The following is a 57,671-nucleotide window of genomic DNA, read 5'->3' as shown; positions in this document are numbered from 1 at the left end:
GCATACCCGTAGACCGTTCGCGGAAGACTTCGCTTACCGACCAGATGGCGGAACGGTTCAAGAAAAGCCGTTTCCTACATCTGGCCATCACGCCGGAAGCCACACGCAAGGCCAATCCTGAGTGGAAAAAAGGATTTTATTACATTGCTCTCAAAGCTCAAGTCCCTATCCTGCTGATAGGCATCGACTATCCCAGCAGAACGATAGCATGCACGCGAAGCATTATGCCCAGCGGAAATTTTGAGCAGGACTTGTACGAAATCAAACAGTATTTTATGCAATTCAGAGGCAAGAAACCTCAAAATTTCGCCACATGAACCCCTTACGCATCAGTCTGTTGCAGACAGATTTAGTTTGGGAAGACAAACAAGCCAATCTCCGCCGACTCCGCGAAAAGCTTGAAAGCATCCGCGGTGCGACGGAGATTGTTGTCTTGCCCGAAACATTTTCTACCGGTTTCAGCATGAATCCTTCCACGCTGGCCGAACCGGCAGACGGAGATACCTTGAATACACTACGACGCTGGTCGGCAGAATTTCATGTAGCCTTGACAGGCAGCTACATAGCTTGCGATACCTCCACTACAACTCCTTCCAATCCCTGCTACTATAACCGTGCTTTTTTTCTCACACCCGAAGGAGAAACATACTACTACGACAAACGGCATCTGTTCCGCATGGGCCATGAAACAGAATGTTATACACCGGGGCGCATACGTCCGGTCATCTCATACCACGGCTGGAACATCCTGCTGCAAATATGCTATGACCTGCGCTTTCCGGTCTGGAGCAGGAACCGCCACAACGAATATGACTTGCTCATCTATGTAGCCAACTGGCCAGCATCCCGCCGGCGGGTATGGGATATTCTGCTCCAAGCGCGCGCCATAGAGAACATTTCATACGTGTGCGGTGTTAACCGTATAGGAAAAGATTTCCACGGCATAAGACATGACGGAGGAAGTGCCGTCTATTCACCGAAAGGAGAGCCGCTCATCTGCATGCCCGACGAGACAGAAGAATTGGCCACAGTCACTCTGGATGCCGATGCCCTGCTCCGTTTCCGGGAAAAATTCCCTGCCTGGAAAGACGCTGATGACTTTTCCCTGGAATTTTAAATAAACTACGGATGATTCTTCATCCTCAAAAATATCTTTGAATATGAAACGAGACATCGCCTTCAAGCTGTTACCTTGTCTGCTGGCCTCTCTACTGCTCTTTGCCTGTGACGGTCAGCGCAAAGACATCTCTCCTTCTGCCGAATTTGCGCCTTACATCAATGCGTATACAGGAGGAGTCATTTCACGTCAGGCAACCATCCGCATCGAACTGGCGCAAGACCTGCCCATGGTGGATTTAAACAATCTGGCAGACAATCCTTTCAGTTTCTCTCCCTCACTGAAAGGAGAAGCACACTGGCTTAATAACAATACCATTGAGTTTGTTCCTGAAACGGACGAACTCCAACCCGGGGAACTTTATGTAGGGACTTTCCGCTTAGGAGATTTCATCCAGGTAAAAAAAGAATTGGAGCAATTCAAGTTCTCTTTCCGTGTGCAGGAACGTAACTTTGCGATGTACACTGAGACTCCCACCCTGACCGATGCACATCCCGGGCACTTGTATATAAAAGGAGAAATCCGGTTCAGTGATGCCATAGAGACAGAAGAAGTAGAAAAAATACTTTCTGCTACTGGGAAGGAAAGTCGTTCCTTCCCCGTTCATGTTCTGCCCACGGACAATCCCTCCCGCTATGCATTTTCCGTGGATAGTATTCCACAGGAAACTGATGACTACCAACTTCAAATCAAAGCCGACGGAAATGCGGCTGACATCAACCGCCAACAAACCGTCGACATAACCATCCCGGCCAGAAATTCATTCCGTTTTCTTTCCGCCCAACGGATTACCCAACCGGAAAACGGACTGGAAATTGTCTTCTCCTCTCCCCTCTCTACTACACAGGATTTAAAGGGGCTCATAGAAATCAAGGAAATACCCGCAGCCGTATTGCAGATAAAAGACAACAAAGTGTACGCGTATTTCGATGAAAGCACTTCCCCACAAGCCAACGGTTCTCTGACTCTGCTTATCCACGAAGGAGTGAAAAACAGCAGCGACAAGGCCTTAGGCTCTTCACATACCCTCTCTTTCGGCGAACATAATGTTAAACCACAAGTAAAACTGCTCACAGATGCAGCCATTCTTCCTGACTCAAAAAATCTGCTCATACCTTTCCGGGCAGTCAATTTATATGCAGTAGATGTGAGTGTGATACGCATCTTTGAAAACAACATTCTGACTTTCCTGCAGAATAATTCTTGGGAGTCATCCAATGAACTGCGCCGTGCAGGAAGATTGGTGTACAAAAAAACATTGCAATTAGCGCAAGATGCTTCAAAAGATATTCACCAATGGAACGATTACTCCATTGACCTGAGCGGACTGATTCAGCAAGAGCCAGGAGCCATCTACCGCATTTATCTTTCTTTCCGCCAGGAGTATTCGGCATATCCTTGTGGTGGGAAAACTCCACGGCCCTCATTTGCAGACTCCTCTACCGACCTGACCCCCCTAAACGGGAATGAATTGACAGAAGACGAAGAGGCTGAATGGGATGTCCCACAAAGTTATTTCTATTACAATGGTGGAATGGACTACGACTGGAACTTGTATGATTGGAAAGAACGGGAAAATCCGTGCCATCCTTCCTATTATATGAATAGTAACCTGATAGCAGCTTGCAATGTTTTTGCCTCTAATTTAGGGCTGATAGTAAAAGGCAATTCGCTGAACAAGCTCTGGATTGCAGTCAACAACATTCTTACCACCAGCCCTGTAGAAGGAGCAGATATTACCGTTTACAACTTCCAACTGCAAATTATAGGCATCGGCAAGACCAACAAGGAAGGATTTGCTGAAATCACACCTGAGGGAGTACCCTTCATCGTCTGTGCCACCAATGGCCGACAAAAAGCCTATCTGCGTGTAGTAGCAGGCGAAAACCAATCAACCAGCCGTTTTGATACTGGAGGACGGAAAATAGAGAAAGGACTCAAAGGCTTTATCTATGGTGAAAGAGGAGTATGGCGCCCAGGGGATACCCTACACCTTACTTTTATCTTGAAAGACCAGACCCGACGCATTCCGGACACACATCCCGTGACATTAGAAATATACAATCCGCGCGGACAGTTCTACAGCAAAAGCACGTCAGCACACGGACTGAATGGATTCTACGCTTTTCACATCCCTACCCGCACAGATGACCCTACGGGACAATGGAATGCATACGTCAAAATAGGAGGAAGCACTTTCCATAAAAGTCTGCGCATCGAAACAGTCAAACCGAACCGGCTCAAAATAAGGACTCAACTGCCTTCAGACATTCTGCTGGCCTCGCAAAGACAAATACCGGCTACCATCACCTCTGCCTGGCTGACCGGAGCCACAGCTGCCAACCTGAAGACGAAGATGGAAATGTCTCTGTCAAAGGTTAACGCTCAATTTACCCAATATGACCGTTATATATTCAATAACCCAGCAGCTGAATTCACCACACAAAAGACAGAAGTATTCGACGGGAAACTGGATGCAAAGGGAAAAGCCACATTCACGTTAAAGTTGCCTGAAGCGTCCAATGCTCCAGGTATGTTGAATGCTACCATCACTACCCGTGTATTCGAACCTGGTGGAGATGCAAGCATTTATACAGAGACATTACCATTTTCGCCTTTCACATCCTATGTAGGCATTAACCTGAACCAGCCGGCAGACCAATGTATCGAAACCGACAAGGAACACCGCTTCGACATTGTCACCTTGACTCCTGAAGGGAAAACGACAGACCGTGCCAACTTGGAATATAAAATCTACCGCATTGACTGGAGCTGGTGGTGGGAAAACAAAGAGGAGGCATTTGGCACCTACATCAATAATAGTTCAATGACTCCGGTAGCCAGCGGACATCTGCAGACCAAGAAAGGAAAAGGACAATTTACCTTCCGGGTGAATTATCCCGAATGGGGCCGTTACTTAGTTTACGTTAAAGACAAAGAAAGCGGACATGCTACGGGTGGAACAGTCTACATAGACTGGCCTGCCTGGCGAGGACGCTCAACCAAAGCAGACCCAAGTCATTTGAAAATGCTGACTTTCTCGTTAGACAAAGAATCTTATCGCCCGGGTGAAAAAGCCACAGCTTTCATTCCTGCTGCCGCAGGAGGAAGAGCCTTGGTAGCCATTGAGAACGGTTCATCCGTATTAAAACGTGAATGGATCACAATAAGTGACAAGGAAGATACCAGATACACATTCGACATCACACCAGAAATGGCTCCGAATGTATATCTGCATATTACTTTACTCCAACCACACGCACAGACGGTCAATGACCTCCCCATCCGCATGTATGGCATCATGCCGGTGATGGTAACTGACCCAGACACTAGGCTTATGCCACAAATCGAGATGCCGCAAACGCTGCGCCCGGAAACAAAATTCCAAATACATGTCAGTGAAAAAGGCGGACGACCGATGACCTATACATTGGCTATCGTAGACGAAGGTTTGCTGGACCAGACCAATTATCAGACACCTAATCCATGGAATGAGTTTTATGCCCGCGAAGCTTTGGGCATTTCCACATGGGATATGTATGACCAGGTTTTGGGTGCTTCGGCCGGACGCTTTTCGCCTATCTTCAGTATAGGAGGAGACGAAATGCTAAAACCAGCCGATGCCAAAGCCAACCGTTTCAAGCCAGTTGTCAAATTCATCGGTCCATTTTATTTGCCTAAAGGTGAGAAACAGACTCATACCTTGGAACTGCCTCAATATGTGGGTTCAGTACGCGTTATGGTCGTTGCCGGACAAGAGGGAAGCTATGGACAGACAGAAAAAAGCGTACCAGTACGTACTCCATTGATGCTGCTCCCCACCCTGCCCCGTACACTTTCTACTATGGAGGAAATCAGTGTGCCTGTCAATGTATTCGCTATGGAAAAAGGAGCAAAGGATGTTACCGTATCCATTCAAGCGGAAGGCGCCGGCATTTCCATCGTGGGAGCTCAGCACCGAAACATCCACTTTGACGAGGCGGGAGACCAACTGGTTTATTTCCGGCTAAAGACCAACCGACAGACAGGTAAAGCAACCATCCGTTTCACTGCGACTGGCAGCGGACACCAAGCCCAAGAAAGCATAGAGATAGGAATCCGCAATCCCAACCCGCCTGTCACATTGAAAGAATCACGCTGGATAGAAGCCGGGCAGACAGCTGAGATGACTTATGACCCGACTGGTGAGAATGCTGAAGTATACATGGAGGTATCGCGAATTCCGTCTCCCGACCTGAGTCGCCGACTGAATTTCTTATACAGCTATACCCATATTTGCACCGAACAAATCACATCAAAAGTCTTGCCGCTTCTTTTTGTCAACCAGTTTAAAGACACAGACAAAGAAGAATCATCCCTTCTCAAAAGCAATATCCAGGAAGGCATCAGACAGCTCTACGCCCGCCAGTTACCCAATGGAGGATTTGCCTACTGGCCCGGACAAGCTGTGGCAGACGAATGGATTACATCTTATGCCGGTATGTTCCTGACCTTAGCTGCCGAAAAAGGATATGCTGTTCATACAAGCACATTAGAAAAATGGAAGCGATTCCAACGAGCAGCTGCACAAAACTGGAGGCTGGCAGACTATACCGATAACGGTCTGCATGCAGCAGCCTGCATGCAACAGGCTTTCCGACTCTACACGCTGGCTCTAAGCGGAACAGCAGAAGCCGGTGCCATGAACCGTCTGAAAGAACAGAAGGATTTGCCTGTACAAGCACGATGGAGATTAGCAGCAGCCTATGCCCTCACCGGGAAGACAGAGGCCGCCGGCGAACTAATCTTCAACATCCCTGCTACCAATCAAAAAGGCAGAATAAACGGGTTCATATATGATTCGCCATTGTTGGAAGAAGCCATGAGCCTTGAAACACTCGTATTGATGCACCGCACAAATGAAGCTCTTAGACTGGCACGCCAAGTGGCAGAAGCTTTAAACGAGGAAAATACCTTCAGTACGCAATCTACAGCTTTTGCCCTCATGGCTATGGGAAGGTTGGCCGAACAGACAACAGGTTCATTGAACTACCAATGGACGTGGAACGGACAACAGCAGCCAGAGGTTGTTTCTGCCAAGGCTTTGATGAGACATCGTCTTTCTGCCAGCCAGAAAGGTATCGTCCATGTAAAGAACGAAGGCAAAGGAGCCTTAGGCATCGACCTCATCACCCGCCTGCAACCCGTAGAAGACAAGCTGCCGGCTCAATCAAAAGGATTGAAACTCCAGGTATCTTACACAGACCTGACGGGTAAGCCGCTTCCCATCCATAGTCTTCAGCAAGGTGCCGACCTGGTCGCTACTATTACCGTTGAGAATATCTGCCCGACAGACCTGACCCACCTTGCCCTGACACATATACTGCCATCAGGATGGGAAGTATTCAACGAGCCGACCGGCACCCCGGCAGGCCATGCTGCCTATTCTTACCGCGATGTGCGTGATGACCGTATCCTGACCTATTTTGACTTGAAACGAGGTGAACGCAAACAGTTCAGCATACGTCTGCAAGCCACTTACGAAGGCAGTTTCATTCTGCCTGCCATACAATGTGAAGCCATGTATGACACCGCTATACAGGCAAGGACAAGTGCAGGAAAAACAACGGTCAACCGATAATCCCATCATGTCGATACGCACACAACTACAGAGGATATACCCAAGCTTAACCCGACTTTCTCTTTTCCAGAAAGTCGGGTTAGCAAGTTTGGTAATGGTGCTGACTGCCTACGCCTGTTGTCTGCCCCGTACTCTGTTCCAGGTCCCATACTCTACAGTTGTAACTGACTGTCACGAAGAATTGCTGGGAGCGCGTATCGCCGCAGACGGACAATGGCGCTTTCCTCCGTGCGACAGCGTGCCCGAAAAATTCACCCGCTGCCTTCTTGCTTTCGAAGACCAGTATTTCTATTATCACCCCGGAGTCAATCCGTTGTCCATTCTGCGTGCCGCCTGGCAGAATCTGAAGCATCACCGGATTATAAGCGGCGGCAGCACACTGACTATGCAAACCATCCGGCTTTCCAGAAACCGCCCACGCACCTGGCATGAGAAACTGATAGAAATCATCATGGCCACCCGGTTGGAACTGCGCTATTCCAAACAAGAGATACTTGCCCTGTACGCCTCACACGCTCCGTTTGGAGGAAACGTAGTCGGACTGGAAGCTGCATCGTGGCGTTATTTCTCTCACCCGGCCTCTGAATTGTCATGGGCAGAAGCTGCCACACTGGCTGTACTCCCCAATGCACCATCGGACATACATCCGGGCAAAGGTCAGGAAGCCTTGCTGCGCAAACGTAACCGCGTATTGAAAATGCTGCTGCAACAGGGATACCTCACTTCCTCGGCCTATGAACTGGCTTTGGACGAGCCTTTGCCCGTTGCCCCCAAACCCTTACCATCCATAGCGCCACACTTGGTAAACCGTCTCAGCACACAGCGTCCCGGACTGCGTTCCGTTTCGTCTATAGATAAGTCCTTGCAAATTCAGATAGAGAACCTGGCCGAACGCCGAAGCCGTGAGTTTCAGCAAAACGACATCCGGAATTTGGCTATCATAGTCATCGACTTACACACCAGCCAACCGGTAGCCTATGTAGGAAACACTGGCTATGGAGGAACCAACAGTGGCAATCAGGTAGATATAATCTTCGCGCCACGCAGCACGGGAAGCATTCTGAAACCTTTTCTCTATTATGCAGCTCTTCAGGAAGGATTGATACTGCCTCATACATTGCTGCCGGATATTCCCGTCAATATCAACGGCTTTACTCCTCAAAATTTCAACCGACAGTTTGAAGGCGCTGTACCGGCCGATGAGGCATTAGCCCGCTCGCTCAATATCCCGGCAGTTAATCTGCTCAGAGAATACGGCGTACCTAAATTCTACAATTTCCTGCACGAAGTCGGCATACATACCCTCGACAAGCCTGCTTCCCACTACGGTCTGTCACTTATATTGGGTGGAGCAGAAGCCACGCTATGGGATGTAACCTGCGCTTACGTGCAAATGGGACGCACACTTTTAAACCTCCCCCCCTCTTCGTGCAGTTTATTGAAAAATCCCTCCATGCAGACCGGAAATTCCCGCGGACCATTTCAGGCAGGTGGCGTATGGCAAATATTCAACGCGCTTACTGAGGTCAACCGCCCGGAAGAAATCGACTGGAAATCGATACCTTCCATACGTCCGGTAGCCTGGAAGACAGGCACCAGCTATGGTTTCCGCGATGCCTGGGCCGTAGGAGTTACTCCCCGATATGCCGTAGGCGTATGGGTAGGCAATGCTACGGGCGAAGGCAAGCCCGGGCTGGTAGGAGCCCGCACCGCAGGACCGGTTTTATTTGATGTGCTCAACCTGCTTCCTGCAGCTTCACAATGGTTCCCCTATCCGTCCGGCGCATTGACAGATGCCGAAATCTGTCGCCAGTCCGGACATTTGAAAAGTCGCTTTTGCCAGGAGACAGACACCATGCAGATTCTGCCAGCCGGAAGAAGGACAGAAGTCTGCCCTTACCACCATCCGGTCTTGCTTACTGCCGACCGCAGACACCGCGTATATGAAAACAGTCTCTCCAACGTTCCCGCCATAGATACTTCCTGGTTTTCGTTGCCCCCTGTATGGGAATGGTTCTATACGAAACATCACCCGGAGTACAAACCGCTCCCTCCTTTCGTATCCGATTCCGGTGAAGACAACTATCCGACTTTGCAGTTCATCTATCCCACCATGAATGCACATATTACCCTGCCACACCTGCTGGACGGCAGTTTAGGCTTCCTGACCGCAGAACTGGCACACAGGCATCCAGGCACCACTGTATTCTGGCATCTTGACCAAACCTACCTGACCCAGACAACCGATTTCCACCAGATTTCGCTTCAGCCCACCGAAGGAAAGCATACGCTGACAGCCGTAGACGGAGAAGGCAACAGCACCTCTGTCACCTTCTATATCCGCTCAAGGGAGTGATTCGACCTTTTCACGATGCTACAGAAATATCTGTCAGACGGCGGTTCCAACAACAAGCCTTTTTACCCAGACATCCAAGCAATAAGAAGCGAACTGCTAAGCTATAAGCAGCAGACTTCTTATCGCCAAGAAGCAACCTACTGATTATCACATAGGATATACAACAGATGTCAGGCGGTTGCCTGACATGGCAATGTTTCACTCAGTAACCCCTCTGGCCGTAATGGGAAACCTCAAGAAAGCTGTCCCCGGTATCCCCTCTCCGACTCCTTTCCTCCTCTTTTTGAAGTTTTAAGAAAAAATACCCGGCTTACAGCATACACTTTGACGGGAAAGTCGCTAAATTTGTACAGGGGAAATAATCTTATCAATTTATTAATTAATACCTTTCATTATGAAGACCAACTTAAGTTCCCAAATTACACTCAACCGGGTATCTCCCAGATACTACCGGCCTGAAAATGCGTTCGAGCGCTCAGTACTTACCCGTTTGGAAAAGATACCCACGGACATTTATGAAACGCCGGAAGAAGGCGCCAACCAGATAGCACTGGAAATCGCCCAACTCATCCGCGAAAAGCAAAAAGCAGGTCGTTTCTGTGTCTTGGCCTTGGCAGGTGGAAACTCTCCGCGCAATGTCTATGCTGACCTTGTACGAATCCATCGGGAAGAAGGACTCAGCTTCCGCAACGTAATCATATTCAATTTATATGAATACTATCCGCTGGCACCCGATGCCGCTACCAGCAACCTCAACGCATTGAAGGAAATGCTGCTGGATCATGTGGACATCGACAAACAGAATATCTTCAGCCCAGACAGTACCATAGCCAAAGACGCCATCTTTGACTACTGCCGCTTGTATGAACAACGTATCGAAAGTTTCGGCGGACTGGACTTTGCCCTTGTAGGCATAGGACGTGTAGGCAACATCGGATTCAATGAACCCGGTTCGCGCATGAATTCCACAACGCGACTTATCCTGATGGACAATGCTTCACGAAACGAAGCCTCGAAAATATTCGGAACCTTAGACAATACCCCCATCAGTGCCATCACGATGGGCGTATCCACTATTCTCTCGGCCAAGAAAGTCTATCTGATAGCTTGGGGAGAAGAAAAAGCCTCGCAAATAAAAGCTTGTGTGGAAGGACCGGTGACAGACACACTGCCTGCCTCCTTCTTACAAACACACAACAACACCCATGTGGTTATCGACCTCTCGGCTGCATCCAACCTCACACGCATACAGCGTCCGTGGCTGGTTACATCGTGCGAGTGGAACGACAAGCTCATCCGTAGCGCCATCGTCTGGCTGTGCCAACTGACGGGCAAACCTATCTTAAAACTGACCAACAAAGATTACAACGAAAACGGATTGAGTGAGTTGCTGGCTCTTTACGGTTCTGCATACAATGTAAATATCAAAATCTTCAACGACCTGCAGCATACCATTACCGGCTGGCCAGGTGGAAAACCGAATGCCGACGACACCTATCGGCCAGAACGTGCCAAACCATACCCCAAGCGCATCATTGTATTTTCTCCTCATCCCGACGATGATGTCATCTCCATGGGTGGTACCATCCGTCGACTGGTAGAGCAGAAGCACGATGTGCATATTGCTTACGAAACATCCGGCAATATAGCCGTGGGCGATGAAGAGGTGGTGCGCTTCCTGCACTTTATCAATGGCTTCAACCAACTGTTCAATAACAGCGGCGACGAAGTGATTAACCAGAAATATGCCGAAATACGCAAATACCTCCGCGAAAAGAAAGACGGAGACATGGATACACGCGACATACTGACTATCAAAGGACTGATTCGCCGCGGCGAAGCGCGTACTGCCTGCACATACAACAACATTCCTTTGGATCACTGTCACTTCCTCGACCTTCCGTTCTATGAAACCGGCAAGATTCAGAAGAATCCGTTGGGAGAGGCTGACGTAGAAATCATCCGCAACTTGTTGCGCGAAGTTCAACCCCATCAGATATTCGTGGCTGGCGATTTGGCCGACCCACACGGCACGCACCGTGTCTGCACAGATGCGGTATTTGCTGCCATCGACCTGGAGAAAGAAGAAGGTGCTGAATGGCTGAAAGACTGCCGTATCTGGATGTACCGCGGCGCATGGGCAGAATGGGAAATCGAGAACATAGAAATGGCGGTACCCATCAGCCCGGAAGAACTGCGAGCTAAACGTAATGCTATCCTGAAACACCAGAGCCAGATGGAAAGCGCACCTTTCTTAGGCAATGACGAACGCTTGTTCTGGCAACGAAGCGAAGACCGCAACCGGGGCACAGCTATCTTGTATGACCAGTTGGGACTTGCTTCTTATGAAGCTATGGAAGCATTCGTAGAATACATTCCCTTGTAATTGTCACCCAGGCAGCAGCAGGCAGGACACTGCCTGACTGCTGCCGGACATCTTACTCATAAAAATCGGGTGATGCGGACAACTTCAAGCAAGTAAACCGCACCACCCGATTCGTTTTTTCCGGCTTTGTGCCTTACAGGCACCTCCCACCCTCAACGGATAAACTGCAAAATCATTTTTTCCTCATCATAAATCTCCCTGAAACCGATTTTCTGTTCAGCCAGGAATTCTTTCAAGTCATTGAAAGCCGAAGCGTCATTCAGTATAATCTCCACCTGCTCGCCTTTCGCAGCCTCACAGATAGCTTGTACAGCCGGAATAAGCGGACTATACGGCCATTGTTGGCAAACGGTATCAACGGTCTTCATAGCTTTCTTCCTCCTCCTCGTCGTCTGTATCTGGCTCAGAAAGCCACTGCAGATAAAGTTTAACAAGTTGTTGCAGCCCAAAAGCCTTCATGTTAGCATGGTAAATCACGTCAATACACAAGTCCAGCAAATCCTTGCAGTTCTCTTCCTGCGATGCGATAAGCGAACGAGTATTCAATTTCAATTTATCCAACACAACCTCATCTACAATACCGTTGCTGTCTATCAGATGACGGAACAATCCGTATTTCTCAATAGTTGCCAAATTCTCCTCGGATACTACAATGTTGCGAGTACCACTCGGATTTGCTTGTATGGAATACGTTTTCATTTTAATAATCATTTATAGTTATATACAGCAAAGATAAGCTTTTTAAAGACAGCCCCCACAAGAAACAATGTTAATCTGTGTAATCTTCACAAAATTCACCTGGGGCAAGTCGGCAGAATACACTTGGCAAACAAGAGGTAAGCGATTCAATTCGTTCAAAGATATTGAAGCGGTTCAAACTATCTACGCCCGACATGGATACCTCTTATATAAGAGAAACATTGATAAGCCTTTCACAAAGGAAACCACATTGTCAGGATGCCACCGATGCCTGATGAGATGATAATTCTATCCGAAACTCGCTGTAACTTCGCCCGTCACTCAGTACCGATACGGTGCCGCCATGTGCACGCACGACCTGCCACACGAAGTTCAGCCCCAATCCGAAGCCGGAAGCTCCCGTAGCACGACTGCCTGAAACCACGCGTTCAAATTTGCCGAAGATGCGCCGGCGGTCGCGCGGAGAGATACCGATGCCATTATCACGCACGCTCAGATATACATTTCCATTCGTCCGGACAGCAGAAAGACAGATATGTACGGATTCGCGTGAATATTTCAAGGCATTGTCTACCAGATTGGAAAGCACTTCGCGCATACAGAAGGCATCGGCCGTAATATGGAAATCGGTAGGACAATCTATGGAAAAGGTCACGGGTTTGGTGGCTTTCAGACTGAACTTGGCGGCAAGGTCCTCCAACAAGGGACGAAGCGCAATATCTGTCTGATGCAACTGAAGTTCGCCACGTTCTAATTGTGTCAGCATAACCACGCGGGCGGAAAGTGACAGCAGATGGTCGCACTCGTCGTTCATGGCTGTAAGCAGGCGGCTGGCTTTCTCCGAAGCAGGGTCTATCCGGCCACTCGCCATGATCTGGGCACCCATCAGCACAGACCGGAAAGGCGACTTCATATCATGAATCATGGCATAGGTAAAATCACGGCGGAACTGCTCCAGCTGCCGCTGCCGACGGGCAATGCGCCACTGGATATAGATACAGAAAACAGTAAAGAAGAACATCAGCCCAAGAGACAGAAAAAGATACCAGTCTGTGCCGACTACGTAGGACAAAGAGAACGGTACCACACCCTGCATCCATTCCGTACGGTCGTTGCGGGTGCTGACCGACGGCGTAACAATGCTGCTCCAATGGGAAGAAAGGCTGTCACCATCCGAGTGAAAGAAATGAAGATGCCCGGCAGGCAGTTTTTCTCTGTGCAGACGGACTTTGAAAAGAGAGTCCATACACTGGCGGTCAAGAGGAATGTAAGGCTCTCCCATGCTGACAAAATAATACTGATTGGTATAAGCCCTGCGTACACGGGCATTCTCATTCATATACAGACCACCTTGCTTGACATAAGCATAGCCCGTGTGTATGTGCGGTCCCTGCGGATTGCCGACCGAATCGTTTTCAAACCAATAAATGCCAAGTAGCGAATCCAGCTGCATAGCCGGATAAGCCGTACTTCCGGTCAGCCTACTGGTAGGTCTGCCCTGTGCCGACAGCTGTTGGTGCAGTCGGTCATACCGCTGTCGACTTTCCGACACGAAAGCTTCTTCAAAAGCTACTTGCGTCTGATGCAATACCTCATGCCAGCGTTCTGCATAGAAAAAAAATCCCCAAAGAACTGTCAGCAGAAAGATGCCGCAAATAGCCATGCCCGACCAAAGCAACGGTCTGAAAACACGGCGTTTGTTGATACGGACATTTTCTTGTTTGGCATGTGTCAAGGTGGTTTCAACGGAAGCTAACAGCTTCTTGACCATTTCGTAAACCGGCATCCAACGGGCAGAGACCATATCTGATTTTACCTGGCATATCGGCGCTTCCAGCTCTTTGGCTTGCCTATAAAACTCTGCCCGTTGACAAGCGATGTTAATCTGCTGTCGCTGCAGGCTACGGACGCGCAAAAAGAAGCCAATAATAATCAAGACACTGAGACACCTGATAACCACAGTGGCCCAGAATTGCCGACTGAACAGGTTGCCCTGCCTGAGCGAGAATATAACTTGTCCTTCTACAACAATGCCTTTATCCTTATTTAAATAAGCCTTATCAGAGACAAACTCCATGTCAAGAAAGCCTTGTCTGGGATACGCAGGCAGCATTTGCAGTATCGTGTCGGCTTGAACGTCGGATATACGGAGATATACTTTACCATCCACACCGTCACTACGCAAATCTCTCTCCAAATTCATCAGTAAGGTATCCAAGGGGATTTCCGTATCGTATACTTCCTGCAGGATGGCAGCTGTCTGCTGCGATGTGTAAAAGCTGAAATCCTCCTCTTCCGGTGTTTCACCCGGGTTGACAGGCATATAAATAATGTGTGTCATCGTGCCTTCAGGCAAAGAAAGATTATTGACCTGATCATCTACTGTACGGTCAAACGCCTTTTTGAAGCAGGCATTCAGAGTCGTTTCCGTCTTTGCCCGAATCGTTCCCATGGCGTAGCCGAAATATATCTGTTGCAAGATGGAAATCAGCAACACCACTATCACCGAAAGCACAACAATATTTTTCAGTTTCATCCTTCTGCTCTATCGCTTTTTACATTGGAAAGGTGCAAAAATAAAGATTCATCACATAACACCCAAATAGCGTACCATCTTTTTATGGATGCCCGTTAAGCTCTCTCCACAGGGCTCTCTCCACAGGGCTCTCTCCACAGAAGAATGAGTCTTTCGCAAGCCACAAAGCCTTCTCTACCTGTCGGCCATCAGCATGGCTTCCACTTCATGCTCGCCAGTCATCTGCCAAACATTGTGCCTGACATCGTATTCATACGCCTGATAAGTCAGACCGAAAGCATCGGCAGCATAAACGGCTTTCTCGCGTACATCGGTATAAGCCTCGTCAGATTTGCTCCACAAAGCCAGTTCCACCGAAACAGTGTCATCCGCCGTATATGTATAATGCAAGGCGTAGCTCGGCAGGTAATCTTCAGAGACAGCATCCCAGCGCAAGATTTCCTTGCAAAGCAAACGCTGAGAATCATCGTAGATGTAGCGGTACTTCAGATGATGATACAAGTACAAGCCATCTTCGCTCACCTTATAGACGTATTCCGTAGTAACACCCGTACTGTCAGTATCGGAATTGTAGGCGAAACGTTGCGAAGAATTAGCAGCGGAAACAGAGTTCAACATACCGGCAGCTGCCATAACGAGAGAAATAACTAAAGTTTTCATAACGATTAATGTTTTAATGAGTCATTTGTAATTTTGGTTTCTTGTTATTCTTTGTCTTTCCGACACTGCAAAGATAGAGAGAGTCGCAAAGGCAGCAGGTTAAGGTTGTGTTATCATTAGGTTAACGACCAGAAATCGTGTCCCTACACATTAGCAGCCTCAAGTTAAGGGTTACGACGCTCAAAGTCACAGTTACAGTCATAAACCTGAGGTTAGCAGCCAAAGTGTCTTTTCTCGACAAAATATATTCTACGCTTTTTGGCTGATTGAAAGAAAATCATTACCTTTGCGCCCGCTATTACGAGTTAGTAGCATTATTCAAATCATTAACTAAATACTATTTTTTATCCAATGGCAACAAAAATCAGATTGCAAAGACATGGACGCAAAAGCTACGCTTTCTACTCCATCGTAATTGCCGACGCAAAAGCACCACGTGATGGTCGTTTTATTGAAAAGATTGGTACCTACAACCCCAACACCAATCCTGCCACAGTAGATTTGAACTTTGACCGTGCATTGAAATGGGTGATGACGGGAGCTCAGCCCACTGACACGGTTCGGAACATTCTTTCCCGCGAAGGTGTCTATATGAAGAAACACCTGTTGGGAGGCGTTGCAAAAGGCGCTTTCGGTGAAGCTGAAGCCGAAACTAAATTCCAGGCTTGGAAGAACAACAAGCAGAACGGTTTGGCTGCCCTGAAAGCTAAAGACGAAGAGGCTAAGAAAGAAATAGCTAAAGCACGTCTGGAAGCCGAAAAGAAAGTAAACGAAGAAAAGGCTAAAGCCTTGGCTGAAAAGAAAGCTGCAGAAGAAGCAGCCAAAGCTGCTGCCGAAGCACCTGCTACGGAAGAAGGTGCTGAGGGTGCTGAGGCGCCTGCTGCCGAAAATGCTGCCGAATAAAAACGGTGCATCATTAAAAAATGGGATTAAAACTATAAAATCCTCTTCGCCTATGGTGAAGGGGATTTTTTATTGCTATCTTTGCAACCGTAAAAATCACCAACTTAAAAAGGAATAATAATGAAAAAGTTTACTTACTTACTGGCTACCGCAGCTTTACTGGCTGCATGTAGCGGGAACCAAGGTTACACAGTGAAAGGCAGCGTAGAAGGCGCAGCAGACGGAGATACCGTCTACATGCAAGCACGCGAAGGACGCCAACTGGTAAAACTGGACTCTGCCGTAATTACCAACGGAGAATTTCAGTTTAAAGGTACTAAAGCTGACTCTCTGGCAGATGTACGTTACCTGACTTACAAATCTGGAGAAAACAGCTTGGCTATGGACTTCTTCTTAGAAAACGGAAATATCCAGATCCATTTGTCGACAAATGACGATGCAGCAACCGGAACTCCAACGAATGATGCCTATCAGGTCATCCGTGCTCAAGTGAATGAGTTGACCAAACAAATGTCTGCCATCTACAAGAGCTTGTCAGATTCCACGCTGACTGACGAACAGCGCGAAGAAGCCAGCAAGAACATTGAGGCGACGGAAGAAAAAATGATGGGCGTTATGAAAGAAGGTATCACTAACAACATCACAAACGCAGCTGGCATCTATCTGCTAAAGCAAAACTTCTACTACATGGACGTGGAAGACCTTGACCCGCTGATGGCACAAATCCCGGCAGCATACGCCAACGACGAAACCATCATCCGCATCAAAGACAATGTAGAAAAGATGAAAGCTACGGCCGTAGGACAGAAATTCACCGACTTTGAAATGCAGACTCCGGACGGAAAGGCGGTAAAACTGTCGGATTATGTAGGTAAAGGCAAGGTTACACTCATTGACTTCTGGGCCAGCTGGTGTGGTCCCTGCCGCCGCGAAATGCCCAATCTGGTAGAAGCTTACAAGAAATATAAGAACAAAGGTTTTGAGATTGTCGGTGTTTCTCTGGACCGTGACGCCGAGGCATGGAAAAACGGCATCAAACAATTGAAAATCACATGGCCGCAAATGTCCGACCTGAAATATTGGGATTGCGAAGGTGCCAAACTCTATGCCGTAAGCAGCATTCCCCACACCGTTCTGGTAGATGGCGAAGGCACCATCCTGGCACGCGGTCTGCATGGAGAAGAACTGCAAGAAAAGATTGCCGAAGCACTGAAATAACAGAATACGTTACTTGTTACCCAAAGAATCCGCATCTTAACCGGTGCGGATTTTTTCTATATATACCATCCATATAGCAGATATTATTCCCATCTAACAGCACAACAAATATTCCATAACAGACAAATATAATAATACGACGTAAACAAAAGTTTTCCAAAACTGATAAACAACTAATTGATTAGCAAATAAGAAACGATATTTAACAGACAAAAAGTTATCTAAAATAGAAAACATACAATTAATTCAAATAACTTTGCAGCTGCAATCTCAACAAGAACTCATACAATTCAAAAAGATTATTTCTATGATACAAACAGTTATTAAACGTGACGGACGCATCGTAGGATTCAACGAAGAAAAGATTTCTACAGCTATACGCAAAGCCATGCTACACACAGATAAAGGAGAAGACCATGCCCTTATCCGCCAGATTACAGACCGCATAGCCTTCAAAGGAAAAACACAAATGACAGTAGAGGAAATACAGGATCAGGTGGAACTGGAACTAATGGAAAGCAGCCGCAAGGATGTAGCTCAGAAATACATTGCCTACCGCAATCAACGCAGCATAGCCCGCAAAGCCAAGACACGGGATGTGTTTTTGGAAATCATTAACATAAAGTCGAATGACATCACCCGGGAGAACGCCAACATGAATGCTGACACTCCTGCCGGCATGATGATGAAATTTGCCAGCGAAACCACTAAGCCTTTTGTGGACGACTATTTGCTGAGCGAAGAAGTAAAACAGGCAGTAACACACAACTACCTGCATATACATGATAAAGATTATTATCCGACCAAAAGCCTAACTTGTGTACAACATCCGCTGGACAAGATTCTAAGGCAAGGATTCTCCGCCGGTCATGGCGAGTCACGTCCTGCCAAACGAATTGAAACTGCCAGTGTGTTGGCTTGCATCTCGCTGGAAACCGCCCAGAACGAAATGCATGGTGGACAAGCCATACCTGCTTTTGATTTTTACCTGGCACCTTATGTGCGCCAAAGCTACATAGAAGAAGTCAAAAAGCTGGAAGAACTTTATGGGCAAGACCTCTCACAGCTGTATCAGCAGGAAATAGACGACTACCTGGTCCGCAACCTGGACGGACTAACTGGACAGGAACGCCTGAAACAGCATGCAATTAATCAGACCGTTGCCCGTGTACATCAAGCCATGGAAGCTTTCATCCACAATATGAATACCATTCACTCACGAGGAGGCAATCAGGTGGTATTCAGCTCCATCAACTATGGCACAGACACTTCGGCTGAGGGACGGTGCGTTATCCGCGAACTATTGAACAGTACCTACCGGGGCGTAGGAAATGGAGAAACTGCTATTTTCCCTATTCAGATATGGAAAAAGAAACGCGGTATCAGCTACCTGCCGGAAGACAGGAATTATGACCTTTACAAACTGGCCTGCCAAGTTACCGCACGCCGCTTCTTCCCAAACTTCCTGAACTTAGATGCGACATTTAACCAAAGTGAAGACTGGCAGGCCAACGACCCGCACCGCTACCTGCATGAAGTAGCTACAATGGGGTGTCGCACCCGCGTATTCGAGAATCGCTTCGGACCTAAAACCTCTATAAGCCGGGGCAACTTGTCATTCTCTACCATCAATATCGTTCGACTGGCCATTGAATGTATGGATATTCCTGACAAAGATTCACGTATCACCCGCTTTTTTGAGCGACTGCACGACATGCTGGAAATCACCGCCCTCCAGTTGCATGAGCGAATGGAATTTCAAAAAACAGCCCGGGCAAAACAATTTCCTCTGCTGATGTCAACCTTATGGACCGGATGCGAAGGACTGACTCCCAACGATTCCATCGAATCGGTTATCAATCAAGGAACCTTAGGCATCGGATTCATCGGTTTGGCAGAGTGTCTGGTTGCCCTCATCGGTAAGCATCATGGAGAATCAGAGGAAGCGCAACAATTAGGATTGCGCATCGTGACGTATATGCGCGACAGCGCCAATCAATTCTCAGAACGCTACCAACACAACTACAGCATTCTGGCTACACCGGCAGAGGGACTGTCTGGCAAATTCACCCGCATAGACCGCAAGCAGTTCGGCATTCTGCCCGGCATTACCGACCGGGAATATTACACGAACTCCAACCATGTACCGGTATATTACAAATGCAGTGCACGCCACAAGGCCGAGATTGAAGCCCCCTACCACGACCTTACACGGGGAGGGCATATCTTCTATGTAGAGATAGACGGTGATGCTACCCATAACCCCGAAGCCATTATGCGTATTGTAGATATGATGGATTACTATAACATAGGATACGGCTCAGTAAACCATAACCGTAACCGCTGCATGGATTGTGGCTATGAAAATGCAGCCTCGCAAATGGATGTTTGCCCGCAATGCGGAAGCAAGCATATTGACCGGCTGCAACGCATCACCGGATACCTGGTCGGAACAACTGACCGGTGGAACAGAGCTAAACTGGCAGAGCTGAACGACCGCACTCTGCACAACTGATAAACTCTCATGCAGCTTTACATCCTTGACATCATAGAAGACACCACGGTGGACGGGCCTGGCCTGCGCACTACCATCTATGCCGCAGGCTGCCCGCATCACTGTCCCGGGTGTCACAATCCGCAGTCGTGGAATCAGGCAAATGGGCACCTGATGGATACGGACGACATCCTACGACGCATTTTAGACGACCCATTTGCTGATGTAACTTTCAGCGGAGGGGATCCCCTGATGCAACCCGAAGGCTTCGGCGAACTGGCAAGAGAAATCCGCCGGGAAAGCCGTAAAAACATTTGGTGTTACACAGGATATAATTTTGAAAGCATCCTGCAGAATCCACGGCAAGCAGCCCTGCTCCCCTACCTTGACGTACTGGTAGATGGCAAGTTCATACAATCCCTTCGCAACGAAAGTCTGCATTTCCGAGGGAGCAGCAACCAACGGATTATTAATGTACCCGCCTCGCTGGACGCGCAAAAAGCTATTGAATTGGCTCCATTTCCTTACGCTTCATTTCAGCCAGCACTCCACACGTCAAAGGGATAGCCAATACGAAAGTAAACATATCAGACACCGCCTGACACATTTCCACTCCCTGCAGACCCAGGAAATGAGGAAGAATAAAAATGAGAGGTACAAAGAACAATCCCTGACGTGCCGAAGAAAGAACTGTGGCTCGCACTGGTTTACGGATAGTCTGAAGCATCATGTTGCTCACAATAATCCAAGCGCCTAACGGATAAGTAACCAGCTGCCAACGCAAGGCAGCCGCTCCTGTAGCCACTACTGCAGGGTCTCCCTTCCGGAAAAGCTCTACCACTTGCTCGGCATACCCAAAACAAGCCACTGCAAAAACAAGCAAAAACACAAAGCCTACCTTTACGCAAAACCAGAACCCCTGTCGGACACGGGCATAAAGTCCTGCCCCGTAGTTAAAGCCGCACACTGGCTGAAAGCCTTGTCCAAAACCTATAAGGAATGAATTGATAAACATGCCAATACGCGACACAATGCTCATGCCAGCAATAGCCGCGTCACCATACACACCGGCAGCCAGATTAAGCAGCATGGTAGAAACACTGGCCAACCCCTGACGGGCCAGCGACGGGGTCCCTCCCCCGACAATTTCTTTGATAAATGAAAAGGTGGGTGTAAAATTGCGGAAACGGATACGGATATTCCCCCCGCGCCTAACCATGAAAAGCAGCAAAATAAAACTGCATAACTGGCTGATGGCTGTGGCCCAGGCTGCGCCCGAAATACCCATATCCAAACCAAAAATCAAAAGAGGATCCAGTACCACATTAATCACCGCCCCCGACACGATGCCCACCATCGCATAAGCTGCATTACCTTGAAAACGCATCTGATTGTTCAGTACCAACGAGGCTGTCATAAAGGGAGCACCAAGAAGGATAACTCCTAAATAGCGCTCTGTATAGGGCAAAATCGTAGGCGTAGAACCCAACAAGATCGAAAGCGGAGTAAGAAACATAAGCCCTACTACCGACAACAGCAATCCGAAAAAGAATGCCAGAAAGAAACCTGTGGCTGCCATTTTCTCTGCATTGGCAGTATCCTGCGCGCCCAAGCGGCGGGAAATGTAATTGCCTGACCCATGACCAAAGAAAAATCCGATAGCTTGTACAATAGTCATGAACGAAAACACCACTCCTACCGCCGCCGTGGATTGGGTATTGATTTTACCCACAAAATATGTGTCTGCCATATTATAAAAAGAAGTCACCAGCATACTGATAATAGTAGGTACGGCCAGCGACATGACAAGCCGGTGCACAGGCTCGGTGGTCAGATGTACAAAATTCTCTTGGGTGGTATGGGCGTGTTTCATAATTCAAATGTGAAGAAATAATCCTACTTATTGTTACAAGCCGATGCTGCAAAAAATGAGTATGGGCATCTGCGGGAGTAACAGCCTGCGCTGCTATATCCGTCATGCAAAGGTAGCTCAAAAGTTGCAAATATGTCCTCGCCACCTGCCATAAATAAGTCGAATTAATACAATTTCGCACGCACCTGCCCCATATCTGTCAGAAAAGACGTATCTTTGTGGCCATTGATTTACAAAAAATAAGGAAAAGAAAAATGAAAAAGACCATTCTCTGCCTGATGCTCTTCCTATTGGCCGGCATCAGCTATGCTTCGGCACAAAGCAAAGCAGAAATCAAGTTCGACAAAACGACTCATGATTTCGGCACATTCTCTGAAGAAAAACCGATTGTATCGTGCACTTTCACGTTTACCAACGTAGGCAATGCTCCCTTAGTCATCCACCAGGCCATCGCTTCATGCGGATGCACAGTGCCTGAATATACCCAGGAGCCTGTATTGCCCGGCAAAACTGGCACAGTGAAAGTGACTTATAACGGTACCGGACGTTATCCGGGGCATTTCCGCAAATCCATTACCCTGCGCACCAATGCTGAAACAGAAATGCTGAGGCTATACATCGAAGGAGACATGGAAGAAAAGAAGTGAAGAGTGACAACTACCCTCACGTCATATATCATAGAGAGAAAGAATAACAGAAGTAATCGTCAATCCTTATGAAAAAACCTCCCGTTGTCTTTGGAGAAGAAAGGCAATGGAGGAAACTTTTTTAATTACCTTTATGGAACAACAATCTGAACCCATTACCGGCTTGCCGGAAAATGCATTCCGGGAATTGAAACCGGGAGAAGTGTACAACCCGCTGATGAGTCCGAACAAAACTTACCCCGAAGTCAACCTCTGGTCTGTGTTGTGGGGCGTTTGTATGGCTGTTCTTTTCTCGGCCGCAGCAGCCTACCTGGGGCTGAAGGTCGGCCAAGTGTTTGAGGCAGCTATCCCCATAGCCATTATAGCCGTGGGATTATCTACGGCAGCCAAGCGCAAAAATTCGCTGGGAGAGAATGTCATCATCCAGTCCATCGGTGCTTCATCGGGCGTTATTGTCGCCGGCGCCATCTTCACCCTACCGGCGTTATACATCTTGCAGGAACGCTACCCCGAGGAGGTGACCGTCACTTTTGCACAGGTATTCATCAGTTCCTTATTGGGTGGTATACTGGGCATCTTGTTTCTCATCCCTTTCCGCAAATATTTTGTAAGTGACATGCATGGCAAATATCCCTTCCCCGAAGCCACTGCCACGACACAGATTCTGGTATCCGGACAGAAAGGAGGCGACCAGGCCAAGCCTCTGCTCACGGCTGGACTGATTGGCGGATTATACGACTTTATTACGGCAACTTTCGGCTTGTGGAACGAAAACTTCACGACCCGCGTCTGCCAGTTGGGCGAAACACTGGCAGACAAAGCCAAACTGGTATTCAAAGTCAATACGGGTGCTGCAGTCTTGGGATTGGGTTATATCGTTGGACTGAAATATGCTGCCATTATCTGCTTCGGGTCACTGTTCGTGTGGTGGATACTGATTCCCGGCCTTTCACTGATATGTGGCGACATGGTACTGAACCAATGGAACCCGGAAATCACACAGACCATGGCTGCCATGAGTCCGGAAGAGATTTTCAACAATTATGCCAAAAGCATCGGCATCGGCGGTATAGCCATGGCGGGTATCCTGGGCATCATCAAATCATGGGGTATCATTAAGAGTGCCGTCGGACTGGCTGCCAAAGAGTTGAAAGGCAAGTCGGATGCGGAAGCACAAATGATGCGCACCCAACGCGACCTTTCCATGAAGTTCATTGCCATAGGTTCCATCATCACCCTCATTCTGGTAGTGCTGTTTTTCTATTTCGATGTCATGCAAGGCAATGTGCTTCACACCATAGTCGCTATTCTACTGGTGGCTGGCATCGCCTTTCTCTTCACTACTGTGGCTGCCAATGCCATTGCCATTGTTGGCACCAACCCAGTTTCCGGCATGACGCTTATGACACTTATCCTGGCCTCCGTAGTCATGGTAGCTGTAGGCTTGAAAGGTCCGGGCGGCATGGTAGCGGCACTGGTCATGGGAGGTGTGGTATGTACGGCACTCTCTATGGCAGGCGGTTTCATCACCGACCTGAAAATAGGTTATTGGCTAGGAACCACTCCCGCCAAGCAGGAAACATGGAAATTTTTAGGCACCATCGTATCGGCAGCTACCGTAGGAGGAGTGATGATTATCCTGAACAAGACCTATGGATTCACCAGCGGCGACCTGGCAGCTCCCCAAGCCAACGCCATGGCAGCAGTCATCGAACCGCTGATGAGTGGCATTTCGGCTCCATGGCTGCTCTATGGCATCGGAGCCGTACTGGCCATCGTGCTCAACTTCTGCAAAATCCCGGCCTTAGCCTTTGCCTTGGGCATGTTTATCCCGTTGGAACTCAACATTCCGCTATTGGTTGGAGGAGCCATTAACTGGTATGTCACTACCCGCTCCAAAGACAAAGAACTGAATGCTTTGCGTGGCGAACGCGGAACATTGCTTGCCTCAGGTTTCATTGCAGGAGGAGCCTTGATGGGAGTAGTAAGTGCCGGACTGCGCTTTGCTGAGTTCAACTGGATTAACGAAGCCTGGCTGGCCAATTCGTGGTCGCAGGCAGTAGCCTTGCTGGCCTATATACTGCTGATTACTTATTTCATAAAGGCTTGCCTGAAAGTGAAACAATGAATTATGCGCGACTGAAGTGATATAAACTTTCTGCCTCTTTCAGAAGAAGCATACTGCCCATATACAAGAAGCATACTACCAATGTATTAGAAGTAGGGTGCCAATATATAAGCTGCAAACCTGAAAGAGCCGGTACATCTGTTGCGGATTCTGTAGAGAAGAAAGTTTAAATCATTTCAACCCATATCAGTAACCCATTATAATAACGAAACAATAAAGATGATGAAAACAATGAAAAAACTTATGATTGCGGCTTGTTGTACCATGGCTGTTTCTTTAGCAGCACAGGCACAAACCGCCGATGAAGACCGCATGCTGACCAATGCCATCAAATACTTGGACATTCCCTATGCAGCCCACACCTTGGATTTGGACGGTCCGGAAGAACTTACCCTGAATTGTGACGAGGTAGATTGCAATACACTGGTGGAATATGTATTGGCCGAATCGCTCTGCCCTATTATCAACGGAGACGTTTCCGAAACGACCTTTGCTGAAAAAATACAGATGATCCGCTACCGCGATGGTCAGGTAAACGGCTATACGTCTCGCTTGCACTATATCACCGAATGGATTGACAACGGTGTACAACACGGATTCTTAGAAGACATTACCGACAAGAAAAGCTCTGATACCCAAACAATTCAGTTGTCATACATGAGCACGCATCCGCAAGAGTACAAGCAATTGGCCAATTCTCCGGAAAACGTACAGAAGATGCGCCAGATAGAAAAACGCCTCTCCGGACAAACCGTACACTACCTGCCCAAGGACAAACTGCCTTACAATGGCCTGGCGTGGATAAAGAATGGAGACATCATTGCCATCACCACCAATACTCCCGGACTGGACATAGCCCACATGGGTATCGCGTTCTATGCCGATGGCAAGTTGACATTGATACATGCCTCATCTGTAGAAGGAAAGGTGGTAGCTTCTAACATTACTCTCGCCCAGATGCTCAAGGAACATAAGAACTGGACGGGCATACGGGTAGTAAGGATGAAGAAATAAACTGCACAGGCAAAACTGACGCAGCCAGACAACAAGAAAAACAACGCAGCCCCCAAAGGTGTAGAAATACATCTGCGGGGGCTGTGTGTTGTTTAAACTAAAAAGCTGAAGACGGACATATATTCTTTATGTCTCAGGACACCGTATCAATAAAGCAATGTCACATTCGGGTAGACTTCTCCTTCTGCACAAGTAAACTGCAATGCCAGAAAGAAATGACTGAAAAAGTCAAAGTGACGTAAAAAGAATGTCGGTATAAAGCTATGGTAACGGGAAGGTACTTCAGACAGCCTGTTCAAATCGGTTATCAACAAAAAGCCATAGGAAGAAGCTAAGGTATTGGTAATATCCCCATAGAAAGGAACATCCACCAACAAATCTTTCTTCTCCATTGCATTGATATAGGCAGACAGACTTAAAGCATCAGCTGCCACCAACAAACGGTCGCGATAGAAACAAGCATAGGAATGGGAGGAAGCTGTGTCCAGTCCTGTCAACCGCACAAAAAGCGTGTTGCGGGGCAACAAATATTTACGGTAAGACTGCGAACAAGGATAGCGTGCATAATCCGGATTGAAGACCGGGGCCTGGGGAGCCTCTTTCTCGCGCGGAGTAGCATGCAACCAGGAAAAGAAACGCTGTTTGGCCTTGGCTTCGTCAAGCAAGGGAATAATGACTACCGCGCAAGGCTCACGCTCTGACAATTCCTCCGGACGGAAAACGCATGATATTGCTTGGGAATCTGCACAATCCTGCAAGTAAGCTAACCATTCCCTATCACGATCGGCCATATATGGAGAGTAAGGCGCAGAGAGATAATCCTGCGAAGCCGTAAAAGACCACAAACTTTGTTTGTCTGTCATAGACCAGCACTCATACAGCAAGGTAGAAGCAGGCAGGTAGTCACCCGCATAACCCGAAATATTCTGCTGCTTACGCAAAGTATTAACAAAACTGTGGCGGATGCTGTCGCTCTCATAGCTGACACCCAAACAATATACCGCAGTGTCCGCTACTTTCAGATTGAATGCCATCCACTCTCCCAAGTTAAGTCTGGAACTAACAGCACCAGACTCAAGCCCCATAGGCACAGCTCCCATACGAACATAAAGTGTAGAAACAACGTTGCGCTGCTTGCTGGCATACATTTGCTGGAACGAATCATCTTGCATCAACGCTTTCTTCTTATGCCGGGCATCAATGACCTGCTCTAATAACCTTTTCTGAAAACTAAGCGCCAGGAAGTCTTTGGTAAGATACATAGCTAAGAAATGTCCGTTACGTAAAGGATAGATACGAATGACCTCACCTTGATATTCAAAAGATTTGACCGGAAACGAAGAAGGAGCATACTGACCGACAAAGGTCTGTATGCGCTGATAATCTCCTGCGCCCAGAGCACAATAGAGAACCTCATCCGAAGAGGTTGCGGGATGGTGGAAACTTATGAGAACTTTGTTCATCTGTTTACTTAACGCATGAGGAGACTCTTGCACCCATGTGTCAAGGAAAGTCCTGATACATCCCAATAATTCGGACAACTGAAAGTGATATCCGTCCTTACTGCTCTCCATCTCATCGACAGACTCCAGCAATTCCATCATCCGGTCTGTTTCAAATACAGCTACTGCATCCTGCGGAACCAACGTATACAAATCAAAATCCTGCCGCTGTTCCACCGAATTCAAGCGCATAAAAGAATAAAGAGCTACCCCTGTACACAGAAGCACAACGGACGCCACTACAACAACCTTTATAGAAAGTGACAACTTCATAACATCCATTTGGTTTCTTGGGCAAAAATAGCTTTTTTCACTAATAAAACAAAATGAATGTTTAAAAAAAGACAAAAAAAGAGGAGCTTAATACAAAAAAACTCCTTAGACACCCATTAAATACAAATTTCCAAGCCATCAAAAGCAAAATGCACATGCGGAGGCAAGGTCTGTTCTATCTCAGCATGCAATCCTGCATGATGACTCATGTGCACCAGATAAGTTTCACGGGCACCGATACGGGCTGCAACTGCCAAAGCTTCAGATATGCTCTGGTGGGTAGGATGAGGATTGGGACGAAGTGCATTTATAACCAATACTTCTACGTCCTGCAAGCATTCATAAGAAACTTCAGGCATAGTCAACATATCTGTTATATACCCCAACCTGCCTCCGATGCGATACCCAAGAATAGGCAGTCGTCCATGCATTACACGAAAAGGGACAACCTCTGTCTGTCGGATATAAAACGATTGCCCCGGAATAACCTCCTGCAAAAAAATACGTGGTACACCAGGATAACTCTGATTGACCAGACAATAAGGCATCCGCTGACGTAAATCATCGCCCGTATAAGCTTCTGCATATAAAGGAATCTCTCCAAAACGGCAAAAAGGACGCAAATCGTCCAAACCACCTACGTGATCATAATGTTCATGGGTGATGAGAACTCCGTCGATTTTACGGAAATCCACCAGACGAAGCATCTGTTCTCTAAAATCAGGGCCACAGTCCACCAGAATAGTAGCGTCATCATCCGTACGAATCCACGCTGATGTACGCAAGCGTTTGTCACGCACATCTGCAGACCGACAAACCGGACAAGTACACCCAATCTCCGGCACCCCGGTGGAAGTTCCACTTCCTAATATAGTCACTTGCATAACAAAAATACGAATCACAGAGTTATGCGCTTCTGTGTCTCCTGCATTTCAATCAATGCTTACACTAACCCTTATTAAAATGCATGATTTCACAACCGCACAGTATAAACAAGCCTTTGATAGATTATTCTGTTTTCATCCCATCTCCCACAAAAAGAACTTCTGGCTGAATGGAAATCCCGAATTTCTGATATACAGAATCTTGCACAGCTTTAGCCAAAGCAACAATGTCTGCCCCTGTAGCACCACCAAGATTGACCAGCACCAATGCCTGCTTGTCATAAACAGCAGCCTGACCTAAACTCCTGCCTTTCCAACCACATTGTTCAATCAACCACCCCGCAGGAATCTTCACCCGTTCAGCATCGACTTCATAATAAGGCATATAAGGATAGAGAGCCAAAAGTTTCTGCCAGCAGGCACGGGATACAATAGGATTCATAAAGAAACTACCGGCGTTACCACATACTGCCGGATCGGGCAGTTTACTCCGACGGATACGGACAACAGCATCACGGACTGCCTGCAGAGTCAATGTCTTCTCATCGCTCAAGGCCTCTCGCAAAGCACCGTAAGTAAGCACAAAACGCGGTATCTTATTCAGACGGAACTGTACACCCGTAACAAACACAGATTTCGAAGACGGCTCTTTGAACAGACTATGACGATAAGAATAACAGCATTCATCCACAGAATAAACCCGCTTCCGTCCATTCAAGTCGACTGTATCCACTGAAACAATCACATCTTTCACTTCCACACCATAGGCTCCAATATTCTGCACTGCCGCAGCTCCGGTTTCTCCTGGAATAAGAGAAAGATTCTCTACTCCATACCATCCTTTGGTCACACAATGACAGACAAAATCATCCCAAACCACTCCGGCACCCACATGCACACACACAGTATTCTCGTCCTCAGAAACCACAGTAATACCTCTGATGCACGAATGTAACACTGTGCCTTTATAATAATCGCCCGTGAATAACAGGTTACTCCCCTGTCCGATGTGCAGGAAAGGAACAGTTACCCGCCCCTCACTTATCAACTCCCGCAATTCATCTTCCGAATGGTATTCCAGGAAATGGTCGGCAAAAACATCCAAACCAAACGTATTGTGCGCTCGCAATGAGTATTTTCTCATATACTTGTATCTTCATATTTGTATAATTCCCACTCTCCATGCCGTTTCCGGAAATAGAAGATGTTGGAATAGCCGTTTCCAATCCCATTTACTTTCAGAATTTTGGTAGAAGAGTTCGGATTGTTTGGCTGACCATAGCAAATGTTAGACAATGGATCGATCGGCATAATAGGCCGAAAAGCATACCATTGGTCTACATCAAGAGTTGTCTCCAAAATGGAGAATTCATCATCGGGATCGAGAGTAACGAACATTAAAGGAGAATGGATATGTTGCCTCTGATACAGACTGTCTGTAACGAAACGGGCATAGAAAGAGATGAATCCAGAACGCATGTTCTCCTCTTCCGGTATCTTATGTCGGGAAATAGAATCAAGCATCCACATTCCCCTCTTTCGTTGGAAATAGTAGCGCTGTACCTCTCTTTGTTGGAGGTACAGCCACTCTACCTGTACAGAAGTCAATGCCGTATCACCCACCACATCCATGTCTCGCTCACGGTCGAACATCAACGTATAGAAATTCTGCTCGGCAAACAGATTATCATGTTGCCATGCATCTTTTTCTATTCGTTTCAATGTCCCGTTGCAATCGTAAGGCAAAGGGAACACGGTGCGTTGCATCTGCAAAGTTCTGTCCAACGCATAATTGAATATGAAGTCGTCAAACAACTCATCTGCCTCCAACGGTTTCAATACAACCGCTGAATCAATGGCCGGCACACTTGTCGATGGGAATCCGACAGAATCCACCATCCGGGTAAGAGCATCAAAAGGATCTGTTCCATTCTTACCGTTTCCACACGAAGTGCACAGCACCAAGGCTAAACAACCCGTCAACAACTTCTTCATTTCCTCTGCGTCACTTATTCAACTTCTGACGGAGTTTCTCAAGCATATCTACCGTCATGGATTCCAAATCAAACTGAGGCTTCCAATCCCATTCTTCGCGGGCACAAGTGTCGTCCAAACAATCGGGCCAACTGTCAGCAATAGATTGCTTCAACGGGTCTACCTTGTATTCCATCTGGAAATCGGGCACATATTTCTTAATTGTCTTGTAGATTTCCTCCGGGTCGAAGCTCATAGAAGCAATATTGAAGGCATTGCGGTGTTTCAAGCGGCTGGGGTCGGCTTCCATCAACGAGATGGCCGCATTCAAGGCATCGGGCATATACATCATATCCATGTATGTACCAGCCTTGACCGGGCAGACAAACTTTTCGCCTTTCACGGCTGCATAATAGATTTCTACGGCGTAATCGGTAGTGCCACCACCGGGAAGCGTTACATTAGAAATAATGCCGGGGAAACGGACAGCACGCGTATCTACACCATACTTAGTATAGTAATAGTCGCTCAACAACTCTGTTGTTACTTTAGTGATACCATACATAGTGCGCGGACGCTGGATGGTATCTTGCGGAGTCTTGTTGTGAGGAGTAGATTCACCGAAAGAACCTATGGAGCTGGGAGTGAAAACAGCACATCCGTACTCGCGGGCCACTTCTAATACGTTCCACAAACCATCAATGCCAATCTTCCAAGCCATAGAAGGCCGACTTTCTGCCACCACAGAAAGCAAGGCAGCCAAATTATAGATAGTATCTATATTATATTCCTTCACAGCCAATTCCAACGACTGGCGGTCTGTCACGTTCGTTCTTGCTGAGGGACCCGAGTCCTTCAATACGCCCTGCGGTTCGGCACCGGCAATGTAACCGGCCACCACATGTTCACCACCATACCGTTTTCTTAATTCCATTGTCAGCTCAGAGCCAATCTGCCCCGTTGAGCCGATAACCAATATATTCTTCATAATGCGCAATGATATTTTAAAATGTAAATGATATGCGAAGGTAGCACTTTTTTCATTACTTTCATCGCTTTTCCAAAGATTCTTCCTCGAAAAGCTTGCTTATTCCAAGAAAAATGGTGTCCTTTGTGGGGAACAAGTGTTTCAACCTTTAAAAACAAAAGAAATAATATGTACGGTAAAATGAAAGATTATCTCACCAACACACTGGCTGAGATAAAAGAAGCCGGTCTCTACAAAAAAGAACGGCTGATAGAAAGCCCCCAGCAGGCAACTATTTTAGTAAAAGGCAAAGAAGTGCTGAACTTTTGCGCCAACAACTATCTGGGCTTGTCCAACAACCCGCGCCTCATCAAGGCAGCGCAAGAAATGATGGACCGCCGCGGCTATGGCATGTCATCTGTCCGTTTCATCTGTGGCACGCAAGACATCCACAAAGAATTAGAAGCTGCCATTTCTGATTACTTCAAGACGGAAGACACTATTCTGTATGCCGCTTGCTTTGATGCCAACGGAGGCGTATTCGAACCGCTCTTCACAGACGAAGACGCTATCATCTCCGATTCTCTGAACCATGCTTCCATCATTGACGGCGTACGCTTGTGCAAAGCCAAACGCTACCGTTATGCCAATGCCGACATGGCCGACCTGGAAAGATGCCTGCAGGAAGCCCAGGCACAACGTTTCCGCATCGTAGTGACCGACGGCGTTTTCTCAATGGACGGTAATGTTGCCCCGATGGACAAAATCTGCGATCTGGCCGAGAAATATGACGCCTTGGTAATGGTAGACGAATCGCACTCTGCCGGTGTGGTAGGCGCCACAGGACACGGTGTGAGCGAACTGTATAACACGTATGGCCGCGTAGACATCTATACTGGCACATTGGGCAAAGCCTTCGGAGGTGCCATGGGAGGATTCACCACCGGCCGCAAGGAAATTATCGACCTGTTGCGCCAGCGCAGCCGTCCCTACTTGTTCTCCAACTCGGTAGCACCCGCCGTTATCGGTGCCAGCTTGGAAGTATTCAAGATGCTGAAGGAAAGCAATGCACTGCACGATAAGTTAGTAGAAAACGTCAACTACTTCCGTGACAAGATGACTGCCGCCGGTTTCGACATCAAGCCCACACAAAGTGCCATCTGTGCCGTCATGCTTTACGATGCCAAACTGTCGCAGATTTATGCTGCACGCCTGCAAGAAGAAGGTATCTATGTTACAGGATTCTACTATCCGGTTGTTCCGAAAGGCCAGGCCCGCATCCGCGTACAGATTTCTGCCGGACATGAGAAAGCTCACCTCGACAAATGCATCGAAGCCTTCATTAAGGTCGGCAAGGAATTGGGTGTGTTGAAATAACTCCAATGCCTCTCTCATGAAATAACATAATCCTTTAAGACGCGGATTATACCAAAATACGGATGAGTTCTATCAGTTAATCCGGTGGTATGATCCGCGTCTTTCTTCCTGACCTTCCGGGAACAAGAATCCCCAACTTCTATCCAGATATGCCCATCATCAAAATCACATCATTAAGCCACCCCGGAGTAGAAATCTTCAGTTCACTGACCGAAGCCCAGTTGCGCAACCGGCTGGAACCGACAAAAGGAATATTCATTGCCGAAAGTCCCAAAGTAATTCGTGTAGCTCTGAGCGCTGGCTACGAGCCGTTAGCCCTTCTCTGCGAGCCCAAGCACATCGAAGGCGATGCGGCAGATATCATCGCATGCCATACCAACCTTCCCATCTATACTGGCGAACGGGAAATCCTCTCGCAACTGACAGGCTACACCCTGACACGGGGAGTGCTCTGCGCCTTCCGGCGTCCAGTGCCCCCAAATGTAGAAGAAGTATGCCGCAACGCCCGACGCATCGTAGTCATACAAGGTGTGACAGACACGACCAACATCGGAGCCATCTTTCGCTCGGCCGCAGCCCTCGGCATGGATGCCGTGCTACTGACCCCCGACTCGTGTGACCCGCTGAACCGACGGGCCGTGCGCGTATCCATGGGATCTGTATTTCTTATCCCATGGACATGGACAGACATTTCACTCAAGGAGATACGCCGACTGGGGTTCCGAACTGTAGCCATGGCTCTAACAGAAAAATCCATCCCCCTTGATGTACCCCCACTAAAGAACGAACCTAAACTGGCCATCATCATGGGCACCGAAGGAGATGGATTACCGCACAACACCATTGCCGATGCCGACTATGTGGTGCGAATTCCCATGGCACACGGTGTAGACTCACTCAATGTAGCTGCCGCTTCTGCCGTGGCCTTCTGGGAACTGGGCAAATAAGATTCAATGCTGGCGGCGACGCACCAACCGACGTATCCACAGATAATAGCCGGTAAGAGGCAAGGTGGCACCCAAAAGGGCAGTCAGGCAATACAGTATGCGCATCAGTATACCTCCCCACGTCCCGACATGCAAGGAATAAATCCAGCCACGCATTTTGCCAGAAGCCGGCTGGTCGCGGTAAAGTGTCACATCTGTAATTTTTCCGGTAACGGCATCAAAGCGGTAACGGTCGGCTCCTCTCGTATTGCCCAAACCCGAAAAAGAAACCGTTGCCGTCTGGTCGGTGCTGACTGTAATTTCCTGATAACTGGGATTCTCTGCTGCCAGTTGCTCATATACTTGCTGCCAATGAACGAAATCCGTTTGGGGCATTCTCGCTTTCTCGGCTTCCTTCCCCTGCCTGCCTCCCGATGCATGTCCGCCTCCGGATTGCATCTCTACCCCGAAAAGGGCATAGAATCCGGTACGGTACCAGCCAAAAGACCAGGTAAGTCCGGTAAGTGCCATGACAAGCAACAGTAAAAGGGCATACATCCCGCCTGCCACGTGCAACCCATACCAGAACCGGGGCCACCCCCGACGAAAAACCACCTTCAGACTGTTCTTAAAGGCTTTTTTCGTGCGGGGCCACCAAATAACCAGACCGGTCAGTAGCACAAAGACAAAAAGCAGGGTGCTGACACCCACAATGATTTTTCCCCAGAAGATGCCACCGTCTGACGGACGGCTACCCAAGAGCCAACGGTGCAGACTGAACATCGTGCGGAAAAACGGAGTACGCTCATACCTCCCCGTGATTTCACCCGTATAAGGATTGACATAAACGGCAGCCCGTTTTGGTTTGGACAGTGTCACCCGATACGCTTTATCCGGCCGGGAAGGCACACTGACCCCAGACACCGAAACATCGCTGGGCAAACCTGCTGCCACACGGGCCACCAACTGCTCCAAAGGTAAGGGCCTGGCATCTGGCGAAGGACGTTCAGCCTCATACAGTGAAGCATGGGTATGCTCTACAATTTCCTGTTCAAACACCAGCATGGCACCCGAAAAGCATATCAGGGTAATGACAATGCCGAAAGGAACGGAGAGCCAGAGGTGTATCTTTCTGAATACTTTCTTCATCACGTCAGGCAATGTATCATAGCTGGATTACTCGGCCGAAAGCTTGCACAGAGCAGACACTCCGTCGGCTTCCAGCACCAGACCTTTGGTAGCCGTAGCCGTCTTCGGGTCAATTTTATAGATAGCCGGACTGCTGCTGTTATCGTTTACTGTCACGGGCATGTAGGCATAACCATTGTCGCTGAAGGGTACACCGAAAGAAGAAATCACATCGGCTGTCGGCAAACCGCTGTTGCCGGACAGTACAGTCAGCGTTCCCTCTTCGCCCTTGAAGATAGCCAACTCATTGCGGGGAGCACTGGTGCCAGACATGTTGTCGGCTCCTTCGCTATACATCTGCAGTAAAAAATAATCTTCCGTAATATGCCAGCAGCGGAACATCGGATTGTGATTGCCCAACGTCTCCAGGTTCACGTAATACGATTCGTCAAACTCTGTCTCCCCTTGTTTGATACGGACTACGCCCGAAGGTAACTGGCCCTGCACCTTATAAAGAGTATGCAACGTCCCGTCCTGCTTGTCGGTCACCTGTTCTTCGGCAGTCGCCGTACGCCCATATCCCGGCGAGAATACATAAAGGTCACCGTTGTCGGCAGCCCAGATAGTCTGATAATATTGTGAACGCATACGACCGCAAGCATAACCGATTTTGTCGGTCTGTGCAATAACCGGCGTTTCATCGAAGCTGTCCCCGCTATAAATAGCGACAAAAGCCATGTCGGGATATTGAGTAGAAGGAATCTGCCCCGGTGTATACGAACCAGAACCGGAGCCGCCGTTGTGGTCGGTCACCAGCTTAGGGTCAGTAATCATTTCAGGATAAGTATTCACGCCATAGTGGCTCATGCCCATAGGCACCACAGAAGTATAGAGTTTGCCGTTGGCTTCCTCAAAACCGGCAAAGCTGACAATCTCGCCATTTCCCAAAAAATTCTCGGCTAAATGAGACCCGGTGGAAGAGTTACCCGTATAAGCATTCAGATAATTGAATTGCAAGTATTTAGCATAGTTTCCTTCGGCATCTTGTTCCTGATTTCCATCGTTGGTAGAAGCAGTGATGACATTCTCTCCCCAAGTTCCGTAGGTTGTGGTACGGTTGTAGGTGTAGCGACGTGCTTCGTATGCATTGCCGGTAGTTGGGTCGAGGGCATAGGCAAAACCAGTGCCTTGCGCACCGTCATTGTACTGAAAGTTGAAAAGGTACTTCTCGCCGTAGCATATCCAATTGGAGCCGCTTTCGGTTTCCGTTCCGTTGCCGAGAGTGGAGAGCGTACCGCTGTCCAAGTTGTCTGTAGTCACCAGATAAGTGGCTCCCTCATCCCCACCCGCCTGGGCGGCTATAACGTAGCGGCTCTGGTAGGTGGCATCTCCTCCACCTGCACCGTTGCCACCAGTTTCATCGTCACTGCAAGCTGTCACCAAGCTGCCTGTCAAAAGGGCGGCAACCAAACCCCATGCAAATTGTTGTTTCATTGTCTTTCTTTATTTTAGAGTTATTGATTCGTTCATTTGTTCTTCACACATTGAAGTGGATTTAAGCTTTCCCACCCGTAGGGATGGGTGTTTTATATTCTACTGATAATCAGCGTTCTGCTCCTAATATATAACGAGCAGACTGCTTATTGCTTGGCAGTTGGCTTCTTATCGCCTGGCAGTCTGTTACGAAGAGTTCATCAGGAAAGCCGTCCTGTCTGTATGAAAAGAACCGGACTGCTTCACTCCAACTACGTCATCGAATGACAGCCAGAAAAATCATCCGCCAAAGTACACGCGAAACTTGCCATAGAATGCCCGCCCGGCCTTTTGCAGACTGAAGTTGTCGTACAGTTTTTCGTTGGTGAAGTTGCGGCATTCGAAGGAAAAGTTATAACGTCCGTTCTTCAGCGAGTAACCAATCGTAAGGTTGTGCGACAACTGGTCGGGCACCCGGCTCTTAGTTGTAGGGTCTCCCAGTTTTTCCCAATACAAGGGGAACTCATGCTGATAGAACCCCTCGTAAGTCAGCGTCAGGATATTGCCATCGCCCCACAAGTCGTGCCAATAGAAAGAAGCATCGAAGTTGGCAAACGTATAAGGCTGGTTGGGCATGCGCTGCTTGTAGGTCAGGCTTTGCTGCTGGGTGTTTCCAGCCAGGTATCGCTCGGCATCACGCACATTCAGATTGTTGAAGGTTCCCCCCATGCTGAGCCAACGGTCAAAGGTGTAACGGGCAGAAAGATTAAATCCCTTTGTCCGGACGTGACCGTGGTTCTCGTACATGCCGAAGCTCGTTCCTCCCACAGTAGAGAGCGTGCGTTTGATATAGTCTTTCGTATCGCGGTAGATAAAGCTGCCTTCCACGTAGAGTCCATGCCGTCCGAAATGCCGGTTATAGCTGAGATTCAGGTTGAGGTTATCGCTGTTTTCAGGACGAAGGGTCATCTGTCCGGCTTCCAAGTCTTCATCGCCGAAAAGTTCATCGGTGGTAGGCAGGCGATATGCCTTCTCATACGAAAGTTTGGCTTGCAGCCCCTCAAGTACAAACCAGGTGCCTGCCGTACCATATCCCCAAGCACTGACGCGCTTGCTCATTTCGATATAACTACCTACACCGTCACTACTCTGCGACACCGGTCCGCGGTTGTATTGCCGATAGTATTTCCCGAAAGCGGAAATATTCCACTTTTCGGAAGGCATCAGTCTGTAGGAAAGTCCGGTGATATTCTTGCGAGTCAGCTTAGGTATATCGTAATCGGTAATTTTAGAAGCACCTCCCAGGTAGGACACCGTGCTGCGTTCGAAGGTGCTCAACACATGGTTCAATGTGAAAGCATGCGCCTGACCAATGCGATAATTAGCTGTCAGCGAGGCATTCCAGTTTTTATTGGTCGACTCACTGTTCTGATACGACTGCTCGCCGGGTGACGTGAGATACTGCCGTTCTCCCAGCCAATTGTATCGGTAAGAGGCAGTATCAATGTTCTGCGTCAAGTTATGGTTGTAATTGGCTGTCAGCACCACATCCAGCCCCTTCGTAAGAAGATCGCGTTTGGTGTACTCCAGCGAGGGAACAAAAGAATGTCCGCGACGGTGCTTTTGCCCGAACACGATGTACTGATAAACACCAGTCTGTATCTCTTTATAGTAATTGCTGTAAGTAAATCCCAATACCAGACGGTCGGCCCAAGATTTGTCTACCACTCCCACCTTTCCCATGACGGCTTCGTTGTGAAACTGGTCATTAAAACGCTTCACCCGACGGATGTCATTGGGGTTGCTGCTCGTTGTGCCATCGGGGCCAAACTCCACAATGTAGTTGTTAATATAGTAATCATTGTCAGAAAAATTCTGGAAAGCGTTTACCTCATACATCAATCCGTTGCGGAAAGTCTGTCCAAAGTTGGCATAAGATTTATGGGTATTGAAAGAACCGTAGCTGTAAGAGGCATCCAAATGCCAGGCACGACGTTGCTTATTGGTAACAATATTAATGACGCCACCCAACGCGTCGGTACCGAATCCTACCGGTACGACACCCTTGTACACCTCGATACGCTCGGCAAAATTAACAGGCAGGTTATTAAGGTCCAATGCCTTGCCGGCACCTTCCTGCGGGACTCCGTCAATGAATATCTTGACATGCCGCCCGCTGAATCCGTCTAATGTGACTTGCATATCCGAACCAACGCCACCACTCTCGCGCAACTTCATGCCGGGCAACTGGGCCAAAGCATCACTCAGCGATTTGGTGGTATTTTGCATCTCACGGGTATCCACTGCCACAGCGTTGTAAGCAGAACGCCGCACACGGCTTACCCCGGAAGCTGTCACCACCACTTCGTTCAACTGCTCATGTTCGGGCTGGAGCGTAAGATCGAACACGCGTTTCTCACCACGATTCAACGTAACTTTTTTTTGTACTTCCTGATAGCCTATAGCCGAAACGACAAGTGTATATTCACCGGCCGGAGCCTGGAACTGATAGGTACCTTTCTCATTCGTGTAAGCTCCATACGAAGTGCCCTTGAGATAGACACCGGCATAGTCTATGATTTCGCCTTCGGCTGAAGAGATTTTTCCGCTGACGGTAGCCTGCTGCCCTGCCCCACGTTGATGACCACGACGATGATGATGCTGCGCGTGGACTTCATAAGCAAAAAGTGCAGTCAATAGCAAAAATAAAATGGAGGTCTTCATAAATATCTGTCAGTATATTAATTTATTGTGCTGCAAAGGTAGACATAGAAGAAGCATATACACAATCGCTTTATGTGGGTATAATAACTCTGAACACACGTAAGAGAAGCACAAAAAAACAATACCTACCTATGGGGATAATACTTAATAATCATTAATAGATTCCTACTAAGCAGTCACCAACTTTATAGATACTGCGTATAGCATGAAGCCGTGCATTACTGGTGATCCGACACAAATCCTGACTAAAACACAGAGTACGCAAAACCGTGCCGACAAGGTCCGTGAAGCTGTTTTCTTCTCCAACATTCTCACCAAGATAAACACGAAAGAATTCGGTGCCTGAATATACAGAGGCACCACTTATCCCAATTAGTAGGTATTGACCGTATCATCAAATCCTCCTACCTTTGCCCTCAACTTAACTAACCACTAAAACTGATTTGTTATGAAGATTGAAAGAATCATGGCCCGCGAGATACTCGACTCGCGCGGTAACCCCACAGTAGAGGTAGATGTAATGTTGGAATCGGGAGTGACAGGTCGTGCTGCTGTACCTTCCGGTGCGTCTACCGGCGAACATGAAGCATTGGAATTGCGCGACGGCGATAAATCGCGTTATGGCGGAAAAGGTACACTGAAAGCAGTAGCCAACGTCAACACGGTCATTGCACCTGCATTGACTGGTATGTCCGCTCTCGACCAACGTGCCATTGACTATAAGATGCTGGCTTTGGACGGCACGCCTACCAAATCCAATCTGGGGGCCAATGCCATTCTCGGAGTGTCTCTCGCTGTGGCCAAGGCAGCGGCCAATTATCTGGACATTCCACTTTACCGTTACATTGGCGGTGTGAATACGTATGTGATGCCCGTACCCATGATGAACATCATCAACGGTGGTTCGCACAGCGATGCTCCCATTGCCTTTCAGGAGTTTATGATTCGCCCGGTAGGTGCACCCACTTTCCGCGAAGGTTTGCGTATGGGAGCAGAAGTGTTTCATGCGCTGAAAAAGGTATTACACGACTGCGGCCTGAGTACTGCTGTAGGTGACGAAGGAGGATTCGCTCCTGCCCTGAATGGCACGGAAGATGCTCTGGACTGTATCATGTCTGCCATCCGTGCTGCCGGATATGAGCCGGGCAAAGATGTAAAGATAGGTATGGACTGTGCCTCCAGCGAATTTTATAAAGATGGCGTTTATGACTACACTTTGTTTGAAGGTGAGAAAGGAAAGAAGCGCACGGCCGATGAACAAATTGACTATCTGGAAGAGCTCATCTCGAAATATCCCATTGACTCTATTGAGGATGGCATGAGCGAGAATGACTGGGATGGTTGGAAGAAGTTGACTGAACGTATCGGCAACCGTTGCCAGCTGGTAGGCGATGACCTTTTTGTAACCAACGTTGAATTCCTACGCAAGGGCATTGAGCTGGGATGCGCCAATTCCATCCTTATCAAAGTGAATCAGATTGGTTCCCTTAGCGAGACATTGGATGCCATCGAAATGGCTCACCGACACGGTTATACGACCGTCACCTCACACCGCTCGGGCGAAACGGAGGATGCTACCATTGCTGATATTGCCGTCGCTACTAATAGCGGACAAATCAAGACTGGTTCGCTCAGCCGGTCCGACCGCATGGCTAAGTACAATCAACTGCTTCGCATCGAGGAAGAACTGGGTGATTTGGCCGTATATGGTTATCAACGGATAAGAAAGTGATTTAAACTTTTCGTCTTGCGAATGGTGTATCCTGTATTTCACTGATAATCACCACCCGACTTCTAAAATATAAGCAGTAAGGTGCTTATCGCTTGGAAATAGACTGCTTATCGCTTGGAAACTTTTCAGGAAGAGTTTATCAGAAGTCGTCTTATACACACGGGACATCTGTGGTAAGCACGAAATCTCTAATCACCTCAAAATAAAGAGAGAACCAAAAGCCTGTTAAGAAAATCACTTTTGCCATTGGCAGCGGAACGCAATTGAAATATCTCACCTACGCATCGCCCAAGACAACCGCAAAAGGGGAAATAAAACAGGCGCTTAGAATAAATAAAGGAAAGATAAATGAAGAATTTCGTGTTCCCGACAACGTGAGACACCGAAATTCTTCATTTTATGATAAGGCTCTTCACTCTTGCTTGGAATCATGCCGGAACAGCCTTTCCTCTGCCAGACGCTCATACTTTGTCCCCGGTCGCCCATAATTGGCATACGGATAAATGGAGATTCCACCACGTGGAGTAAAGAACCCAGTAACCTCAATGTACTTCGGATCCATCAGTCGGATAAGGTCTTTCATAATAATATTGACGCAGTCTTCGTGAAACGCACCATGGTTCCGAAAGCTGAACAAATAGAGCTTCAAGCTCTTACTCTCTACCATTTTCACATCTGGGATATAGCTGATGCGGATTTCGGCAAAATCTGGCTGCCCGGTAATGGGGCACAGACTGGTAAATTCCGGACAGTTGAAACGTACCCAATAGTCGTTTTCAGGATGCTTGTTAGTGAATGCTTCCAATACCTCCGGAGCATAATCCTGGCGATATTCTGTCTTTTTGCCCAAAGCATTCAGTTGAGCGCGCAATTCTTCCATAATGGTTAGTGATTTTAATGATTAATATGAATGATGAATGGAAGCAAGGTATTGTTCCAGCCCTTCACGGCGCAGTTTGCAGGCAGGACAGTGCCCGCAACCGTCCCCCGGTATGCCATTGTAACATGTCAGAGTGTCGCGACGTACCAAGTCCATCACTCCCAATTCGTCGGCAAGCGCCCAGGTACCTGCTTTGTCCAACCACATCAGCGGCGTATGAAGGACAAACTGTGCATCCATAGCTAAGTTCAATGTTACATTGAGAGACTTGACGAACGAGTCCCGACAATCCGGATAACCGCTGTAATCAGTCTGCGACACTCCCGTGACAAGGTGACGGATGCCACGTTCGCGGGCATAGACCGCAGCAACACTGAGAAAGAAAAGATTACGGCCAGGCACAAAAGTGTTAGGACAAGTTTGCCCGTCAGGAATCTGTTCGTCCATAGGCATTGATGTATCCGTCAGGGCGTTATGACCTAACGTACCGATAAGGGGAAGCTCCATTGTTTCAAAGGTTACACCGGCCTGGCGGGCGATGTTCTGTGCCAACTCTACTTCTTTCGCATGTTTTTGTCCGTAAAGAAAGCTCAAGGCACGCACGTCCTTAAATTCTCGCTTTGCCCAGAAAAGGCATGTGGTCGAGTCCTGCCCACCGCTGAACACGACCAAGGCTGTTTCATTGTACATAAAATAAGATTATGGAGATTATAGTTCTTTGATTTTCCATATTTTGTAGGAAATGCCTTCATCATAGGCATCACTACCGTCTATACGCTTGATAAGGCGTACTACCCGCACAGTAACCGGCAGAATGATTACTTCGTAGAGTGATTTCAGCAGTACCTGCAAGACCATCATGGTCAGCAATTCCCGCCAGACTATGATTCCTCCGAATGCTATGGGAAAGAACAGCAATGAATCAGCGGTTTCGCCTACCACCGTAGAAACTATGGCACGCACAGAGAAATGCCGTCCACCACTGCGCAGCTTCATCCGGCTCATGACGTAGGCATTGAGGAACGAGCCTACAAGGAATGCTGCCAGACTGGCCGCCACAATGCGGGGTGCCATGCCGAAGACGAAATTGAAGTGAGCCTCTCCCTCCCAAAAGGGAGCGGCAGGCAGAGCCACGGCAATAAGTCCTAACGACACGACAAAGAAGTTCATCGCAAAGCCCGTCCAGATAATAAGCCTCGCCTTGCGGAAACCCCACACCTCGGCAATACAATCGTTGATAATGTAGGAAACGGGAAATACCAGCAGGCCCGCCGTAACGGTCAGCCCGCCCACTGAAATCACTTTTGTCTCAAGAAGATTGGCTGCAATGAGGCAAACATTAAAGAGAATGCCCAGCAGCATAAAGGGTACAGATACAGTTTGTTTCATTCGTTCCTGTTTTTTACGTGGTTAATCTGGAATACACGGCTGCTCCTTTCGGGCAGCTCCCATAAAATCGGGCGCAAAGATACAGCAAGCATTTGAATTAGGCAACAGGAAGACAAACAAAAAAAGAGCATCCTGCCTGCCCATAGAAGGACAAAAGCCAGGACGCTCTGCCTATATAGAAAAATATTGACTTGTTTCTAATTGCAATAGCCGAAAGTACAATCTACATTATCCGCTCCCGCCGCGTCAACCTGAGTCAGGCTGGTGCCTGGCCAGACATAGCGGGGCACATAGTCTGCTTTCGTGTCGGTCTTGGTAGCGACAAGATGGTGAGAAGACTTGCCCGTCCGTCCGGCAAAGCAGAAGTCTTTCACCACATCTACACCAATGTCGCTCCAGGTAACAGAACCGATGACCGTCAACAAGGGTAGGTTCATTATCCATAAATGAATCTTCTTCATGTTGATAGGAATTAAGTCAAACGACAATGAAGTTGATAAGCACAAGAAACGAAGCAAGAGGAGCGAAGCGCCCGAAAGAGGATGCGCATCGCCTTCGAAAAGCGGTGAAGTGGTATGTGAATAAAGTCCGGCCGGTATAACAGGCACGGCAGAAAGTAATCCGTTTGTTCATCTTGCACAAATAATTTTATCGCACCTGTCCATCGAAGGAGGGATGCTTCTAAATTATTCTGCAAGACGGGACGCAGAGTATGTAACAGGTTTATTATGGAGAGAAGAGCCGTCCCACTACTTTCAGTCACATTAGACCGAATTGCCAAGGTAATGTAATCTCTCCGCCGAAAGGAGCTTCCGGATTGCGGGTGCAAAGGTATGCCTTTTTCCGGAGACAAGCAAGGGTATGGAGGCAAGAAATTATCCTTTTTCTACGAAAACGTATGTACGATGCCATAATATATGTACCTTTGCCCCTCAAAAACGTGACATCTATACATCTTTACTGACATATGAACACATCAAAATTAAAAGGCTTCCTCTACGGACTGGCTACCTCGATTACTTTCGGTCTTATCCCCCTGTTCACCCTACCGCTGATGCAACGGGGACTGACATCCGACAGTATTCTGTTTTACCGTTTCATAACCGCCACCCTGGCCCTGGGAGCAATGATGCTACTGAAAGGCGAGTCGTTCCGCATCACTTGGCGCGATGTGCCCCTGCTCATCACTATGGCCCTGTTCTACACCGCCTCATCCATGTTCCTGCTTTATGGCTATGAGGTGATGGGTGCTGGCGTAGCCACAACACTGCATTTCACCTACCCTATCTTTACTACACTGCTGATGCTCGTGCTGTTCCGCGAACAGGCTTCGTGGGTAACGTGGCTGGCTATTGCATTGGCTGTAGGAGGCGTAGCCCGACTGTCATTGCAAGGGACGGAACTGACAATTGATGCGTGGGGTGTGTTCATCGTCCTGCTTTCTGCCGTGGGCTATGCCAGCTACATCGTCTCTGTCAATAAATCCCGCCTGAAAAATATGCACAGCCGCAAACTGGCATTCTATGTCTTTCTGTTTACAGCGCTTACCTTCACAATAAAAAACAGCATCCAACACAGTCTACAGCCGCTACCCGACTGGGAATCCATAGGATTGGTAGCTCTGCTGGCCGTCATGCCCACGGTCATCTCGAATATCACTCTACTACTGGCCGTACGCCACATCGGTGGTACGCTGACATCCATCCTCGGTGCCATGGAGCCGGTGACAGCAGTCGTCATAGGAGCGTGCGTCTTTGGCGAATCATTCACCACGACCGAAGCAACAGGCATCGCACTGATACTGATAGCAGTCGTACTGATTATCCTGACCAATCGAATCAAGGAGGGAGTGGAAACAGTGATGAAACGCATTCGCCCACGGCACGTCTGATGTAGGGGTAAACAGCCGTTCCTTCCTATCGTGCAGCTACAACAAAAACGCCGGCCGATTATTCAAATTATCTTCTTCCCATTTTACACATTACCAGACCATTATTCCTAAGCGCTTGGAAGCGAACTTCCAAGCGCTTGCCTGTCTGCTTCCAAACGCTTAGGAATCGTCTTCTTCTGTATCAGCCATAACAAGCCTTTACTGCCGCACCTTTTTAGCTACCCGTCGGAACTTGCAGGCGCCCTGCCAACTTATTGGCTCAAGAGGCATCACGATTCTTCAAAATTCCTACAACATCCGTACCTATTTTTGCCGGGAAAAAGGTATCTATATGATTCGGATGTATTTTATTTTTGTTTTTTCCTGCTTTCTTCTTACCGCAGCAGGACAAGGGACATCCCCCGATTTGGCTTATTATATAGAAGTCGCCCGGAATTACAGCCCGCTGCTCAACGACTACCGCAACCAACCGCAAATAGAGCAGGTGGAGCTCCAGCGGCTGAAGGCGCTGTACACCCGTTCACGCATAGAGTTGAATGGAGATTACCTGTTTGTGCCGGTCATAACCAAAGACGGGGGACAAACTTCTTTCCGATGGAACGCGCAGGATGCCATAGATTATTATGGTTATGACTTGGGCGAAAGCAGCGGACATTTGCATGCCGGAGCTACGTGGACACAGCCGCTCTTGGGGCATTCATCTTACAAAGTGGCACAAGAGCTGTCCGGAATAAACATCGAGATTACCCGTAACAATATCCGCATAGAAGAGAACCAACTGGAACGCTTGGTAACGGAACAGTACCTGCTCTGCCTGCTCGACCAGACACAAATAGCGTTTGCCGACTCTATTGCCGCAGTGCTTGAACATCAACAGGAGATAGTCCGGCTGTTTGCAGACAAAGGCTTGGCCAAGCAGTCGGACCTGCACTTGCTTGCCATCGAGCGGGAGGCAAATGCCGAGTTGCGACTTTCATCCCTACAAGCTTATCACACACATCTGATGGACCTGAACCTGCTGTGCGGCATTGATGATACTACGGATGTTGCCTTGGCAAATATCGGACTTCATCTCAGGCTGCCGTTGGACAGAGGGAGCCTTTTTACAGAACAATACCGGCTGGACAGCCTGAACACAGCGGCATCGCTGCACTCTTTCAACTTGCAGTACAAGCCACGATTGGACTTGTTTGTGAATGGCGGCATGCAGACGGGCAGTTTCTCGCAGTGGTACAGACATTTCGGCTGGAGCGCGGGGCTGACGTTTACATGGACTCTCTTCGACGGCAGGCAAAAGCGATGGAAAGAACGCCAGGCAGAATTGCAGCAGCAAAGCATACGCATCTATCGGGACCATGCCGAATACCAGCGCAACATGAGGCTCCGCCAATGCCTGTCGGAGTTGGAGAAATATGACCGGAGGGAAGAGGCTTTGGAAAAGCAGCTTGCCGAATATGAATGTGTTCTGTCCGACTATGCACGGGAGATAACAGCCGGGCAGGTTTCCGTATTGGACTATATCACCGTGCTCCGTAACCGGATACAGACAGAGAAAGATTGCCTGCTGCTACGGACGAACCGGCAATTGGTCATCGCTACCTATAATTATTGGAACCACTAAAGAACGATTAGATACAATGAAAGCAAAGTATATCTTACTATTCCCTGCCCTCCTTTCGGCCTGTACGGGCAGCAAGGTAGACAAGGCCTCCGAGGCCGAACCGGCTACGGAAGTGACTCTGACACACGTTGTCTTCGGGCATATTCCCCAAGAAATCATCCTCAGGGCGACCACGGTTTATCAGAACAAGACCGTTGTCGCTGCCCCGATTCCTTCGTTTGCCTCGGAGGTATATGTGCGGACGGGCAAGCGGGTGGAGGCCGGAGAATTACTCTATCGCCTCGAAAGCAAAGAGCAGCACGCATTGGGGCAGAACAATGCTCCCATCGAAATAAGGGCAACACGGCCTGGCATCGTAATTGATGTACAGACACAAGCCGGCAGCTATGCGGCAGAAGGCACAACACTCTGCACACTGGCCGAAACCGGAAGTCTTGTATTTGAGATAAACGTACCTTACGAACAGCGAAAGTATGCGCAGAGCGGAAGCCGCTGCACGCTGGAACTGCCCGACGGGACATGCCTCCGGGCCACCGTACTGACTTCTCTGGCTACCATGAACGAAACCTCACAATCGGAAAAGATTATTGCCACTGCCATGGATGCCCCCTTCCTGCCCGAAGGGATGAACGTGAAGGCTATCTTTACTTCGGCAGGCAAGGCAGAATCAGTTCTGCTCCTCCCCAAAGCCGCTGTGCAGAGCGACGAAACGTTGACAGAGCATTGGGTGATGCGTCTGGCCGACGACAGCACCGCCGTAAAAGTTCCGGTCGAGACAGGTAACAGCACGGCAGACAGTATTGAAATCTATGGACCATTGACACCAACCGACCGCATCGTCCTGACCGGAGGATATGCTTTGGCAGACAGCAGTAAAATCATCATCAGCCATGAATAAGAAAGGGCTCCATCAACTCTATGCCAAGCCCATCCTCTTCGTGGGCTTGCTGCTCCTGCTGGCTGGCATTTACAGCTATACACGGATGCAGACCAACCTGTTTCCTGAAGTGCTCTTCCCGCGTATCACCGTCATTGCCGATGCGGGACAGCAGCCGGTGGACCGCATGATGATTACCGTCACCAAGCCATTGGAAAGCGCGGTAAAGAAGGTACCGGGCACTACCGTGGTGAAGAGCAGTACCTCACGTGGCAGTTGTGTGATAGACGTGTATTTCCGCTGGGGACTGGACATTTATGCCCTGAAGACCCAGTTGGAGAACCGCATCAACGAAATCAAAAACTACCTGCCTGCCGGGACGGTCATCTCCACCGAAGCGATGAACCAGTCGCTCTTTCCCGTCTATGGCTTTACGCTGGAGAGCCGGACGCACAGCCGCATCGCCTTGCGCGACGTGGGCAACTTAGTGGTACGTCCGATGTTCTCACAAGTGCAGGGCATCAGCAACGTGGTGGTGCGCGGAGGCAAGGCGAAGGAGTTCGTCGTCAAGCCCGATGCGATGAAGATGTCGGCACTGGGCATCACTCCCGCACAGATAAAGGATGCCTTCGCGCAGACCAACTTCGTGCTGGGCAACGGACAGGTGGCAGACTATGGCCGCCTTTACCTCTCGCTGACCGACACGCGCATCGACGGACTGGAAGAGTTGCGCGACGTGATTGTCCGCGACGACGGCAAGCGCACCGTCTGCCTGCGCGACTTTGCCGAGGTGGAGATACAGGAGCAGCAGGAGTTCCTCAAAATCAATGCCGACGGCGAGGATGCCGTGCTCGTGGACCTCGTGAAGCAGCCCGGCGTCAACCTGCTGACCTTCGCCAAGGACGTGGAGAAGAAGGCGGACGAGATACGCGCCCAACTGCCCGAAGGCTACGAACTGAAGCCCTACTACAACCAGAGTGCCTTCGTGGGCGACAGCATCCACAGCGTGTTGCGCACCATCTACGAAGGGTTATTCCTTGCATTGGTGGTGATGGTGCTGTTCCTGCGCTCGTGGCGGTCGAGCCTCGTGGTGATGCTCACCATACCGGTGACGGTGGCGTTCAGCATCCTGCTGTGCTACTTGGCAGGGATAACGATTAATGTCATGTCGCTTGGCGCGATGGCGGCATCGGTGGGACTGATTATTGACGATGCCATCGTCATCATCGAGCAGATATACCGCGAGCACGAAGAGCATCCCGGCACCGACCGCTTCACCGCCGTGCGCCGTGCCATCCACGACCTCTTCCCTGCCATGGTGGCATCATCATTGGCTACCATCGTCATCCACTTCCCCTTCCGGCTGATGAGCGGACTGGCAGGGAGCTTCTTCAAGGAACTGTCCGATACGATGCAGCTCACGATGGTGGCATCGTTCCTTGTCACTTGGCTTCTTCTTCCGGTATTACATTTGGTAATAGGTTACAAGGAAAGGCTGCGTCCGAAGGCATTGGACACCAAGGAACTGGAGGAAGCCTCCATACGCAAGGTGCATTTCCTTACCTTTATATATAGAAGACCGATAGTTGCCTTTGCTTTTGTAGTTCTGTTGATAGGTGGCGGCTGGTATGCCTCCACGCAGTTGCCTTCGGGATTCCTGCCCGACCTGGACGAAGGGACGATTGTGCTCGACTACCATTCGCCGGCAGGTACGGACATCGAAGAGACCGACCGCCTGTGCCGGCAGATGGAGAAGATCATCCTGGCGCATCCCGATGTGGAGACCTATTCGCGGCGCACGGCACTGGGCATGTCGTTCAAGACACGGCCCACGAACTTCGGCGACTACCTCATCCAACTGAAGAAGGATAGGAAGAAGTCCACCCCCGAAGTCATCAGCGACCTGCGCCGCAGCATCTCGCAGGCGGTGCCCGTCATGACCATCAGCTTCGGCCAGCACATTGCCGACCTGCTGGGCGACCTGATGAGTACGCCTCAACCTGTCGAAGTAAAGATATTCGGCAATGACTACCCGACGTTGCAACACATGGCAACGCAAGCCGAACAGGTGATGCAGACGGTACCCGGCGTGGTGGACATCGATAACGGGCTGGTGCCTGCCGGAGCCTCGCTGGTGTTCTTGCCGAAGGAAGAAAGGCTACGGCAGTTCGGCATCACCCTGACCGACTTCCAGGAGCAGCTTGCCGCCTATACAGACGGGGTTCCCCTCAGCCAGCCGGAAGGTATCATCGAGCCTCACCCCGCGCAGGCGGCAATGACGGGCGGACTGCAAATCGGCTCGGTGCAGGACGGCGAGCAGATGCGCCGCATCCTCCTGCGCTTCACCGACTTTCCCGACAACTCCCCCGAATTGCTGCAACGGCAGCTCATCTTCCTGCCCGACGGCTCCACCCGTCCGCTCGCCTACTTCTGCGACGTGCAGGTAGTGCCCGGCGAGATAGAACAGCGGCGCGAGGACCTGAAGAGCAACATCACCCTCACCGCGCGGCTGGAGAACCGTGACTTAGGCACCGTGGTGGACGAACTGCAACAGGCGTTTGCTTCCAGACTGCATCTGCCGGCGGGCTACAGCATCGCGTTCGGCGGCGCCTACTCCGAGCAGCAACAGTCTTTCCGCGAGCTGGCGATGATACTCAGCCTTGCCACCCTGCTGGTGCTCACCGTGCTGATGTTCCTCTTGCGCGAGTGGCTCATCTCGCTGGCAGTGCTGTTCATCTCGCTGACGGGCATCTGCGGATGCCTGCTCGCCCTGTGGCTCACCGGCGTGCCGCTCAACGTCAGCAGCTACACGGGCATCATCATGATTGTGGGCATCCTGGCAGAGAACAGCATCTTCACAGTCTGGCAATACCGGATGAACCGCCGTCGGGGCGGCGCGGTAGACGAGTCGGTGGACTATGCCATCGCCCTGCGCATCCGTCCCAAGCTGATGACCGCCATCGGTGCCATCCTCGCCCTGATGCCCCTCGCCTTGGGGCTGGGCATGGGCGCACAGATGCAGCAGCCGCTTGCCGTGGCGGTGATAGGCGGTTTCGTCGTCGGTCTGCCCCTGCTGCTGGTGGTATTGCCGGCGCTGATGCGGAGGATTTACCGGTGAATGGTGGGATTGGTGTTTGTTCCGCTCTTCGATTTTTCATACCTTCGCAAACATCAACCTAATATGCAGAATATGAAACAAAAAGAATTAACAGATTTATCTTTGGAAGAATTGTGGCAATTGTTCCCCATTATCCTGACTCCGCATCAGGATTGTTGGTCGGATTGGTACGAGGAAGAAGCGGGAATGTTGCAAAGGGAAATCCCCGGAATCAGGCGGATCAGCCACATAGGAAGTACCGCCATCCAAGGAATTTGGGCGAAGCCTACTGTTGATATGCTTGTGGAAGTGGACAAAGAAAAGCCACTTGCCGATTTCAAAGACAAGATAGAAAAGTGCGGTTACATCTGTATGGCAGAACGCGGAAACCGCTTGGATTTCAATAAAGGTTATACGCTGCAAGGCTTTGCCGAACGTGTGTTCCACCTGCATCTGCGGTATGTCGGAGATAACGACGAACTCTATTTCAGGGATTACATTCAAAAAGATGCCACCGCCGCCAAAGAGTACGAACGGCTTAAACTTGATTTATGGAAACGATATGAACATGACCGGGACGCATACACTTTATATAAAAGCGATTTCATAAAACACTATACTGAAATAGGAAAACAGCTTTTCCCCGATAAATACAAAGAAGCGTGAAGTGGGTAAGCTTTATCCGCCCGACAACCGCCGTTCGAGGCTCCGACATGGGCGCACAGATGCAGCAGCCGCTTGCCGTGGCGGTGATGGGCGGCTTCGTGGCGGGATTGCCCCTGCTGCTGATGGTACTTCCGGCCCTGATGCGGGGGATATACCGGTGAATGAATTGCGGGGCTTAGTGCTTGCTAAACTCCCATTTCTTCTATACCTTTGCCTCCATATAGCAACTCTAAAAATCAAATTAACATGAACTATGTATGGAAATGTGTCTGTATAGCAGGCATGGTGAGTGCCTTGGCGGCATGTAATGCAGGTGTCTCGATAGAGGGACAATGGGTAGAACCTATTCCAGGAATGGAAGGCGTACAAGGATTCATGTTGGAAAAAGGAGGAAAAGCATCCTCTATCAACATGGCTACGTTGAAATACGAGGCTTGGGAACAAAACGGGCAACAGCTGATATTGTCGGGAGAGAGCATTGGCAACGGAGTCAGCGGCTCTTTCTCGGACACGTTGACAATCGAACGACTGACACCGGATAGCTTGATTCTAAAAAACGGCATGCAATTCCGCAAATATTCTCGCCCGGTAGAATAACCGATTGTATCAAGATAATCCGTTTGGCTGACGACCAGTCAGGGAATCATCAGAAGGCACTGTCCGTCCAGAGGGGCAGTGCTTTTTTGTTTTGTTTCTTCTTTCTTCAAAATTCCTACAAAATCCGCTCCTACCTTTGCGCAGATACAATAACTTTGCAACCGACTTAAAAACAGGAAAGCGATTACGTGGAAATACTATGCACTGCTGTCTGCCCTCTTTGCCGCGCTGACCGCCATCTTCGCCAAGGTGGGCGTGAAAGACATTAATTCAGATTTGGCTACGGCTATCCGCACCACCGTCATCCTGCTGCTGACGTGGGGCATCGTGCTCTTCGGGCAGCACGTGGGCGAGATAAGGGAGATTCCGCGTCATGCCTGGCTCTTCCTCGTGCTGAGCGGGGTGGCGACGGGGCTGTCGTGGCTGTTCTACTTCAAGGCGTTGCAGACGGGCGACGTGTCGCGCGTGGCGCCGATAGACAAGCTGAGCGTCGTCATCACCATCTGCCTGTCGTTCCTGTTACTGAAGGAACCGGTCAGCCTGCGGGTGGTGGCGGGCGCGCTGCTGATTACGGGCGGAAGCATCCTTATGTTACTGAAATGAAACTGCTGATAATCGAAGACGAAAGGGAACTGTCGGCCAGCATCGTGGCCTACCTCAGTTCCGAAAACTATGTGTGCGAGCAGGCTTTCACCTACGCCGAAGCACTGGAGAAGGTCGGGCTCTACGACTACGACTGTGTGCTGCTCGACCTGATGCTGCCCGGCGGCAACGGGCTGGACATCCTGCGTGAGATACGGAAGCGGCAGAATCCGGTCGGGGTCATCATCGTGTCTGCCAAAGACTCGCTGGACGACAAGGTGCGGGGACTGGAAATCGGGGCGGACGACTACCTTGCCAAGCCTTTCCACCTGCCCGAACTCTCAATGCGTATCTACGCCATCATCCGCCGCCGTGAGTTTGCCGGGGGCAACCTGCTGCGTAGCAACGGCATCGAAATCAACCTGCCAGCCAAGTCGGTCAGCGTGAAGGGCCACCCCGTTGTGCTGACACGCACGGAATACGAACTGCTGCTCTTCTTCATCGGCAATGCAGGCAAGGTGGTGTCGAAGGCGGCGATGGCAGAGCACCTCAGCGGCGACATGGCCGACATGCTGGACAGCCACGACTTTGTCTACACCCACATCAAGAACCTGAAGGCAAAGCTGGCGGAGGCGGGCGTGAGGGATTGCGTCAAGAATGTGTACGGGACGAGGTATAAATGGGTGGAACTGTGAAAACCAAGTATCGGAAGCAATTATCCTTATAATAGCTCTTCATAAATATTGTGTGTACAATCCCTGCCGGTTAGCGATAATAGGCAGGGATTCTGCTATACCTGTCATAGAAGTGATTTAAACTTTCTGACCGCTATACGAACTAATTGTCATGTAACTGATTATCAGCAGACTGGTCCTTATATACAACAAGCTCGCTACTTAGCGCCTGGAAGCGGGCTGCTTAGCGCTTGGATGTTTTCTGTAAAGAGCTTATCAGCAATGCCGTCCTTTACCTTCCTGGTTCATTCAAAAGCCTTGTATGCTTCTTGATGTACTTCAGCACCAGATATCCTATGCCACTTACAAGTGTCATAGCACATAATCCTGGGTTGGCCGAAACAGACGTTATCTGCCATGCTACGATAAAATCAAACAAACTGAATAACAAAAAGAGGGCGAATACACCATTCTTCTCCTTTTTGACCACTTTCTTCCAAGAGAAAGGCAAATCGGATGGCGTGAACTGTCTGAAACGAGGAAAAAATGCTGGAGTCCGCTCAGCCCAATTCAGGTAAACATCTCCGAATTTCCGACGCAAGAACTGTTCCTCAGCATACATTATACGCTCATAGTAAATCCAATAACCCAAGACAAATGCCACAGTAAATCCAATATTGCAAGTGAGCAGAGCAATACCAAGCCACATCAAGAAATTTCCCAGATACAGCGGATGTCTTACCACCGAATAAATGCCTGTGGTATTCAGACTGTCGGCCACTTGTTTGGCAGTATTTCTTCCAGAAGTACTTACAGGCGTATGCCCCACAGTATACATGCGAATAACCATACCTGCCAGACTGATAAAAAGACACAAACATTCGTATCCTTGCCAGTAAGGGAGAACGGTTGAAAACAGGATTCCGGAAGTATGGATAGTGAAAATTTGTGCCCATATTCCTACAAACAAAACAATAAGCGGCAAAAGGCTCCTCCGGCGAAACAACCAATTACCTTGTGATTCCAATTCTTCTTGCAATGCCATAACTACAGTGATTTATTATGGTGGCAAAGGTAGAAATCAAGTTTGTGGAAAGTTTGAAGACTCCCGAACAAAGACAAAACTTCAACATTTCTACAAATTCTCATCCTTCTTTTGCGTAGATGGAATAATTTTGTACCGGAATATCAAGAAAACAAATCAGCAAGAATGAAGAACCAAAGCCTTTCACGGAAGATGCTGACGCAGTTTACCGCCTGCATCGCGGTGTTGCTGCTGCTTGCCACGCCCCTGTTCTATTTCCTTACGAAGCACTATTATGCCGAGGATATGATAGACATCATCGAGGCTGTAGGTCAGGGACAGCCCATCCCGACACTCGATTTGGAAGAAGACATTATGCACGGCATTATGATACAATTCGGAGTCATCACCCTGGTACTGGCCATCGCCCTTATCTTGACCATGCGCTTCATCTCCCACCGGCTATGGCATCCTTTCGACGAAACCCTCCGTCAAATTGAAGGCTTCCGCCTGGAGGATGGCGCACTGCCCGTCTTGCCAGAAAGCAGTGTGAAAGAATTTGCCCGGCTAAATCATACACTGACCGCCCTCATGCGCAACAGTCTGGCCAGTTATCGTACGCATAAAGAGTTTACCGAGAATGCCTCGCACGAGTTGCAAACCCCACTCGCCGTATTCCAGAGCAAACTCGACCTTTTACTACAGCAACCCAATCTGAGCGAACGACAAGCTGAAATCATACAAGGTCTTTATGAGAACGTCACCCGCCTTACCCGTCTGAACCGCAACCTGCTTTTACTTGCCAAGATAGACAACCGTCAATATGAACAAATGGAGACCATAAATCTGGACGATTTTCTCAACGGACAGCTCTCTTCGCTGGAAAGTCTGACGGGAAATATCACACTCTACAAAGATTTCCAAACCACACTGACAATACGCGCCAACCGTACCTTGCTGGAAAGCCTCGTAAACAATCTGGTGGTAAATGCCGTCCGGCACAACCATCCCCAAGGTGAAATCGGTCTCACCCTGACCAACAGCCAACTCATTGTGGCAAATACTTCAGATGAACCGCCATTGGATGAAAAATTGGTATTCAACCGATTCTATCGCACATCAGAGAAGACAGCAGGCAACGGACTGGGACTGGCCATCGTAAAAGCCGTATGCGAATATCATGGATGGAAAGTGAATTACTTATATAGTAAAGGCAAACACTGTTTCGTCATCAACTTTTAGTTGCAGCTTTCCCTGAATCCGTATCAGAACATGCAGGGCTTCATGAAAGTAAAAAGTTAAGGAGTTAAGCCCATCTTGCCCGTACAACCAACAGACAATCTATCAGCTTAACTCCTTATCAGGAAAGAATGCAGAAGATTATTTCTTCACATAACTGTCCGGATAGACTGTACTGTCTATCTGTTTGCCGCCAGCCAAGTCAATCCACGTATCAAACGTACGCTTTCCTTCTTTCAATACAATGACACGGGCACCGTTTGGCAAATGATTGTACACCGTATTTCCACCCGTATATCGCCCGTATCCCAAAAGAATACCGTGCCACATCACCGTATAGTCATTATCATGATCATGTCCGGCAAACATACCCATCACATCGCCAGCCTCCTTCATGGCCGTAAACATGCCGGTGTTCAATGCCGGCGCACAAGCTTTTTCCATACGCGTTCCTTTAAATATGGCATTCTCGGCAGAAGCTGCCAAATTGTATTCGGGCAGAGGAATATGGAAGAAAGCCAAAGCCGGCAAGGGCTGACCGCCGTTGGCTGCTGTAAATGAAGCGCTCTGTTTGCGATAATTCTCCACCTGCTCAAATGTCAACCAATCGTATCCTTTCACATCTTTCAAGCGAGAATAAGAATGCGTGTCAAAGAAATAAAGAATCGCCCGGTCTACTCCCTTACCATCCGATGACTTCACCGTCAGTGTATAGTCTGGTGAATCGGCTTCTCCCCTGTCCGGTTGCAAATTGCCCGGCACAGTCCGGATGATGTCATATAGCTGTGCACGAGTCATTCCCTGTTCATCGTCATGATTCCCAAAAGTCACGACAAAAGGAATCTTACGGACCGCAACACGTTCCAGCACAGTCAGCATCCCGGAATCGGCTGGTTGGGCATAAATAACATCACCGGTGAAAACCACCAAATCAGGCTGTTCAGACTCCAGTACCTCGTCTATACGCTCTAAAGCTATATCTGAGGCCGGATTCCCATACTTGAAATGGACATCGGTGAACTGCACAATCTTGAATTCACCCGCTTTGTTGAATTTTAACACAGAAGATTGGGCGTTCAGGTTCAGACACCCCAATCCCATCAAACAAAAGAATAATAAAATCTGTCTCATCGTTTTACATTTTGCTTAGTGAGTATAGTAAATATTAAAAAAGTTGTAAGTAATCGTTCTGATTCCGTTTATTAATCAGACTCATTCATTTCATTTCCGAATCAACAAGCGGTCCGTTTCTTTTCCTTCCAAATCATAAATACGAATGTCCAATTGACTCCGGCTGGCCTGTGCCTTCAGCAATGTCTTATTGGAATTGACGATTAGCGGGAAGTCCACACCATTTTCACCGGCCTCTAAACGCACATAACGGTGCAAATGTGCACTGAGATACACATCGGGTTTAGCCTCATTCAGCAGTGGGAAGAACTTACGGGCAATATCCAATTCGCCATGCCAACCGCCAAACGGAGGCATGTGGCACACTATTACCTTGAATGGGGCTTCTCGATAAAGTTCGCTTTTCAGCGCTTTTTCCAACCAGCGTGCCTGACGTGTGCGGTATTCGTCATAAGCAGTAATGCCATAATACTCTACGTCGCTATCAGGCTTGTCTTCTCCACAGTCCAAAACGACAAAACACACCGGTCCCTGCCGGAACATATAGTATAGTTCTTCCGTTTTAGGGTTGAAATAATTCTTGAACTGAGAGGCCATAGGACCCCTGGTTTCATGATTGCCCCGACAATAGTAGACCGGAACCGAACCGGCAAACAACTCAATGGCCTTGTCCATGAAGCCGCTAAACAGTTGCTCCTGATCTTGCGAATAAGAGACCATATCTCCATTGAAAAGGAACAGGTCTGTCTGCTCCAGATTGCACATACCTACCATTTTCTCCAGTCTGGCGTTATCTCCATGAATATCGTTGACCATGGCAAAGGAAACCGACTCTTTCGCTGGATCAAGGGTCGTGAAAGCCAATGGAGCTTTGCTATACACATCGGTAGAAGTTATACTGCCATATATTACCTGATTGCCTTTGTGCTCAAGCACCTCTTGGGCACAAGCACGATAGCGGTATCGTGTTCCCGCCTGCAATCCTTCTATCTTTACCACATGAAGAGAAGAAATACGTTTAATTCCGATCTGCGTATCGAAATATTTGGGACGTTCTTGGGCGTAAAAATGGCTATCATCATCCGGTGCCATCTCCACCCACCCCACAGAAGGTTTGTCTGTCACCCAAACAACGGTCGCCTCATCGGTTCCGACATTCTGCAAATACGGTCCGTGAATGATACGGACATTATGCTGCCCCCAAACCGGCAAGGTGTAGGCAGCCACTACCAGAAACAGAAAAAAACTTAGAGTATGTTTCATCAAACTATACACCCGTTGGCGGAATTAAGTCAGCGCATACTTGACTCTGCCAATGGGCTTGTTGTTTTTGTAGTTAATGTATTGTAGGATTGTAAGTGCGCTGATTTTCCCGATAATCCGGGCGAACAA

45 protein-coding genes and 1 pseudogene (1 of these 46 running past the window's edge) are annotated in these 57,671 nt (G+C 48.7%); 25 read left to right on the top strand and 21 right to left on the bottom strand.

The window, feature by feature from the left end:
• From B5F34_RS10540 to B5F34_RS10520, 5 genes are all read left to right on the top strand, one after another.
• Window positions 1-317 carry the 3' portion of a 1-acyl-sn-glycerol-3-phosphate acyltransferase gene (locus B5F34_RS10540; protein WP_087338495.1) on the top strand. Its footprint begins 229 nt before the window's first position, so the window shows 317 of its 546 coding nt (coding positions 230-546); the start codon falls outside the window, past its left edge; its stop codon occupies window positions 315-317.
• On the top strand, window positions 314-1,117 hold the full coding sequence (locus tag B5F34_RS10535) for an amidohydrolase (protein ID WP_087338493.1): 804 nt from the start codon (window positions 314-316) through the stop codon (window positions 1,115-1,117). The genes B5F34_RS10540 and B5F34_RS10535 overlap by 4 nt, the downstream gene beginning before the upstream one ends.
• A 43-nt stretch (window positions 1,118-1,160) precedes the next feature.
• Entirely contained in the window at window positions 1,161-6,737 is a 5,577-nt protein-coding gene (locus tag B5F34_RS10530; protein ID WP_087338489.1) for an MG2 domain-containing protein, read from the top strand.
• 7 nt (window positions 6,738-6,744) lie between these two features.
• Window positions 6,745-9,093, top strand: a complete 2,349-nt coding sequence (gene pbpC, locus B5F34_RS10525) for a penicillin-binding protein 1C (RefSeq protein ID WP_087338486.1) — start codon at window positions 6,745-6,747, stop codon at window positions 9,091-9,093.
• A gap of 394 nt (window positions 9,094-9,487) precedes the next feature.
• Entirely contained in the window at window positions 9,488-11,479 is a 1,992-nt protein-coding gene (locus tag B5F34_RS10520; RefSeq protein WP_087338484.1) for a glucosamine-6-phosphate deaminase, read from the top strand.
• A gap of 152 nt (window positions 11,480-11,631) precedes the next feature.
• Here the strand turns inward: B5F34_RS10520 and B5F34_RS10515 are convergent, their stop codons facing one another.
• The 4 genes from B5F34_RS10515 to B5F34_RS10500 form a co-directional block, all read right to left on the bottom strand.
• Window positions 11,632-11,847 carry a sulfurtransferase TusA family protein gene (locus B5F34_RS10515; protein ID WP_087338482.1) on the bottom strand — a complete coding sequence of 72 codons (216 nt, stop codon included), beginning with the start codon at window positions 11,845-11,847 and terminating at the stop codon, window positions 11,632-11,634.
• Window positions 11,834-12,178: a hypothetical protein gene (locus tag B5F34_RS10510; RefSeq protein WP_087338573.1), complete on the bottom strand. Its 345-nt coding sequence runs from the start codon at window positions 12,176-12,178 to the stop codon at window positions 11,834-11,836. Before B5F34_RS10510 ends, B5F34_RS10515 begins: the two co-directional genes overlap by 14 nt.
• A gap of 253 nt (window positions 12,179-12,431) precedes the next feature.
• Window positions 12,432-14,714, bottom strand: a complete 2,283-nt coding sequence (locus tag B5F34_RS10505; protein ID WP_087338478.1) for a HAMP domain-containing sensor histidine kinase — start codon at window positions 14,712-14,714, stop codon at window positions 12,432-12,434.
• Between the two features lie 174 nt (window positions 14,715-14,888).
• Window positions 14,889-15,380, bottom strand: coding sequence for a DUF3836 domain-containing protein (locus B5F34_RS10500; RefSeq protein ID WP_255376964.1), 492 nt, complete (start codon window positions 15,378-15,380; stop codon window positions 14,889-14,891).
• Between the two features lie 345 nt (window positions 15,381-15,725).
• On the opposite strand from B5F34_RS10500, the gene B5F34_RS10495 reads away from it, so the two are divergent.
• From B5F34_RS10495 to nrdG, 4 genes are all read left to right on the top strand, one after another.
• Window positions 15,726-16,277, top strand: a complete 552-nt coding sequence (locus B5F34_RS10495) for a 30S ribosomal protein S16 (protein WP_087338472.1) — start codon at window positions 15,726-15,728, stop codon at window positions 16,275-16,277.
• Window positions 16,278-16,397: 120 nt separating this feature from the next.
• Complete coding sequence (locus B5F34_RS10490) at window positions 16,398-17,495, top strand: TlpA disulfide reductase family protein (protein ID WP_087338468.1); 1,098 nt, start codon at window positions 16,398-16,400, stop codon at window positions 17,493-17,495.
• 307 nt (window positions 17,496-17,802) lie between these two features.
• Window positions 17,803-20,010: an anaerobic ribonucleoside triphosphate reductase gene (locus tag B5F34_RS10485; protein ID WP_087338568.1), complete on the top strand. Its 2,208-nt coding sequence runs from the start codon at window positions 17,803-17,805 to the stop codon at window positions 20,008-20,010.
• A gap of 9 nt (window positions 20,011-20,019) precedes the next feature.
• Window positions 20,020-20,556 (top strand): anaerobic ribonucleoside-triphosphate reductase activating protein, encoded by a 537-nt coding sequence (gene nrdG, locus B5F34_RS10480; protein ID WP_087338465.1) that lies wholly within the window; start codon window positions 20,020-20,022, stop codon window positions 20,554-20,556.
• On the opposite strand, the gene B5F34_RS10475 is transcribed toward nrdG, so the two are convergent.
• On the bottom strand, window positions 20,492-21,862 hold the full coding sequence (locus tag B5F34_RS10475; RefSeq protein ID WP_087338461.1) for an MATE family efflux transporter: 1,371 nt from the start codon (window positions 21,860-21,862) through the stop codon (window positions 20,492-20,494). The genes nrdG and B5F34_RS10475 overlap by 65 nt on opposite strands.
• 254 nt (window positions 21,863-22,116) lie before the next feature.
• On the opposite strand from B5F34_RS10475, the gene B5F34_RS10470 reads away from it, so the two are divergent.
• The 3 genes from B5F34_RS10470 (at window position 22,117) to B5F34_RS10460 (ending at window position 25,651) form a co-directional block, all read left to right on the top strand.
• On the top strand, window positions 22,117-22,509 hold the full coding sequence (locus tag B5F34_RS10470) for a DUF1573 domain-containing protein (RefSeq protein WP_087338457.1): 393 nt from the start codon (window positions 22,117-22,119) through the stop codon (window positions 22,507-22,509).
• 133 nt (window positions 22,510-22,642) lie between these two features.
• Window positions 22,643-24,637, top strand: a complete 1,995-nt coding sequence (locus B5F34_RS10465) for an oligopeptide transporter, OPT family (protein WP_087338564.1) — start codon at window positions 22,643-22,645, stop codon at window positions 24,635-24,637.
• Between the two features lie 222 nt (window positions 24,638-24,859).
• Window positions 24,860-25,651, top strand: a complete 792-nt coding sequence (locus B5F34_RS10460; RefSeq protein ID WP_087338561.1) for an N-acetylmuramoyl-L-alanine amidase-like domain-containing protein — start codon at window positions 24,860-24,862, stop codon at window positions 25,649-25,651.
• Between the two features lie 146 nt (window positions 25,652-25,797).
• On the opposite strand, the gene B5F34_RS10455 is transcribed toward B5F34_RS10460, so the two are convergent.
• The 5 genes from B5F34_RS10455 to B5F34_RS10435 form a co-directional block, all read right to left on the bottom strand.
• Complete coding sequence (locus tag B5F34_RS10455) at window positions 25,798-27,426, bottom strand: DUF3352 domain-containing protein (RefSeq protein WP_087338558.1); 1,629 nt, start codon at window positions 27,424-27,426, stop codon at window positions 25,798-25,800.
• Window positions 27,427-27,542: 116 nt separating this feature from the next.
• Window positions 27,543-28,310, bottom strand: a complete 768-nt coding sequence (locus B5F34_RS10450) for an MBL fold metallo-hydrolase (protein WP_087338454.1) — start codon at window positions 28,308-28,310, stop codon at window positions 27,543-27,545.
• A gap of 124 nt (window positions 28,311-28,434) precedes the next feature.
• Complete coding sequence (murB, locus tag B5F34_RS10445; protein WP_087338451.1) at window positions 28,435-29,454, bottom strand: UDP-N-acetylmuramate dehydrogenase; 1,020 nt, start codon at window positions 29,452-29,454, stop codon at window positions 28,435-28,437.
• Window positions 29,451-30,305, bottom strand: coding sequence for a DUF4348 domain-containing protein (locus B5F34_RS10440; RefSeq protein ID WP_087338448.1), 855 nt, complete (start codon window positions 30,303-30,305; stop codon window positions 29,451-29,453). Before B5F34_RS10440 ends, murB begins: the two co-directional genes overlap by 4 nt.
• 10 nt (window positions 30,306-30,315) lie before the next feature.
• On the bottom strand, window positions 30,316-31,272 hold the full coding sequence (locus B5F34_RS10435; protein WP_087338445.1) for an NAD-dependent epimerase/dehydratase family protein: 957 nt from the start codon (window positions 31,270-31,272) through the stop codon (window positions 30,316-30,318).
• Between the two features lie 168 nt (window positions 31,273-31,440).
• Between B5F34_RS10435 and kbl the strand changes: the two genes are divergently transcribed.
• Together kbl and B5F34_RS10425 are read left to right on the top strand one after the other, a co-directional pair.
• The gene (kbl, locus tag B5F34_RS10430; RefSeq protein ID WP_087338442.1) at window positions 31,441-32,628 is read left to right on the top strand and encodes a glycine C-acetyltransferase; all 1,188 of its coding nucleotides are present in this window, start codon (window positions 31,441-31,443) and stop codon (window positions 32,626-32,628) included.
• Window positions 32,629-32,777: 149 nt separating this feature from the next.
• Window positions 32,778-33,575 (top strand): RNA methyltransferase, encoded by a 798-nt coding sequence (locus tag B5F34_RS10425; protein WP_087338556.1) that lies wholly within the window; start codon window positions 32,778-32,780, stop codon window positions 33,573-33,575.
• A gap of 3 nt (window positions 33,576-33,578) precedes the next feature.
• On the opposite strand, the gene B5F34_RS10420 is transcribed toward B5F34_RS10425, so the two are convergent.
• From B5F34_RS10420 to B5F34_RS10410, 3 genes are all read right to left on the bottom strand, one after another.
• Window positions 33,579-34,703, bottom strand: a complete 1,125-nt coding sequence (locus tag B5F34_RS10420; RefSeq protein ID WP_087338439.1) for a PepSY-associated TM helix domain-containing protein — start codon at window positions 34,701-34,703, stop codon at window positions 33,579-33,581.
• 27 nt (window positions 34,704-34,730) lie between these two features.
• A complete protein-coding gene (locus B5F34_RS10415; RefSeq protein WP_087338436.1) occupies window positions 34,731-36,176 on the bottom strand; it encodes a DUF4374 domain-containing protein in 1,446 nt (481 codons plus the stop codon).
• A gap of 279 nt (window positions 36,177-36,455) precedes the next feature.
• A complete protein-coding gene (locus B5F34_RS10410; RefSeq protein ID WP_087338433.1) occupies window positions 36,456-38,879 on the bottom strand; it encodes a TonB-dependent receptor in 2,424 nt (807 codons plus the stop codon).
• Between the two features lie 448 nt (window positions 38,880-39,327).
• Between B5F34_RS10410 and eno the strand changes: the two genes are divergently transcribed.
• Entirely contained in the window at window positions 39,328-40,611 is a 1,284-nt protein-coding gene (gene eno, locus B5F34_RS10405; protein WP_087338430.1) for a phosphopyruvate hydratase, read from the top strand.
• A 412-nt stretch (window positions 40,612-41,023) separates the two neighbouring features.
• On the opposite strand, the gene queF is transcribed toward eno, so the two are convergent.
• The 4 genes from queF to B5F34_RS10385 form a co-directional block, all read right to left on the bottom strand.
• Window positions 41,024-41,491 carry a preQ(1) synthase gene (gene queF / locus B5F34_RS10400; RefSeq protein ID WP_087338428.1) on the bottom strand — a complete coding sequence of 156 codons (468 nt, stop codon included), beginning with the start codon at window positions 41,489-41,491 and terminating at the stop codon, window positions 41,024-41,026.
• A gap of 21 nt (window positions 41,492-41,512) precedes the next feature.
• Window positions 41,513-42,181 carry a 7-cyano-7-deazaguanine synthase QueC gene (gene queC / locus B5F34_RS10395; protein ID WP_087338425.1) on the bottom strand — a complete coding sequence of 223 codons (669 nt, stop codon included), beginning with the start codon at window positions 42,179-42,181 and terminating at the stop codon, window positions 41,513-41,515.
• Window positions 42,182-42,199: 18 nt separating this feature from the next.
• Complete coding sequence (locus tag B5F34_RS10390) at window positions 42,200-42,880, bottom strand: queuosine precursor transporter (RefSeq protein ID WP_087338422.1); 681 nt, start codon at window positions 42,878-42,880, stop codon at window positions 42,200-42,202.
• 197 nt (window positions 42,881-43,077) lie between these two features.
• A complete protein-coding gene (locus B5F34_RS10385) occupies window positions 43,078-43,341 on the bottom strand; it encodes a hypothetical protein (RefSeq protein WP_140392994.1) in 264 nt (87 codons plus the stop codon).
• Between the two features lie 506 nt (window positions 43,342-43,847).
• On the opposite strand from B5F34_RS10385, the gene B5F34_RS10380 reads away from it, so the two are divergent.
• From B5F34_RS10380 to B5F34_RS10345, 9 genes are all read left to right on the top strand, one after another.
• Entirely contained in the window at window positions 43,848-44,771 is a 924-nt protein-coding gene (locus B5F34_RS10380) for a DMT family transporter (protein WP_087338416.1), read from the top strand.
• A gap of 331 nt (window positions 44,772-45,102) precedes the next feature.
• Complete coding sequence (locus B5F34_RS10375) at window positions 45,103-46,392, top strand: TolC family protein (protein ID WP_087338413.1); 1,290 nt, start codon at window positions 45,103-45,105, stop codon at window positions 46,390-46,392.
• A 16-nt stretch (window positions 46,393-46,408) separates the two neighbouring features.
• Window positions 46,409-47,290, top strand: a complete 882-nt coding sequence (locus B5F34_RS10370; protein WP_087338411.1) for an HlyD family efflux transporter periplasmic adaptor subunit — start codon at window positions 46,409-46,411, stop codon at window positions 47,288-47,290.
• A complete protein-coding gene (locus B5F34_RS10365) occupies window positions 47,283-50,387 on the top strand; it encodes an efflux RND transporter permease subunit (protein WP_087338408.1) in 3,105 nt (1,034 codons plus the stop codon). The genes B5F34_RS10370 and B5F34_RS10365 overlap by 8 nt, the downstream gene beginning before the upstream one ends.
• Window positions 50,388-50,459: 72 nt before the next feature.
• Window positions 50,460-51,032, top strand: coding sequence for a GrpB family protein (locus B5F34_RS10360; RefSeq protein ID WP_087338554.1), 573 nt, complete (start codon window positions 50,460-50,462; stop codon window positions 51,030-51,032).
• On the top strand, window positions 51,029-51,193 hold the full coding sequence (locus tag B5F34_RS17580) for a hypothetical protein (protein ID WP_162609317.1): 165 nt from the start codon (window positions 51,029-51,031) through the stop codon (window positions 51,191-51,193). The genes B5F34_RS10360 and B5F34_RS17580 overlap by 4 nt, the downstream gene beginning before the upstream one ends.
• Before the next feature lie 121 nt (window positions 51,194-51,314).
• Entirely contained in the window at window positions 51,315-51,629 is a 315-nt protein-coding gene (locus B5F34_RS10355) for a lipocalin family protein (protein ID WP_343224310.1), read from the top strand.
• A gap of 249 nt (window positions 51,630-51,878) precedes the next feature.
• Window positions 51,879-52,232, top strand: a complete 354-nt coding sequence (locus tag B5F34_RS10350) for an EamA family transporter (protein WP_343224309.1) — start codon at window positions 51,879-51,881, stop codon at window positions 52,230-52,232.
• Window positions 52,229-52,906, top strand: coding sequence for a response regulator transcription factor (locus tag B5F34_RS10345; RefSeq protein WP_087338398.1), 678 nt, complete (start codon window positions 52,229-52,231; stop codon window positions 52,904-52,906). The genes B5F34_RS10350 and B5F34_RS10345 overlap by 4 nt, the downstream gene beginning before the upstream one ends.
• A gap of 271 nt (window positions 52,907-53,177) precedes the next feature.
• Here B5F34_RS10345 and B5F34_RS10340 read toward each other — a convergent pair whose 3' ends face one another.
• Window positions 53,178-53,930, bottom strand: a complete 753-nt coding sequence (locus B5F34_RS10340; RefSeq protein WP_087338395.1) for an isoprenylcysteine carboxylmethyltransferase family protein — start codon at window positions 53,928-53,930, stop codon at window positions 53,178-53,180.
• A gap of 165 nt (window positions 53,931-54,095) precedes the next feature.
• On the opposite strand from B5F34_RS10340, the gene B5F34_RS10335 reads away from it, so the two are divergent.
• Window positions 54,096-55,151: a HAMP domain-containing sensor histidine kinase gene (locus tag B5F34_RS10335; protein WP_087338393.1), complete on the top strand. Its 1,056-nt coding sequence runs from the start codon at window positions 54,096-54,098 to the stop codon at window positions 55,149-55,151.
• 138 nt (window positions 55,152-55,289) lie between these two features.
• Here the strand turns inward: B5F34_RS10335 and B5F34_RS10330 are convergent, their stop codons facing one another.
• The 3 genes and pseudogenes from B5F34_RS10330 to B5F34_RS17355 all read right to left on the bottom strand — a co-directional run.
• The gene (locus B5F34_RS10330) at window positions 55,290-56,279 is read right to left on the bottom strand and encodes a metallophosphoesterase family protein (RefSeq protein WP_087338390.1); all 990 of its coding nucleotides are present in this window, start codon (window positions 56,277-56,279) and stop codon (window positions 55,290-55,292) included.
• A 90-nt stretch (window positions 56,280-56,369) separates the two neighbouring features.
• Window positions 56,370-57,542: a metallophosphoesterase family protein gene (locus B5F34_RS10325; protein ID WP_087338387.1), complete on the bottom strand. Its 1,173-nt coding sequence runs from the start codon at window positions 57,540-57,542 to the stop codon at window positions 56,370-56,372.
• 24 nt (window positions 57,543-57,566) lie between these two features.
• A pseudogene (locus tag B5F34_RS17355) lies at window positions 57,567-57,671 on the bottom strand (IS982 family transposase); the annotation flags it as partial.

The sequence above is a fragment of the Mediterranea sp. An20 genome (assembly GCF_002160055.1).
In the GTDB taxonomy this organism is placed as follows: domain Bacteria; phylum Bacteroidota; class Bacteroidia; order Bacteroidales; family Bacteroidaceae; genus Bacteroides; species Bacteroides avicola.
This window is presented reverse-complemented; position numbering and strand designations above follow the sequence as displayed.

What these genes read in the sequence shown, in the direction of transcription:
- B5F34_RS10535 (WP_087338493.1), top strand. Translation starts at nt 314, where the DNA reads ATGAACCCCTTACGCATCAGTCTGTTGCAGACAGATTTAGTTTGGGAA.
- B5F34_RS10530 (WP_087338489.1), top strand. Translation starts at nt 1,161, where the DNA reads ATGAAACGAGACATCGCCTTCAAGCTGTTACCTTGTCTGCTGGCCTCT.
- pbpC (WP_087338486.1), top strand. Translation starts at nt 6,745, where the DNA reads ATGTCGATACGCACACAACTACAGAGGATATACCCAAGCTTAACCCGA.
- B5F34_RS10520 (WP_087338484.1), top strand. Translation starts at nt 9,488, where the DNA reads ATGAAGACCAACTTAAGTTCCCAAATTACACTCAACCGGGTATCTCCC.
- B5F34_RS10515 (WP_087338482.1), bottom strand. Translation starts at nt 11,847, where the DNA reads ATGAAGACCGTTGATACCGTTTGCCAACAATGGCCGTATAGTCCGCTT.
- B5F34_RS10510 (WP_087338573.1), bottom strand. Translation starts at nt 12,178, where the DNA reads ATGAAAACGTATTCCATACAAGCAAATCCGAGTGGTACTCGCAACATT.
- B5F34_RS10505 (WP_087338478.1), bottom strand. Translation starts at nt 14,714, where the DNA reads ATGAAACTGAAAAATATTGTTGTGCTTTCGGTGATAGTGGTGTTGCTG.
- B5F34_RS10495 (WP_087338472.1), top strand. Translation starts at nt 15,726, where the DNA reads ATGGCAACAAAAATCAGATTGCAAAGACATGGACGCAAAAGCTACGCT.
- B5F34_RS10490 (WP_087338468.1), top strand. Translation starts at nt 16,398, where the DNA reads ATGAAAAAGTTTACTTACTTACTGGCTACCGCAGCTTTACTGGCTGCA.
- B5F34_RS10485 (WP_087338568.1), top strand. Translation starts at nt 17,803, where the DNA reads ATGATACAAACAGTTATTAAACGTGACGGACGCATCGTAGGATTCAAC.
- nrdG (WP_087338465.1), top strand. Translation starts at nt 20,020, where the DNA reads ATGCAGCTTTACATCCTTGACATCATAGAAGACACCACGGTGGACGGG.
- B5F34_RS10475 (WP_087338461.1), bottom strand. Translation starts at nt 21,862, where the DNA reads ATGAAACACGCCCATACCACCCAAGAGAATTTTGTACATCTGACCACC.
- B5F34_RS10470 (WP_087338457.1), top strand. Translation starts at nt 22,117, where the DNA reads ATGAAAAAGACCATTCTCTGCCTGATGCTCTTCCTATTGGCCGGCATC.
- B5F34_RS10465 (WP_087338564.1), top strand. Translation starts at nt 22,643, where the DNA reads ATGGAACAACAATCTGAACCCATTACCGGCTTGCCGGAAAATGCATTC.
- B5F34_RS10460 (WP_087338561.1), top strand. Translation starts at nt 24,860, where the DNA reads ATGAAAACAATGAAAAAACTTATGATTGCGGCTTGTTGTACCATGGCT.
- B5F34_RS10455 (WP_087338558.1), bottom strand. Translation starts at nt 27,426, where the DNA reads ATGAAGTTGTCACTTTCTATAAAGGTTGTTGTAGTGGCGTCCGTTGTG.
- B5F34_RS10450 (WP_087338454.1), bottom strand. Translation starts at nt 28,310, where the DNA reads ATGCAAGTGACTATATTAGGAAGTGGAACTTCCACCGGGGTGCCGGAG.
- murB (WP_087338451.1), bottom strand. Translation starts at nt 29,454, where the DNA reads ATGAGAAAATACTCATTGCGAGCGCACAATACGTTTGGTTTGGATGTT.
- B5F34_RS10440 (WP_087338448.1), bottom strand. Translation starts at nt 30,305, where the DNA reads ATGAAGAAGTTGTTGACGGGTTGTTTAGCCTTGGTGCTGTGCACTTCG.
- B5F34_RS10435 (WP_087338445.1), bottom strand. Translation starts at nt 31,272, where the DNA reads ATGAAGAATATATTGGTTATCGGCTCAACGGGGCAGATTGGCTCTGAG.
- kbl (WP_087338442.1), top strand. Translation starts at nt 31,441, where the DNA reads ATGTACGGTAAAATGAAAGATTATCTCACCAACACACTGGCTGAGATA.
- B5F34_RS10425 (WP_087338556.1), top strand. Translation starts at nt 32,778, where the DNA reads ATGCCCATCATCAAAATCACATCATTAAGCCACCCCGGAGTAGAAATC.
- B5F34_RS10420 (WP_087338439.1), bottom strand. Translation starts at nt 34,703, where the DNA reads ATGAAGAAAGTATTCAGAAAGATACACCTCTGGCTCTCCGTTCCTTTC.
- B5F34_RS10415 (WP_087338436.1), bottom strand. Translation starts at nt 36,176, where the DNA reads ATGAAACAACAATTTGCATGGGGTTTGGTTGCCGCCCTTTTGACAGGC.
- B5F34_RS10410 (WP_087338433.1), bottom strand. Translation starts at nt 38,879, where the DNA reads ATGAAGACCTCCATTTTATTTTTGCTATTGACTGCACTTTTTGCTTAT.
- eno (WP_087338430.1), top strand. Translation starts at nt 39,328, where the DNA reads ATGAAGATTGAAAGAATCATGGCCCGCGAGATACTCGACTCGCGCGGT.
- queF (WP_087338428.1), bottom strand. Translation starts at nt 41,491, where the DNA reads ATGGAAGAATTGCGCGCTCAACTGAATGCTTTGGGCAAAAAGACAGAA.
- queC (WP_087338425.1), bottom strand. Translation starts at nt 42,181, where the DNA reads ATGTACAATGAAACAGCCTTGGTCGTGTTCAGCGGTGGGCAGGACTCG.
- B5F34_RS10390 (WP_087338422.1), bottom strand. Translation starts at nt 42,880, where the DNA reads ATGAAACAAACTGTATCTGTACCCTTTATGCTGCTGGGCATTCTCTTT.
- B5F34_RS10385 (WP_140392994.1), bottom strand. Translation starts at nt 43,341, where the DNA reads ATGAAGAAGATTCATTTATGGATAATGAACCTACCCTTGTTGACGGTC.
- B5F34_RS10380 (WP_087338416.1), top strand. Translation starts at nt 43,848, where the DNA reads ATGAACACATCAAAATTAAAAGGCTTCCTCTACGGACTGGCTACCTCG.
- B5F34_RS10375 (WP_087338413.1), top strand. Translation starts at nt 45,103, where the DNA reads ATGATTCGGATGTATTTTATTTTTGTTTTTTCCTGCTTTCTTCTTACC.
- B5F34_RS10370 (WP_087338411.1), top strand. Translation starts at nt 46,409, where the DNA reads ATGAAAGCAAAGTATATCTTACTATTCCCTGCCCTCCTTTCGGCCTGT.
- B5F34_RS10365 (WP_087338408.1), top strand. Translation starts at nt 47,283, where the DNA reads ATGAATAAGAAAGGGCTCCATCAACTCTATGCCAAGCCCATCCTCTTC.
- B5F34_RS10360 (WP_087338554.1), top strand. Translation starts at nt 50,460, where the DNA reads ATGAAACAAAAAGAATTAACAGATTTATCTTTGGAAGAATTGTGGCAA.
- B5F34_RS10355 (WP_343224310.1), top strand. Translation starts at nt 51,315, where the DNA reads ATGGTGAGTGCCTTGGCGGCATGTAATGCAGGTGTCTCGATAGAGGGA.
- B5F34_RS10345 (WP_087338398.1), top strand. Translation starts at nt 52,229, where the DNA reads ATGAAACTGCTGATAATCGAAGACGAAAGGGAACTGTCGGCCAGCATC.
- B5F34_RS10340 (WP_087338395.1), bottom strand. Translation starts at nt 53,930, where the DNA reads ATGGCATTGCAAGAAGAATTGGAATCACAAGGTAATTGGTTGTTTCGC.
- B5F34_RS10335 (WP_087338393.1), top strand. Translation starts at nt 54,096, where the DNA reads ATGAAGAACCAAAGCCTTTCACGGAAGATGCTGACGCAGTTTACCGCC.
- B5F34_RS10330 (WP_087338390.1), bottom strand. Translation starts at nt 56,279, where the DNA reads ATGAGACAGATTTTATTATTCTTTTGTTTGATGGGATTGGGGTGTCTG.
- B5F34_RS10325 (WP_087338387.1), bottom strand. Translation starts at nt 57,542, where the DNA reads ATGAAACATACTCTAAGTTTTTTTCTGTTTCTGGTAGTGGCTGCCTAC.